We start from the raw sequence: 56,348 nt of genomic DNA on the forward strand, positions 1-56,348 counted from the left end.
TTCGTCGGCACGGTGCGCGACATCACCGAGGAACGCCGCGCCGAGGAAGCGCTGCGGGCGACCGAGGAGCGCTATCGCCTGGCCGCGCGGGCGACGAACGACGCGATCTGGGACTGGGACCTCGTCGCCGACCATGTGCGCTGGAACGAGGCGCTCCAGGCGGCCTACGGCCATCCGCTGGCCAGCGTCGAGCCGACCGGCGAGTGGTGGATCGCGCAGATCCATCCCGACGACCGGGCCCGGATCGACGCCTCGATCCACGCCCTCATCGAGGGCTCCGGCACCGAATGGGCCGACGAATACCGCTTCGCCCGGGCCGATGGCAGCTATGCCGACGTCTTCGACCGGGGCCATGTCATCCGCGACGAGGAGGGCCGCCCGCTGCGCATGATCGGCGCGATGCTCGACCTGACGCGCGTGCAGCAGGCCGAGGCGGAGCTGCGGGAAAGCCAGCGGCAGCTCGTTCTCGAACGCGGCCTCCTCGCCGCCGTGGTCGAGCAGGCGCCGCTCGGCATCGCCATCGGCCATGCCGACGGGCGCGGGCAGATCAACCGCCGGCTGGAGGAGATGCTCGGCCATCCCGCCGGGCCGGAGGGCGACCAGCGCTATGCCGCCTATAGCGCCGTCCATGCCGATGGCAGCCCCTATCGGCAGGAGGACTATCCGACGCTGCGCGCGCTGCGCCGGGGCGAGACGCTGATCGACGAGCCGATGACCTATCGCAACCCGGCGACCGGCGAGACGCGGCGCTGGGAGGTCTCGGCGACGCCGGTGAGGGACGCGCAGGGCCAGATCATCGCCGCCGTTTCCGTCGTGATCGATGTCGAGGACCGGCGCCGCGACGAGGAGGCTCGCGCCATCCTCAACCGCGAATTGTCGCACCGGCTGAAGAACACGCTGGCCATCGTCTCCTCGATCGCCACGCAGACGCTGCGCACCGCCCCCGATCTCACCACCGCCCGCAAGACCTTGACGGAGCGGATCGGCGCGCTGTCGAAGGCGCACGACCTCCTTCTCACCGGGCAGCGCGACGCCGCGTCGATCGAGGAGATCGTCAAGGCGACGACGGCGCTGCTCGACGACGGCGGCCGCGTCGTCGCCGGTGGGCCCGACATCCCTCTCGGTCCGAAGGCCGCGCTGACCCTGTCGCTGATCCTGCACGAGCTTTCGACCAATGCCGGCAAGTACGGCGCCCTGTCGGCGCCGGAAGGCCGCGTCGCCATCGAATGGTCGCTCGCTCCGAGCCCGACGAGCGGATCGCCGGTGCTGAGGCTCGAATGGCGGGAGAGCGGCGGCCCGCCCGTCGTCCCGCCCGCACGCCGCAGCTTCGGCACGCGGCTGATCGAGATGGGCCTGTCGGGCGCCGCCGATGGCCGGGTCGTGCTGGACTATGCGCCGGACGGCCTGCGCTGCCGCCTCGAAGCCCCGCTGGCCGAGTTGCAGACCGAGACCTGACGCCCCGCGCCTCCGCGCGGGAGAGGCGCCCGGTCAGATGACGTAGTCGGGCTCGGTCAGTCCCTGGTCCATCGTCACGCCCGGCAGGACGCCATGCCGCCGGCCGATGGGGCGGGCGGGAATGCCGACGACGGACGTATAGGGGGCGACCGGGGCGACGACGACGCTGCCGGCGCCGATCTTCGCGCCGATGCCGATCTCGATATTGCCGAGGATCTTCGCGCCCGCGCCGATCAGCACCCCGCGACGGATCTTCGGATGACGGTCGCCCGTCTCCTTGCCCGTGCCGCCGAGCGTCACGTTCTGGAGGATCGATACGTCGTCCTCGACGACGGCCGTCTCGCCGATGACGAGGCCGCTGCCGTGATCCAGCATGATGCCGCGCCCCATCCGCGCCGCCGGATGGATGTCGACGCCGAAGACCTCCGAGATCCGGCTCTGGAGATGGCGCGCCATATGCACTCGCTCATGCGTCCACAGCCAATGGCCGACGCGCTGGCCCTGGAGGGCGAGAAAGCCCTTGAAGTAGAGAAAGGGCGTCAGGATCTCGGAATTGCTGGGGTCGCGTTCCTGGACGGCCGTCAGATCGGCGGCCGCCGCCTGGACGATGTCCGGGCTGGCGAGGAAAGCCTCCGCGACGAGCGCGAGCAGGTCCTCGGCGCCGAGATCGTGGCTGGCCAGCTTCAGCGCCAGGCGGTGCGCCAGCGCCTGGGCGAAGCTCGCATGATAGAGCACGGCCGAATTCATCGACCGGGTGAGCGAGGCGTCGTTGAGCGCGGCCGCGACCGCCTCGCCGCAAAGGGCCTCCCAGATGTCGGCGCCGATCGCCAGCATCGAGGTGGACAGGTCGAAAGGGGGCGCGGCGAGCGCGTTCAAGCCCTCACCCCTGCCCCGTTCGAGCCGCCGTCGCCGTCATGGCCATGTCGTCACGTCCTCGCAGCCCTCGGCCTTTCCACGGCACGATTGAAATCTAGCGCGTTCCGGGCGCGGCAGGAGGACGATCCTGCCAATTTCCCGCAGCATCGGAGAACGGATTTTCGCCGCCGGGCTTTCGCGCGAGCCGCCCGTCGTCGCCCGGCCCCGCCGGGGGACCCGGAGCGCCGTGCCCGGTCAGGGCTGCGGGTGGTGCAGCGCGTCCTCGACCTTGATCGCCGCCGGAATGAGGCCGAGCGCGTGGAACGTGTCCGCGATCTTCTGCTGGGTTCGCGCCGTCTCCTCGTCGAGGGGTTTCGCCCCGTAGGACTGGCGGTCGAGCGCGACCTTCAGGATATCGGCAGGAATGCCGACGGAGGGCGACAGCGTGTCGGCGGCGGCCTGCGTATTGGCGGCGACCCAGGCATCGGTCTCGGCGATGGCGGCGAGCAGCGCCTCGACCGCGCTCTTGTTCTCGGCCACGAAGGACTTCGTGCCGAGATAGAACTGATGGTTCGGGACGAGGCCCTCGCCGTTGCGGATCTCGCGGGCCTCGGACGTCACCTCGGCGGCGGCCTGGAACGGATCCCAGATCACCCAGGCATCGACCGCCCCGCTTTCGAAGGCCGCCCGCGCGTCGGCCGGGGCGAGGAAAACCGGCTGGATGTCGCCATAGGCGAGCCCCGCATCCTCCAGCGCCCGCACGAGCAGGTAATGGACGTTCGAGCCCTTGTTCAGCGCCACCTTCCTGCCCTTCAGCTCGGCGACGGAGCGGATCGGGCTGTCCTTCGGCACGAGGATCGCCTCGCCCTTCGGCGCCGGCGGCTCATGCGCCACATAGACGAGCGGGGCGCCGGCCGCCTGGGCGAAGATCGGCGGCGTTTCGCCCGTCGAGCCGAAATCCACCGCCCCGACATTCAGGGCCTCCAGCAATTGCGGCCCGCCGGGAAATTCCGCCCATTGGACGTCGTAGCCGAGCGGCTTCAGCTTTTCCTCCAGCGTTCCGCGTCCCTTGAGGAGGACCAGCGTGCCGTATTTCTGGAAGCCGATATGCACGGTCCGCTCGGCGGCGCCCGCCGACGCGGCGGCGGCGAGCGAGGCCAGGAGCGCCGCCGCCGCCAAGGCCCGGCGCAGGAAATCGTACCGCATCATCGTCCTCTCATGCTCCCCGATGGGCCGCGCCCGTTCGTGCGGCACAATATCGATCGACGCTATGGATTTTGAAGCATTCCTGTTGCGGAAGGCAGGCGGGGCGGAGAATATTCGTGCGGATTCGGCCCCGCCGGCCGCGATCCGCGCCTTGCCGCATCTGACGGCCTCTTGAGGATCGATCCTCCGGGGAAAACGGCCTCGCGCCGCGGCTGCGAGGTTGCCGAGCGGCAGCGGTTCGATCTAGGCATGGGGTCCGACACCGCGCCCGGTCCATCCCGTCAGGACGTGAATCCATGGAACCAAGCCAGGCGCGACGCGCGGCGCGGGAGTGCCGGTCCGGATCTTTCGCCGCATGAGCGTCGAGGCGCGTCGCAGGTTCGACCGGCTGATCCTGCCGCTGGTCGACGACGGCTTCCGGCTCGCCCGCTGGCTGACGGGCAGCGCCACCGATGCCGAGGACGTCATGCAGGAGGCCTGCCTGCGGGCCTTTCTCGCCTTGGACCGGCTGATCGAGACCAATGTCCGCGCCTGGTTCCTGACGATCGTGCGCAATGCCTGCTATTCCTGGCTGGCCAAGCATCGGCCGGGAATAAATCTCTCCAGTGAGCTGTTACAGCCAAGGGACCGCTCGCTGTTGGAGCGCGGCGGAGCCGCCGCCGAACCCATGCCCTCGCCGGAAGACATGCTGATCGCGAAGGACGAGGGCGAGCGGCTCGCCGGGGCGATCGGCACCCTGCCGCTGGCGATGAAGGAGGTGCTCGTCCTGAGGGAATATCATGGCCTGTCCTATCGCGAGATCTCTGAGGTGAGCGGCGTGCCGATCGGCACCGTGATGTCGCGCCTGGCGCGGGCGCGCGAGCAATTGCTCGCCAGTTTCCGACGGACCGCCGATGAGACCTGACGAGAAGGACCGGTTGCTGCTCGCGGCCTATCTCGACGGCGAGCTTTCGCCCGGCGAGCTGGTGGCGTTCGAGGCGCGGCTCGCCGACGAGTCGGCCCTGCGGCGGGACTGCGAGGACCTGGCGGCGCTGTCCGGCGCCGTTCGGCGCAGCCTCGCCGAGACGCCGGTTCCCGCAGGCCTCGGGGCGCGGCTCGCCGAAGGGCTCGGCGCGGCCGAGCCGGTGCCGCCTCGCCAGGTTCCCCGCTGGCTGCCGCTCGCCGCCGTCCTTCTGATCGGCCTCTTCGCCGGCGGCCTCCTCGGCTATGGCGCCGGCCTCCGGCACGAGGCGGGCGGCGGGCTTTCGGCGGAGGGCGCCGCGATCGACGCGATCTATGCCGGCCATCTGCGCGGCCTCGCCGCGCCGCAGCCCTTCGACATCGCCTCGTCCGACCGGCATGTCGTGAAGCCCTGGTTCAACGGGCGGACGGTGATCGCGCCCGACGCGCCGGACCTCGCGCCCGAAGGCTTTCCGCTCGCGGGCGGGCGCGTCGATGTCGTCGGCGGCGAGAAGGTGCCGACGCTGGTCTATCGCCGCCGCGAGCACGTCATCAGCGTCACCATCCTGCCGAGGCGGGACGAGGCGGAGGCCGCGCCGCCGCGCCGCGCCGGCTCGACCATCGAGCGCTGGGACGTCGGCGATCTCAGCTATTTCGCGGTCTCCGACCTCAATGCCGTAGAACTCCGCCAGTTCGCGCAGCTCTTCCGGGCGCGCACGGCGCCCGCCGGCTGACGGCAAGCACCCGCCGCGCGACGGAATTTCTTCGCGCCGGCCGGGAATAATCCGCCGCAGGCCCCGGTTCCCGCTCCGATCGCCGTATCGGGCCGGGGGGATGGGATGCCGAAGCTTCGAAGACCGGTAGCGGGAGGGGCGTGTCGAGCCCGGCGGGCGCCGTGCCATGCCGCCCTATGAGGCCCTTCTGCCCTTCGTCCTCGGCATCCTCGTCCTGCAACTGTCGCCCGGCCCCGACATGCTGCTGATCCTGGATCGCGGCCTGACGCACGGGACGCGGATCGCGTTCTCGACCATCGCGGGCATCGTCCTCGTCGCCGGCGCCGTGCAGCTCGCGCTGCTCGTCCTCGGCCTCGGCACCCTTCTCCACGACCATCCGTCGATCCTGATCTGGCTGCGCGCGGCCGGCGCCGCCTATCTCTGCTATCTCGGCCTTCGGATGATGGCGACGCCGTTCCGAGGGATCGGCGCCCGGCCCCGCCCGGTCGACACGGGCACGGCGTTGCGCGAGGGGGCGCTGAACAGCCTGACCAATCCGAAGACCTGCCTCTTCCTCTTCGTCGTCCTGCCGCAATTCGCCGATCCGAGCGCCGGGCCGGTCTGGTTGCAGATGCTGGTGCTCGGCGCCCTGCACAAGCTGGCGAGCTTCACGACGCTCGGCGCCGTCGCGCTCGCGGCGGGCCGGATCGGCCGCTGGACGCGGCGCTGGCCGCACCTCCTGCCGGTGCAGCGCCATCTCTGCGGCGCGCTTCTCGTCGCGCTCGGCGCCGGCATGGCCCTGCGCCAAGCCTATCCGGCCTGAAACTTGTTTCGCCGCTTTCCCCGCGCGGGCTCCGGTCCGGGCGGCGGACCTCGTCTCATATCATCGCGCCTGCGCGGGGATCCGCTCACCTCACCGCTTCGTCATCCCGGCCCCGAGCCGGGATCCATTCCAAGCCAGTCACGACCATCCGGGAGCGATGCGGAAGGACGCCCATCTTCACCCTTATCCATGCGGCTCTGCGGGAGGCATGGATCCCGGGTCGGGCCCGGGATGACGAAGCTGAGGCGGGGTCGTCAAGATCAGTGTATAAGCGTTTCGGTTTCAGGCGGCGCCGACGGCGCAGGGCGCGGCTTCGCCCGGCAGCCAGGCGACGAGATCCTCGACCGGCATCGGCCTCGCCAGGACATAGCCCTGGAAGGCGTCGCAGCCGATGGATCTCAGATAGTCGAGCTGTTGCTCGTCCTCGACGCCCTCGGCGATGCAGCGCATCCGCAGCGACTTGCAGAAGGCGACGACGGCCGAAAGCAGTTCCCGGCCGGCCTCGTCCGACGCCCCCGCGACGAAGCTGCGGTCGATCTTGACCTTGTCGATCGGCAGCCGGCGCAGATAGCTGAGGCTGGACTGGCCGGTGCCGAAATCGTCGAGGGCGATCTGGATGCCCATGCTGCGCAGGAGGCGGATCGAGGCTTCGGCCGCGCCGAAATCGCGCAGGACCGCGGTTTCCGTCAGCTCCATCACGAGGCGCGCCGGATCGATGCCCGAGCGCCGGACGAGCGCCATGATCGCGACGACCGTCTCGTGGCAGGTGAGATCGTGGGCGGAGAGGTTGAAGGACAGGCGCACCTCGCCGGGCAGCGCCGCCAGATGCGCCAGCGCCTTGCCGAGCAGCGTCAGGGTCAGGCGGTGGATGATGCCCGCCCGCTCGGCCAGCGTGACGAAGACGTCCGGCGCGACGCGGCCAAGCTGCGGGCTCGTCCAGCGCGCCAGCGCCTCCACGGCCTCGATGGTGCCGTCGGCGATGGAGGCGATCGGCTGGAGATGGACCGACATCTCGCGGTCGAGATCAGCCACCTGAAGCGCCGCCTCCACCTCGCGCTCGGAGCGGATGCGCCGCTCGTGCTCGCCCGAATAGAGGGTCGCGAAGCCGCGACGCTCGCCCTTCGCGCGATAGAGCGCGTAGTCGGCGCCGTCATAGAGCGCCCGCGCCCGGCCGGAAACGTCGCCGCTCGTCGCGATGCCGCAGGAGGCGCCGATCGAGATCGCCGTCTCGCCGAGACGGAAGGGCACCGACAGCGCCTCGCAGGCGCGCGTGCCGACCGCCAGCGCCTCCTCGCCGTCGCCCTCGATCGCGAAGGCGAATTCGTCGCCGCCGAGCCGCGCCACCAGCCGGTCGGCGCCGAAGACGCCGCGCAGCCGCTCGCCGACCCGCTCCAGGAGCTCGTCGCCGACGAGATGGCCGAACGTGTCGTTCACCGCCTTGAACCGGTCGAGATCGATGACGCCGAGCGCCACCTCGCCGCCGCGCCGCGTTTGGCGCTCCAGGATCAGATCCGCCTCGGCGAAGAAGAAGCGCCGGTTCGGCAGGCCTGTCAGCATGTCGGTATGGGCGAGCTTCGTGACCTCGCGGTTCAGCCGCTCCGTTTCCATCTGCGTGCGGATCAGCGTGTCGAAGCCGCCGAAGCTGTTGAACAGGACGCGGATCATCACCAGCGTCACGAGGAGGATGTTGAGGCCGATGGCGACATAGACCGCGTCGCCATAGGAGATGCAGTAGACGAGATAGGGCAGCGTCACGATCGCGGTGACGGCGAGCGCCGCCTGGGGCAGGTGCATCAGGCAGAAGATGCAGCCGATGACGGTGATCGCGATGAAGAGGGCGACATGGGCGTGCTGGTGCTCGCCGCCATAGCGGCCGAGGGCGAGCGACCAGGAAATATAGGCGATCGCGATCGCGGAGCCGAGGACGATCGTCCGCCGCAGCCGGTGGACGATCTCCGGCTGCTCCGGCGGGCGCTTGGGCCGGCGCAGCCAGGCGAGGAGACGCAGGATGGTGACCCCGATGAGGAGCCCCGGCACCCAGAGCGTCATCCAGGCGGGGGCGAGGCCGAGATGCGTATAGGCGACGGCCGCCGCGTTCATGCCGAGCAGGGCATAGAGCAGCGGGATCTGCCGCTGGAGCTCGCCATATTGCGCCCGGGCGAGAACCGGATCGACCGAGCGCATGGTCATCCAGTTCGCGAACCTCTCGAAGACGGTCATTTCCTCATCCCGCATTTGGCGCGAGACTAGCGACGCGACGTAAAGCCGGCGTTAGCAGCCGGGCGCCAAGTCGATGCGCCGCTTAAGGAAAATCGGCGCATCGGCTGACGGAGTGTGCGGGCACCCTCCCTATGGCGCGATGTTCGGCCAGGTATCGGCGAGGCGGTAGCCGCCCGGCCAGGGATCGGACGGGTCCAGCATCAGCTGTGCCGTGCCGGTGATCCAGGCCCGGCCGGAGACGACGGGCACGATCGCCGGCCGCCCCTCGATCGCCGCGAGCCGCTCGATCCGGCAAAGGAATTCGGACCCCATGACGGAGAGGCCGCGAAAGGCCTCGCCGACCTCCAGCTCGCCCCTGGCCTGCAGCACCGCCATGCGCGCCGAACAGCCGGTGCCGGTCGGCGAGCGGTCGAGCTTGCCAGGCCGGATCGCCACCGTGTTGCGGCCGGTGGCGATGCCGTTCTCGCGCGTCACGGGCGCGGTGAACTGGCAGAAGGAGATATGGTCCCATTCGGGATTCTGCGGATGGACGAAGCCGAGCTGCTCGTTCGCCGCCGCCGTGATGCGCATGCCGGTCTCGGCGAGCTCGCGCGCCTCGTCCGGACGGAGCGCGAAGCCGAGCCGGCCCGCATCCACGAGCACGAAGCTGTCGCCGCCATAGGCCGTGTCGACGGTCAGCGTTCCGAGCCCGGCCACCTCGATCGTGGCGTCCAGCCGGTCGGCGAAGGACACGACGTTCGTCACCGCGATCCGCTCCGCCTTGCCGTCGCGGCAGGTGGCGGTGATCTCCACGAGACCGCCCGGCGCCTCCAGCGCGAAGCGCGTTTCGGGCTCGGTCATCGGCACGATGCCCGTGTCGAGCAGCACAGTCGCCACGCAGATCGAGTTGGAGCCGGACATCGGCGGCGTGTCCGCAGGCTCCATGATGATGAAGCCCATCGCGGCGCGCGGGTCCTTCGGGGGAACCAGCAGGTTCACATGGCGGAAGACGCCGCCGCGCGGCTCGTTCAGCACGAAATTGCGCAGGACCTCGTCGCGGGCGACGAAGCGCGACTGGTCCCAGAGCGTCGCGCCCGGCGGCGGCGCGACGCCGCCGACGATCACGTCGCCGACCTCGCCCTCGGCATGGCAGCCGACGACGTGAATGACCTTGCCACTACGCATGCATCTGGTTCTCCGGGAGGCGACGGGAAAGTCTCATCGGCCGGGCCTCAGCGCGCGAGGCCCTGGGCCACGGGGCCGTCCCGCCCCTGGAGCGCGAGGTCGTCGCGGATGCAGGCGGTCAGGCGGTCCTCGCCGACCGGCCGCAGCGCCGGGCTCGCCGTCGCGCAGTCCGGCAGGGCGTGACGGCAGCGCGTGCGGAACACGCAGCCGCTCGGCGGATCGATCGGATTGGGCAATTCGCCCTCGGCGAGCACCCGGATCGGCGGGCGGTCGGGATCGGGCACCGGCAGGGCGGACAGCAGCGCTTCGGTATAGGGATGGCGCGGCCGCTCGTAGAGCGCCGCGCTCGGCGCGATCTCCATGATGCGCCCCAGATAGAGCACCACGACCCGGTCGCAGAGATGCTCGACCACGGCGAGATCGTGCGAGATGAAGAGGATGGTGAGCCCGAGCCGTTCCTTCAGGTCCTGCAACAGGTTCAGCACCTGCGCCTGGACCGAGACGTCGAGCGCCGAGACCGGCTCGTCCGCCACGATGAAGTCCGGCTCGACCATCAGGGCGCGCGCGATCACGATGCGCTGGCGCTGGCCGCCGGAGAATTCTTGTGGGTAGCGCCCCGCCGCCTCGGCGGGCAGGCCGACCGTCTCCAGCATCCGCGCCACGTCGAGCCGCCGGCTCTTGCGGGTGCCGAGGCCGTGGACGCGCGGGCCCTCGGCCAGGATCTCCCCCACCTTCATGCGCGGATTGAGGCTGGAGAACGGATCCTGGAAGATCATCTGCATGCGCTTGCGGAAGGGCAGCATGTCGCGCTCGCCGAGCCGGGCGATGTCGCTTCCGTCGAAGGAGACGCGGCCGGCGGACGGGTCGAGCAGCCGCAGGATCATCCGGCCGATCGTCGTCTTGCCCGAGCCGGATTCGCCGACGAGGCCGAGGATCTCGCCGCGCCGGACCGAGAAGTCGATGCCGGCGACCGCCTGGAGCGAGCGTCGGGGGCCGAAGGGCCGGTCGGCCTTCACCGGAAAGCGCCGGACGAGGCCCTCGACCCGGACGAGATCGCGGCTGTCGCTCATCGGCCGACCTCCCGCCACCGGAGGCAGCGCACCGCGCGACCGGGGGCGACGGTCTCCAGCGGCGGATTGGCGCCGAGGCAGGCGTCGATCGCGAAGCGGCAGCGCGGCGCGAAGCGGCAGCCGGGCGGCAGCGCCAGCGGGCTCGGCGGCAGGCCGCCGATCGCCGGCAGCCGCCCGCCGCCGGCGGCATGGCCCTGCCGCGGAATGGAATCGAGCAGCCCTTGCGTATAGGGATGGCGCGGATCGGCGAAGATCGCCCGCACCGGGGCGCGCTCCACGATCTGGCCGGCATACATCACCGCAACCTCGTCGGCGATCTGGGCGATGACGCCGAGATTGTGCGTGATGAACAGGACCGCCATCCCGATCTCCTTCTGGAGCCGAGCGATGAGGTCGAGGATCTGCGCCTGGATCGTCACGTCGAGGGCGGTGGTCGGCTCGTCGGCGATGAGGAGCGAGGGGCGGCAGGCGAGCGCGATGGCGATCATCACGCGCTGGCGCATGCCGCCGGAAAGCTGGTGCGGATAGTCGTCGACGCGCTTTTCCGGCGCCGGGATGCCGACGAGGCGCAGCAACTCCACCGCCCGTGCCCGCGCCTCGCGGCGGCCGACCTTCTGGTGCAGTCGGACCGCCTCCTCGATCTGCCGACCGACGGACCAGACGGGATCGAGGCTGGTCATCGGCTCTTGGAAGACCATCGCCACGTCGTTGCCGCGAATGGCCCGAAGCTCCGGCTCCGAGGCGGTGGCGAGGTCCACCGCGCGCCCCTTGCCGCCGAGCCGGATGGAGCCCCCCGCGATGCGCCCGCCGCCGCGCTCGATGAGGCGCAGGATCGACAGGCTGGTGACGGACTTGCCGGAGCCGGATTCGCCGACGAGTCCGAGCGTCCGGCCGGGCACGATGTCGAAGGACACGCCGTCGACGCTGCGCACCGTCCCGCGCTCCGTCGGAAAGACCGTGGTCAGGTCGCGGATCGACAGGAGGGGCTCGGCCCCTTCGCTCGGCATCGCCATGGTCACGACCGCCTGACGCGCGGATCGACCACGCCGTAGAGAATGTCCACGAGAACGCCGACCGCGATATAGATGAAGGCGCTGAGCAGGATGAAGGCCTGCACCACGGCATAGTCCTGGCGCAGGATGCCGTCGATCACCAGGCCGCCGACGCCCGGCCAGGTGAAGATGCGCTCGACCAGCACCGAGCCGCCGAGAAGCTGCGCGAGGATCAGCCCGCCGGCGGTCAGCGTCGGCAGGAAGGCGTTCGGCAGGACATGCCCGAAGGCGATGGCGAGGCGCCCGACGCCCTTGGCATGCAGGACCGTGACGAAGGGCTCGTGGGCCGTGTCGAGGAGATTGGCCCGCAGCAGGCGGATGAGATAGCCGAGCGAGCCGAGCGCCAGCGTGACGGCCGGCAGCGCGAGGTGCCGCAGCGCCTCCCAGAAGCCGGCGAGGTCGCCGGCGAGGAGGAAGTCGAGCGTGTAGAAGCCCGTCCATTCCGTCGGCGGCACGGGGCCCCGGCCGACGGGACCCGGAAACCAGCCGAGCTGCTCGAAGAACAGGATCAGGAAGATCAGCGCGACCCAGAAGGGCGGCACGCCCATGAAGACGAAGGCGGCGGCGCGCAGCGCCCGATCCGGCCAGCGCGAGCCGGAAAAGGTGGCGAGGACGGCGAGGAGCACGGCCCCGGCGAAGGCGAAGGCGAAGGCATAGAGGGCGAGCTCGACGCTGGCCGGCAGCCGCGCGAGGATCTGGTCGAGGACCGGCTGGCCGGCGCTGTAGGAGAAGCCCCAGTCGCCCTTCAGGAAATGGAGGATGTAGTCGAGATATTGCCGGGGCAGCGGCTTGTCGAGGCCGAGCGTCGCCTCGACCTGCGCGATCACCTCGTCGGTGGCGAAGGGGCCGGCGATCAGCCGCGCCGGATTGGTCGGCACCGCGCGCAGCACCAGAAAGGCGAGGAGCGAGGCGCCGAACAGGGTCAGGATTGCCGAGACCAGCTTTTCGGACACGAAGCGCAGCATGGATCAGGGCGCTCCCTTGGCGGATTTCGGATCCTGCGCGTCGCGCAGCCGATCGGCGAGGAGATTGGCGGCGGCGGCCAGAAGGAAGATGCCGAGCCCCGGAAAGAGCCCCAGCCACCATTGGCCGGTCAGCGCATAGGCGAGGCCCTCGGTGATCATCGTGCCCCATTCCGGCAGCGGCGGCTGGATGCCGAGCCCGACGAAGCCGAGCGCGGCCAGCGTCAGGATCGAGAAGCTGAAGACGGAGGAGGCCTGGATCAGAAGGGTGGAGACGGTCTGCGGCAGGACGTGGCGCAGGATGATCCGGGGGCGCGACACGCCGAGGACGCGCGCGGCGTCGATGAAGGCGAGGCCGCGAATGCGCATCACCTCGCCGCGCAGCAGCCGGTAGTACCAGGGAATGGCGGCGAGGACGATGCCGATGACGGCCGAGGAGACGCCCGGCCCGAGTCCGATCGCCACCGCCATGGCGAGGATCAGCGGCGGAAAGGCGAGGATCGCGTCCATGACGCGCGACAGGAGGAGGTCGAGCCAGCCGCCGGAGAAGCCGGCGACGAGGCCGAGCGCCCCGCCGATCGCGGTGCCGATGAGGGTGACGACGAAGGAGACGGTGAGCGAGACGCGGGCGCCGCCGATGAAGCGGGCGAGGACGTCGCGCCCGACATCGTCGGTGCCCATCGGGTGGTCCAGGGTCGGGGGCGAGAGCGAGGCGAGGACGTCGACATCGAGCGGGTCGATGCGCCAGAGCAGCGGCCCGAAGGCTGCCGCCAGCACGAGCCCGGCCAGGATGGCCGCGCCCGCCAGCATCTCCCCATCCCGGAACAATCGGCCGAACGGTCCCTTCATGCGGTCTCTTCCCGGAGCGGGCCGGAGGCGCCCCCGGAGGGACGCCCGCCGGCGCCTGGATCAGAAGGCGTGCGGATAGTTCTCACGCGCGAAGGCCTCGGAGATGTAGCCGTCGGCGAGATCGTCCCGCACCTTCTCCACCGGGCGCTCGGACGGCAGGCCGTAGCCGCCGCCGCCGCCGGTATGGAGCTTCAGCAGCCCGCCCTTCGGCACGAGGAAATGCGTCGTCTTCGGCAGGATGTGCTCGGTGCCGTCCGGCATCCGCACGACGGCATTGTTCGCCCGCCCGCCGAGCCCGCCTTCCAGGCCCCAGGGCTGGTTCTTCGAGCGTTCGAAGACCGTCGTGATATAGGTGTCCTCCGTCATCTCGAAGAAGAGATCCATGCCGGGACCGCCGCGATACTTGCCGGGGCCGACCGAATCCTCGGCCAGCGCCAGCCGCTCGACCAGGAAGGGGTTGCGCGCCTCCCAGACCTCGATGGGCGTGAAGCGCGTCGCCGATTCCGAGATGTGCAGCATGGTGCCGCCGTCGCCGCCGTTCCAGGCGCCCTGCCCGGTCGGATGCGGCGCGCCGTCGGCCCAGGCCTCGCCCGTCGCCTCGCGCGTGCCCCACCAGACGACGGAGCAGATGCAGCCGCCCGAACAGGCCGGCACGCCGGACGGCAGCGCCTTGGAGATCGCGTTGTAGATGACCTCGATCGCCTGGAGCGCCGGCCAGCCGTAGAGGAAGCAGGGCGAAGGCGGCTCGGGATCGAACATCGAGCCCGGCCGGGTGATGACCTTCAGCGGCCGGAAATGGCCCTCGTGCGGCGCCTCGCCATAGCCGGCCAGCATGGTGATCGCGACGCGGCTCGCCGAGATGGTGGAGGGCAGCGGGCTGTTGACGGGGCCGCCCTGCGCGTCCGGCACGTTGGAGAAGTCGAGCGTGACGTCCGATCCCTTGACCTCGACCGCGATCTCGAAGGGAATGCGGTCCTTCGTCACGCCGTTGTCGTCCATCTCGCCATGGCCGACATAGCGCCCGTCCGGGATCTTCTCGAAGAAGCTGCGGATCACCGCCTCGCCATGGTCGAACATATGCTCGACCGCGTTGCGATAGGTTTCGAGGCCGAAGCGCGACACGACCTCGACGAAGCTTTTCGCGCCGACGCGGCAGCCGGTGACCTGCGCGTCGAGATCGCCCGACACCGCCTTCGGCACGCGGCTGTTGCCGAGCACCATGCGGTAGATGTCGTCGTTCAGCTCGCCCTTCTTGTAGATCTTCACGCCCGGAAAGACCGTGCCTTCCTGGAAGACGTCGGTCGTGTCGGTGCAATAGGGGTCCTTGGCGGCGATATCCAGCCAATGGCCCTTGATCGCCGTGTAGCCGATCAGCTCGCCCTCGAAGAAGACGGGCATGACGACGACCATGTCCTGGGGATGCGACCCGGTGCCGTAGGCCCAGTTATACATGAGGACGTCGCCCTCGAAGAGCTTGTCCTCGCCGCCGATGTTCCTCACCGCCTCGCGCACGGCGAAGTTCAGCGTGCCCATGAACATCGGCAGGCTCGGCGCCTGCGACAGCATGCGCAGCCGCCGGTCGTAGATCGCGACCGCGAAGTCCAGCACCTCGTAGATGATCGGCGAGAAGGCCGTGCGGATCAGCGCCCGCTTCATCTGGTTGGCGGCGGAGTTGAGGGCGTGGCGCACGACCTCCGTCGTGATCGGATCGGACTCGTAGGCGATGCCGTCGCTCGGCACGCCCGCGAGGTGGAGGACCGGATCTTTGCGTTTCATGAATCAGGTCCTCCGTTCCAGAATGAGCTCGCCGACCGTGCCGACGCGCGCGCTCCACTCCGCGTCGAGATAGGTGGTGCAGGTGCCTTCCGTGATGATCGCCGGCCCCGGCAGCACGCCGTCGATCGCGGCGCGCGGCACGATGCGGAAATCCAGCCGCTCGCCCTTCTCGAAGGAGAAGGCGGAAAGCCTCCGCTCCCCGGCCAAAGGCTCCGGCCGGTGCTCGAAGCGGATCTCGCGGCGCGGCAGCGGCACGCGCAGGGTGGCGCGCATGGAGACGATCTCGATCGCGTCGTTCATCGTGCTGCCGAAGGTGCGCGAATATTCCGCCTTGAACCGGTCGCGGATCGTCGCGACGTCTTCCGCGACGCGACCGTCGACGCATTCGACGACGACGGAGAGCCAGTGTTCCTGGCCCTTGTAGCGCAGGTCGAGCCGGGCATTGGCGATCGCCTCCTCGAAGGAGCGCTCGCTGCGGGCGCGGATGCTGTCGAAGAGCTCGCCGAGGACGGCATTGGCGACGTCGAGCGCCGCCTCGTCGAGATCGAGAATGCGCGTGCGGGCCGCCGACTGCACCATGTCGGCGCCGAGAAGACCCCAGGCCGAGAAATTGCCGGCGAGCGGCGGCACGACGATCTCGTTCATGGCGAGCTCGTCGGCGAGAAGCGTCGCCATCAGCGGCCCCGCCCCGCCGAAGGGCAGAAGCGTCATCGCGCGGGGATCGAGGCCCTGATCGAGCGAGATCTCGCGCATGGCGTTCGCCATGGCGGAGCTGGCGATGCGCAAGACGCCGGCGGCGGTCGCCTCGACATCGCGCGAGATCGCTGCGGCGACGGGGGCGAGCGCCGCCTCCGCCTTGCCGATGTCGAGATGGATGCCGGAAGCGAGATCGCCCGGGCCGAGCATGCCGAGAAAGGCGGCGGCGTCCGTCAGGGCCGGCTGGGTGCCGCCTTTGCCGTAGCAGGCGGGGCCGGGCACGGCGCCGGCGCTCTGCGGGCCGACGCGCATCAGGTTGCCGGCATCGACATAGGCGAGCGAGCCGCCGCCCGAGCCGATGGAGCGCACGTCCACCCAGGAGGTCTGGACCGGCATGTTGTCGATCATGCCCTCGAACAGCACCTGCGGCTCGCCGTCGATGATGAGGGCGGTGTCGAAGCTGGTGCCGCCGACATCGGCGGTGATCATGGTCTTGCGGCCGAGCATCTTGGCGAGTTCGCCCGCCCCTTGCGCGCCGCCGACCGGGCCGGACATGATCGTCTCGAAGGGCCGGTCCTCCGCCTCGGCGAAGGTCATCGAGCCGCTGCCGGAGCGCGTGATGAGGCACTGGCCCTTGAAGCCGGCCTCGCGCAGCTTGGCGTCGAGGCGGCGCAGATAGTTCGACATGCGGCCGCGCACGAAGGCGTCGATCACCGTGGTCGAGGTGCGCTCGTATTCGCGATATTCGCCGGAGATCTTGTGCGAGAGCGAGATGCCGCCGGCATAGCCGACCTCGCGCAGGAGGCGCTCGACCTCCAGCTCATGCGCCGGATTGGCATAGGCGTTGATGAGGCAGACGGCGATGCTGTCGACCTTCTCGGCGATCAGCGTCGCGGCGGCCTCCCGCACGGTCTCCTCCGAGAGCGGCGAGAGCTCGGCGCCGTCGAAGCGCACGCGGCCGTCCACCTCCAGCCGCAGGCGGCGCGGCACGAGCGGCACGGTCTGCTTCCAGAAGAGATTGTACATCTCCGCCCGGTCGCCGCGCCGGATCTCCAGGACGTCCCGGAAACCCCGCGTCGTGATGAGACCGACCTTGGCGCCCCGCCGCTCCAGAAGCGCGTTCAGGCCGACGGTCGTGCCGTGCAGGAAGTAGGCCGAGCGCGCGATGATCTCGGCCGGCACATGGGCGCGGATCGCGTGGGCGACCCCTTCCTCCGGCGCGGAGGGCACGGTCGGCACCTTGCCTTCCACCGTTCGTCCGGTCTCCTCGTCGAAATAGACGAGATCCGTGAAGGTGCCGCCGATATCGACACCAATGCGGGTTGCCATTACGCTCGATCTCCGTGTTCCGGCGTCAGCTCACTTGCTCCAGAACCGGAAGTCCGGCAGCGGAGAGAAGGTGAAGGACTTCACGCTCTGGTTGAGGGCGACGACGGGCTGATCCTCGAAGAACAGGATCTTGGGAAACTTCTCCCGCCAGGCCTTGGTGATCTCGTCGAGGATCGGCTGGCGCGCGGCGTCGCCCGTCGTGGCGCGCAGCTTGGCGATCAGCGCGTCGACGCCCGGATCGCAGAATTCCGTCAGGTTGTTCGGATTGTTGCAGATCGTGTCGTAGCCGAAATAATAGCCGGCCTCGAAGACGCCCGGCCCGTCGAGGCGCAGGAAGGACGCGACCTTGTGAGCCTGCGTCAGGTCCTGATATTCGGCGCCGGGGGCGATGCGGATCTTCAGGTTGATGCCGAGCTTCGCCCAGGTGCCTTGGAGGACGGTGGCGATCTGCTGCTGGATCGCGTCGCCTTCCTGCACCAGCACCTCGACATCGACCGGCAGGGCGACGCCGCTTTCGGCGAGAAGCGCCTTAGCCTTGGCCGGGTCGAAGGCGAGCGGCTTGCTCAGCTCGGCATTGTAGCCCGGCAGGCTGGGCGGGATCGGGCCGTAATAGAGCGTGCCGTAGCCGAAGGCGACCTTCTTGACGATGTCCTCGTAGGGAACGGCATGGGAGACCGCCTCGCGCACCTTCGGGTTGTTCCAGGGCGCCTTGGTGTTCGGCAGCATCATCTGCTGCACGAAGGGATTGGTATAGGCGATGGTCTTGATGCCCGGCGCCTGCTTCAGCGTCGTGACCGCCTGCTTGGACAGGCCGAAGGTGATGTCCGCCTGGCCGCTGCGCGCCTGGAGAAGCAGGGTCGGCGCCGCCGAGATCCAGTTTACCTGGATGGTGGAGGAGGCCGCGCCGGGCTCGCCGACGAAATCGGGCCGCGCCGTCATCCGCGCCGACTGGTTGGGCGCGTAGGCGGCGAGATCGAACGGCCCGGAGCCCGCGACATGCGAGGCCATATAGGTGTTCGGCTGGCCGGCCGAAACGCCGCCATTCGCCTCGACCACGGACGGATCGACGATGGAGGCCGCCGCCGTCGCCCAGTCGACCAGCATATTGGCATTGGCGCGGTTCAGGCGGATGACGACCGTCCGCGGATCGGGCGTCTCGATGGCCTCGATGATGATCGGGTCGAGAATGCCGTCGGTCAGGAAGTAGCGGCCGCAGCCGGCCATCTTGATGCCGCGCTCGAAGGAATATTTCACCGCCGCCGCATCGACCGGCTTGCCGCTGGAGAACTTGAAGCCGTCCTTCAGCTTGAACGTATAGGTCTTGCCCTCGTCGCCGATCGTCCAGGATTCGGCGAGATAGGGTTTGACGGCGCCGTAATCGACGACCTGCGTACCCTCCGGCCCCGGCCGGACCTCGTATTGCACGAGGCGGACGTAGAAGTTCTGGAGGAAGCTGATCTCCGGCAGGCCGCAGGCCCAGGCCGGATCGAGCGTGGAAGGCGCCGTTGGGAAATTGACGACGAGCTCGCCGGGCGCCGCCGCCGCCGGACCGCCGCACAGCGCCGCCAGGGCCAGCGACGCACCGAAGACATTCGCGATCAGGCGCGGTTTGAAGGCCATTCCGGTCCCCTTTCGAGAGAGCGACTGCCGGGCGGGCGGTCGCGGCGAGTTTTGCCTTTAGGAAAATTTGTTCGCATCGTACGCCTCGATTGATAGCTGTCAACCGGCCCAGCGGCGTTTTTCGTCGTCCAGCGCCATTTTCTATTCCATTCGCGGCACTATGCTGCCGCCCCGCCGGCGCGACGCTGCCTCGCACCCATTTCCGGTTGCCAAGAGGCTTCGGCTGCTATATTTCTTATAGGAAAATCCTGGTGAATCAGAAATCATGACGCGAAATTCGGCGCAGCCGGAGCGCGGGGACGCGCGCAATCTGGACTTTCTCTCCTTCGGCGAACTCAAGGCGCTGCTCGCGAGGATCTTCCGCCATGCCGGCGCGAGCGAGGCCGTCGCGGAGTGCCTCGCCGCCAATTGCGCCGGCTGCGAGCGGGACGGGGCGCGCTCGCACGGCGTCTTCCGCATGCCGGGCTACGTGTCCTCGATCGCCAGCGGCTGGGTCGATGCCGCCGCCTCGCCCCGCCTGGAGGACGTGGCGCCGGCCTTCCTGCGCGCCGACGCGATGAACGGCTTCGCCCAGCCGGCCCTCGCCCTGGCCGCGCCAGCACTCATCGAGAAGGCGCGCCGCAACGGCATCGCCCTTCTCGCGATCCGCAATTCCCATCATTTCAGCGCCCTTTGGCCGGATGTCGAGCCCTTCGCCGAAGCCGGTCTCGTCGCGCTGACCATGGTCAACAGCTTCGCCTGCACCGTGCCCTTCGACGGGACGTCGGCGGTGTTCGGCACCAATCCGATCGCCTTTGCCGCGCCGCGCGACGGGGCGCCGCCGCTCGTCGCCGATCTCGCCACCAGCGCCATGGCCAATGGCGACGTGCAGATCGCGGCGCGCGAGGGCTTTTCCCTGCCGCCAGGCCAGGGCGTCGACCAGGACGGGCGGCCGACCATCGATCCGAAGGCGGTGCTCGACGGCGGCGCGCTTCTCACCTTCGGCGGCTACAAGGGCTCGGCCATCTCGCTGATGATCGAACTTCTCGGCGCGGCCCTCACCGGCGGCAAGTTCTCCTACGAGGTCGACTGGTCGGGCCATCCCGGCGCCCAGACGCCGCATACCGGCCAGGTGCTGATCCTGATCGACCCGGATGCGGGGCGCGACGCCGCCTTCGCCGGCCGCGCCCGAGCGCTCGCCGAACGCCTCGGCCGAGTCGGCGTCAGCCGGCTTCCGGGCGACCGCCGGTTCCGCCAGCGCGCCCGGAGCGCCGCCGAGGGCATCGGCCTCGTTCCCGCCGATCTCGCGCGCCTCAGGGCGCTTGCCGGACCGGCGTGACGGTCTCTATCCTTCCCGGCGCCGGCGCGTGGTGACTTCCTCCCGCTCGCCAGGCGCGCAAGCCGAGACGCTCATGGCCCCTTCCCCGATGTTCGAGACGGACGATGGCGAGACGGACGATCCGGCCCGCCCGGGAGCGCGATCCCTGTCCGTCACGCTGCGGCGGCTGCGGCGCGCGGCGGGCTTGAACATCTCGGAACTGGCGCAGCGCAGCGGCCTTGCGCCCTCGACGCTCTCGAAGATCGAGAACGCGCAGATGTCGCCGACCTATGACACGCTTCTCAGCCTGGCGAGCGGTCTCGGCGTCGATGTCACCGAACTCTTCGCCGCCAAGCCCTCCGCCTCGGTCAGCGGCCGCCGGGCCGTCACCCGCAGCGGCGAAGGGGCGCGGCTGCAATCGGCCCATTACAGCTACGAGCTGCTCTGCGCCGATATCGCCAACAAGAAGCTCGTGCCGCTTCTCACGCGCATCGACGCCCATTCGGTGAAGGATTTCGGCGCGTTGGTGACGCATCCGGGCGAGGAGTTCATCTATGTGCTCGAAGGCAGCGTGGCGCTCCATACCAGCCTCTACGCCCCGACCTTCCTCGGCACCGGCGATTCCTGCTATTTCGACAGCACGATGGGCCATGCCCTGGTCTCGACCTCGGAAAGCCCGGCGCTGATCCTCTGGGTCTGCTCCACCGTCGTCACCCCGCTCATCGGTTGAGGCCGGCGAGGTAGAAGGTCTGCATCCGGCCCTTGCCGGCGAGGTCGATCGGCGCGCGGCGCTCGAAGGAGAAGCCCGCGCCCGCCGCCTCGGCCACCGCCTGCGAGACATGGATGCGCCCCGGCTCGCAGGTCGATTCCAGCCGGCTCGCGGTGTTCACCGTGTCGCCCCAGACATCGTAGAAGAACTTCTTGGTGCCGACGATGCCGCCGGCGGCCGGCCCCGTGTCGATGCCGATGCGGATGCCGAGCGCCGTGCCGTGCTTCGTGGCGCGCACCTCTCCCGCCATCGCCGCCGCCATGGCGAGAACCCGCGCCGCGCTGTCGGCGAGCGGGTCGGGGATGCCGCCCACCACCATATAGGCGTCGCCGATCGTCTTGATCTTCTCCAGGCCGTGCCGGTCGGCCAGCGCGTCGAAGCGCGAGAAGATGTCCTCCAGCAATTGCAGGGTCTCTGTCGTGCCGAGGCGGGCGGCGAGCGAGGTGAAGCCGACGAGGTCGCAGAACATCACCGTCACGTCGTCGAACGCGTCCGCGACGACGCTCTCGCCGGCATGCAGGCGCTCCACGACGCTGCCCGGCAGGATGTTGCGCAGCAGCATCTCGGAGCGCTCCCGCTCCGCGCGCAGGAGGTCCAGCGTCCGCCTTTCGCGATCGCGCAGGAACTTGCGCTCCAACGACGAGCCGATGCGGGCGCGCAGCAGCGTCTCGTCCAGCGGCTTGGACAGATAGTCGTCGGCCCCGGCCTCGATGCAGCGCACCGCCGCCTCCGCCTCGTTCAGGGCGGACATCACGATCACCGGCAGCGGCGTCGCGCCGGCGCCCGCCTTCAGCCGTCGCAGCACTTCCAGCCCGTCGATGCCCGGCATCAGGAGGTCCAGCATCATGAGATCGATGCCGCCTTCGGCGATGCGCGCCAGCGCTTCCTCGCCGCTGCCGCGCACCGTCACCGCATGGCCCTGCCGCGTGAGGCGCCGCTCGATGAGGTCGCGCATCGCGGGATTGTCGTCCACCACCAGGATATGGCCCTGGACGATCTCGGCGGCCGGATCGCGCGACGGGGCCGGGATGATGCCGACGATATCGCCGGTCTTGCCGGCGGGCGCCGTCTCGGAGGGCGGACCGGCCCGCTCCGGCCGGACGAAGGCGGACAGCGTGTCGAGCGTTCCGAGCAGACGCTGCGCATCGGCGATGACGGTTTCCAGCCGTTCGGCGAGCGCGGCCGCGCCGGTCTCGGCGGCCTCCTCGGCGACGAGCTCGCCATAGCCGAGAATCGAGGTGATCGGCGTGCGCAGGTCGTGGCGCAGCTTGCGGATGTCGAGCCCGAGCTCGGGCGACGGATCGTCTCCGAGGCGCGTCTCCAGCTCGGCGGTGCTGGCGGCGAGATTGACGGCAGCGGCGCGCATCCGGGCGAGATCCTGGCCGAAGGGCGCGGGTTCCTCGCCGAGCCCGGCGGCAAGGCCCTCCACCTCGGCGCCGAGCTCGCGCACCGCCGGCTGCAGCCGGCCGCGCACGAAGGCGGCGAAGCCTTCCACGCCCGGATCGTCACCGCCGGCTTCCGGCAGGGCGCTCGCGCGGGGATCGAAGTCGAGGGACAGCATGGGGCGGCTCGCGATGCGGAAGGCCGCGCGCGACATGCGCGTCTGCCCGCGAGCGGAATCCATTCACTCGACGCTTCGTTCCGTCGGGCCGCTTCCGCTCGCGCGACCGCCCGGCCGGAGGGTCGGCGGATAGAGGTCGAAGCGCCCGCCTTGTCCTTCGAAGACGAGCCGCCTGTTCTTCCCGCATCTTCGACTGTCGGTCCCGCGATGCGGCGGCGAATGAACTTGGCCTTCGACTATGGCACCAAATCGCCGCTCAGTCGTTTGCAAGACGAAGTGCATGCGACGACGAGGATCGCAAGTTCCGACCATCCGAGACCCAAGCGAGGACTGCCATGCGTTACGTCGTGCTGCGCTCCGATCTGGAAGACGGCGTCGAGATGTTCGGCACGGTTCTCCCGGCGGACTATGCTTCGCTCGAGGCGGCGCGCGCGGCGGCGGGGCAGATGGCGCGCGCGCATTTCCGCCATGGCCACGATCCGGACCGCGATGCCTGGTGGGCGGCTGACATCCTTGGCCGGGAAGCGACCTATCGCGCGATGGAGGCTTCCGATCCCGGCGAGGCGCGGGCTCCGGTCGCGAAGGCCTCCCGCTTCGCGAATGACGATCGCGCGGCGGCCTGACGGCGCTTTGGGATCTCCGCATTCGCGACGGCGCGCCAGATCCCGGCGACGCTCGCCCCTCTTCGCTCAAGCGTAAGGGCTGAGAGGGATCGCCGGCAAGCATCGAGCAGACCCGGAAACCAAAACGCCCACCGGGGGAGGACCGGTGGGCGCTGGTTCAATGCCCTCGTTGGGAGGAGGAGGGCATGTTGGCCGATGGTGGGAGGAACCATCCGCCTATCCGCTTCGCCCTGGGAGGAGATGGGCTCCGCGAAATCGGTGTAGTCTTTAATAGACCGTCGCCTCGCGATCGGACAGCGCCGAATTTGCATGGCAGCCGTGCGTGAAACACGAGGCTGACGGCCTCCGTTCCCCCTCCCCGGCCCGTCCGCGCCGGAAACCCGTTTGCCGTCGAGTGTTGCGGCGAACGAACGGCCCGCTGGCGCCCGGCGCTTCGCGGCTTCCGGCGGAACGGCCGGCCGTCCGGCCGCTCGGTCAGGTCGCGGCGAAGATGTCCGAATACTGGTCGAGCAGTTGATTGGCGTCGAACTGCTGGCGCTGCGCCAGCATGATGTTCAGCACCGACAGCAATTGCGCGCTGCGGCCGGGAACCGCGAAGGCGATCGAGTCGCGGATATCGGTGATGAGGGTCGAGCCGAGATTGAGGTGGAGATCCGGCCGCAGCCGCATCAGCTTCTTCACTTCGAGCTCGTCGCGATAGGCAAGGTCCACCGCGCCACGATTGACCGCCTCCACCACCTCGTCCCAGTTCGCGAATTCGCGCAAGGTGGCGCGGGTGAAGATGTGCTTGGCGGTCTCGGCATAGGACGAATTGGCGATGACGCCGAGTCTGCCGTCGAAATCGCGGTTCAGCATCGCCTTCACGTCGCCCTCGCCGTGGCGCTGCGCGAGGGCGGCGCGATTGACGAGGAGCGCATGGCGCAGATTGATCGACGGCGTCGTGAACTGCACCGTCAGCGCCCGGCGCGCCGTGATGCTGAGCTTGGAGATCGCCACATCGACCGCGCCCATCGAGGCGAGCTCGACCACGTCGTTGAAGGCGGCGGCCTCGCGGTTGAGGACAAGCTCGACATCGAGGAGCCGAGCGAGAGAGCGGGCGAACTCGACGTCCCAGCCGTTGAGGGACGGGCTCTGATCGCCCGTCGCGGCGCTCGATCGATAATAGAAGGGCGGCGAGTCGAAGCGCGTCATGCCGACGATCAGCTGCCCGCGCTCCTTGATCGCCCGGATCTCCGGGGCGAGTGCCGCGTTCTCCATCGCCTCGGCCAGGGCGGGATGGGTCAGGGCCGGCGTCATCAGCGCCGTCGCCGCCAGCGACAGGCAGAACCGGCGGCGGTCGAGCCGCGACGGACGGGTATGGGCGTCGAACGGGCGCATGGAGGTTCCGTCTTCGAGAGGGTTCGGGATCCGCGAGGCCGGGCTCGGGACCGTCGGTCGATGCGGGAGGCGAGGCGTCCGGCCGGCCGTCAGGCCGCCTTCGGCGCCCGAGCGGGATCGGCGGGCAGGAGGGCGCGGCCCTCCGCCCAGGCGACGCAGGCCGCGGCCAGCGCCTTGGTGGAATCGACGAGCGGGGTTCCCTCGCGGCTGGTCGAGGATCGCGCCGCGAGCGGCAGTTCGGTACAGCCGAGGACGATCGCCGCGATGCCGCGCGTTTCCAGCGTCTCCACCGCATAGTCGAGCAGCGGCATGGCCTGGTCGATCCGGCCGGCCTTCACCGCCCGCACCACGGGATCGACGAGAAGCACCGTCTCGCGCTCCGCAAGGGTCACGGCCTCGAAGTCGGTCCCGGCGAAGCCGCGCTCGTAGATGCCCGACGTCACCGTTCCGAGCGTGCCGAGAATGCCGATGCGCCCGGCCGCGAGCCCCTGGTGCCGGAGATCGGCGACGACGGCGTCGACGATGGACAGGATCGGCGTGCGGGTGATCGCCAGGAGATCGTCCAGCCAGAAATGCGCCGTGTTGCAGGGGATCGCGATCAGATCGACCTCGCAGCGGTCCAGCATCGCGACGCCCGCCGCGAGGCCGGCGAGCGGCGACGGCCCCTGTCCGAGGATCGCCGCCGAGCGGTCGGGCAGGGTCGGGTCCATATGGACCATGCAGCGATGATGATCCTGGTCGCGTCCGGCCGGGGTGAGGCGGACGAATTGCGACAGGAAGTCGGCCGTCGCCAGCGGACCCATGCCGCCGAGAATGCCGATTAGAGGGTTGGCTTGCCGCATTCCGTCCTCCCCGACGACGCAGGATCCGGGAACCCCGTCCGGCGAGGTCATGGGAAAGCACAAGACGTTTCAACGCCCTAACAATCCCCTTCGCGCCGCGTTGACGAAGCGGCAATGCAGCTCGTCTTGCGCCGATTTCAGGCCGGATGGTTATCGAGCGCTGTATGCGATGGTTCGACATCGATATATCTGCGGCATTTCGATGCTATACGTTGCCGGGCAAGGATATTCCTGGCGAGATCTAAGACTTGCTTCAGGGATCTTCGGCATGTTGACCGGGCGACGAACCCGCCTCGGCTCGTCCGCACCGGGGGGCGACGTGGTCGCATCGAGGCCAAGAGAACGACGATGACGCTCTACGCTGCCGATGCTTCGACCGCATCGAACCCCGTCCCGCCGCCCGCCGCCCCGCCGGCGAGCCGTCTCAACCGGCTGTTCCGCCTCCTGTCGAACCCCTATCTCCTCCTCGCCAGCATGGCGGTCGGCGTCTATCTCGGACTGTACAATCCGGCGGCGACGTCCTTCCTCGCGCCGGTGGCCGATCTCTATATCGGCCTTCTCAAGATGGTGCTCATTCCCTTCCTGATCTCGGCGATCATGGTGAGCCTCTCCCGTCTCTTCGGCTCGGAGGGGATGCGGCGCGACATCGGGCCGATCGTCGGGGTGTTCGTGTCAGGCCTTGCCGTCGCGGCGGTGATCGGGATCGCCGGCGCGGTGGCGCTCGCGCCCGGCGGCAACATCTCCACCACCTCGCGCGAGGTCCTGGGGCAGGTCGTCGACAAGTCGCCCTATGCCGTCGATATCGAGGTGTCGCTGAACGCGCCCCAGAGCGTGGCGAAGCTCGTGCCCGACGTCTCGATGTTCGACCGCTTCATTCCGACCAACATCTTCGGCGCGCTGACCAGCGGCGATCAGCTGAAGATCCTGTTCTTCGCCATCATCTTCGGCATCGGCCTCGGGTCGCTGCGCCTCGACCGGAGCGCCGGTCTCCAGACCGCGCTGCTCGGCATGTACGATCTCTGCACGCAGCTGATCACCTGGACCAACAAGCTCCTGCCGGTGGCGCTCTGCGCCATGGTGGCCAAGCAGGTCTCGACGGTCGGCGGCGCGCAGCTCGGCGCGATGATCAACTTCACGGTCGGCTTCGCGCTCCTGTCGGTCGTCGTCTGCTGCGGCGTCGTCATCGTCGTCGCCTGGGGCGCCGGCTGCGGCCTCGCCGGCGCGATGCGGGCCATCCGCGAACCTCTGCTCCTGGCGATGGCGACGCGCAGCAGCGTGACCTGCATTCCGGTCGCCGTGGACTCGCTGTCCGAACGGCTCAGCTACGAGCGCCCGCGCGTCGAGATGCTCCTGCCGCTTGGCATGACGCTGTTCCGCTTCGGCCCGGTCCTCTATTTCGCCTTCGCGACGATCTTCGTCGCGCAGCTGCATGGTGTCGCGCTGACGCCAGGCAGCTATCTCCTGATCTTCTCCGGCGCCATGCTGGCGGGCTTCGCCTCGGCGGGCACGTCCGGCGTCCTGACAATCAGCCTGCTCGGGGTGATCTTCCAGCCGCTCGGCCTGCCGCTCGAGGCCGCCCTCGCCCTCCTCGTGACGATCGACCCGGTGATCGACATCTTCCGCACGGCCGCCATCGTCCTGCCGAACTGCGCCGCCGCCGCGGTCGTCTATCGCAAGCGCCGCATGGGCGCCCGCGAGCCCCTGCCCGCCCATGCGTGAGACGGACCGTCCGGCCCGCCGGCGGGATGGCGCCGCGACAGGACCGGAGGCGCGGGCGGTGGGCCGGCTCGGCTGGCGGCGCTTCTCGCTCGCCCTCCTCCTCTCCCATCTCGCCGCCGCCTATGCGTTCTCGCTGGCGCTTCTCCTGTCGGCGGGATTCTTCAACGGGCTGGAAACGGGCTTCCTGCCGGATTCCGCCGCGCAATGGGGCGCCTTTCTCCAGGGCGCCCTGTTCATCCCGCTGGTCGCGGGGGCGATCACCCTCATGACCGGCTTCCTCCTGATTCCCTATACGCTTCTCGTTTCCCCGATCGCCTTCTGGGTCGCCCGCCGCGCCCCCGGCCTGCGGCCGACGCTCCTCACCGGCGCCCTCGTCGGCCTCGCCGTCTCGGCGCTGAAATCCTGGGCCTGCGCCCGGCAGATCCGGGGGCTCCTCCTCGACCCCTATTTCGTGGCGACGACCCTGGCCGGCGGCCTCCTCGCCGGGCTGGCCTTCGGGACGATCCTCTGGTGGATCGGCATCCGGCCGCGCCTGTCCGCCGCCCGGCGCGCCGCCTGAGGTCCGCGTCTCGACCCGCCCCGGCCCTTTGCAAAAGGCGCCGCGCGGTGAATGCTGCCTCTGCTCGCCGGAGGAGGAGTTCGGATGTCGATGCTGACCGATCGGGATATCGCGGAGCTCGTCGCCTGGCGCCGGTTCCTGCATCAGCACCCCGAATTGTCGAACGAGGAGGAACGGACGGCGGAGGCGGTGGTCGGCTTTCTCGGCGAAACGCGGCCGGACGCGATTTTGACCGGTCTCGGCGGCTACGGCGTCGCGCTGGTCTATGACAGCGGCCGGGCGGGGCCGACGGTGATGTTCCGTTCGGAACTCGACGCCCTGCCGATCGAGGAACTGTCGGGCGTCGCCCATGCCTCGCTCGTGCCCGGCCGCTCGCATATGTGCGGCCATGACGGGCATAGCGCCATCCTCGCCGCGCTGGGCCGCCAGTTCGGGCGCGAGCGGCCGGGGCGCGGACGCGTCGTCCTGATGTTCCAGCCGGCGGAGGAGACGGGCGACGGCGCCGCCGGCGTCATCGCCGATCCGCGCTTCGGCGCCATCGCGCCGGACTTCGCCTTCTCGCTGCACAATCTGCCAGGCGTGCCCTTCGGCGAGGTGCGCCTGAAGGCCGGCGTGGTGAACTGCGCCTCGCGTGGGCTGCGCATCGTCCTTCACGGCAAGACGGCGCATTCCTCCATGCCGGAAACCGGCCTGTCGCCGATGCTCGCCGTCAGCCGGCTGATGCCCGCCCTGCCCGAACTTGGACGCGGGCGCTTCGACGAGGACGGCTTCCGCATGGTGACGGTGACCCATGCCGCGATGGGCGAGCCGGTCTTCGGCGTCGCCCCCGGCCGGGCCGAGATCCGGGCGACGCTGCGCACCCGCCGGGACGCGGACATGGCGGAGCTCTGCGACGCGGCCGAGGAGCTCGTCACCCGCATCGCGGCCGAAGACGGCCTTCGCAGCGGCATCGACTATCACGAGGTCTTCGTCGCCAGCGTCAACGCACCGGAGGCCGTGGCGCATCTGCGCCGCGCGCTCGACGAGGAGGGCGTCGCGCATGGGGAGGACGCGCTGCCGATGCGCGCCTCGGAGGATTTCGGCCTGTTCGGACAGGCCGCGACCTCCGCCATGTTCTTTCTGGGCGCGGGCGAGCGCCATCCGGCGCTCCACAATCCCGATTACGACTTCCCGGACGATCTCATCCCGATCGGCGCGCGCGTCTTCATGCGCGCCGCGCGCAACCTCCTGGGCGGGAGCGCGGGCTGACGCGCGCCCGAAGGGCAACGGAGCGCGGCGAAGACCGGGCGGCGGTTGATGCCGGCGGCGGGGCGGCCATCTTTCTCCGGCAGACGATGGTGGGGAGACCGCGATGCGCATTCTGGTGACCGGCGCCGCCGGCATGATCGGGCAGAAGCTGGTGGCGCGGCTCGCGGCGGAGGGCCATGTCGGCGGGCGGCCGATCGCGGCGCTGCTTCTCCACGATGTCGTCGCGCCCGCCGCGCCGCCCGGCCTTGCCGCCGAGAGCGTCACCGGCGATCTCGCGGGGCCCGGCGCCGCTGCCGAGCTCGCCGCCTTCCGGCCCGATCTCGTCTTCCATCTCGCCGGCGTCGTCTCCGGCGAGGCGGAGGCCGATTTCGAGCTCGGCTACCGCGTCAATCTCCACGGAACGCTGGCGCTCTTCGAGGCGCTGCGGCAGGCGGGCAGCCATCCCCGCCTCGTCTACGCCTCCTCGATCGCCGTCTTCGGCGCGCCCTTCCCGGAGGTGATCCCGGACGATTTCCACCCGGTGCCCCTCACCTCCTACGGCACGCAGAAGCTGATGGGCGAACTGCTGCTGAACGACTATACGCGTCGCGGCTTTCTCGACGGCATCGGGCTGCGGCTGCCGACGATCTGCGTGCGGCCGGGCCGGCCCAACAAAGCGGCCTCCGGCTTCTTCTCCAGCATCATCCGCGAGCCGCTGGCCGGGCGGGAGGCCGTGCTGCCGGTGCCGCGCGAGGTGGTCCATACCCATGCGAGCCCGCGCGCGGCGGTCGGCTTCCTCCTCCATGCCGCGACGCTGGACGCGGCGGCGATCGGGGCGCGCCGCAATCTCACCATGCCCGGCGTCGCCGTTTCCGTCGCCGAGGAGATCGCGGCGCTCGGCCGGGTGGCCGGCGAGGCGCCCCTCGCCCTCATCCGCGACGCGCCCGACCCCGCCGTCTGGGCCATCGTGCGCAACTGGCCGACCCGCTTCGCCGCGACGCGCGCCCGCGATCTCGGCTTCGCGGCGGAGACGAGCTTCGAGGAGATCATCCGCATCCATATCGCGGACGAACTCGGCGGTGTCGTCCCACGCCCCGCCAGCTGACGCCGCCCGGCCGCGTCTCAGGCGGCCGGTGCCGGCGCGATGGTCGCGAGTTCGGCCAAGGCGTCCTCGGGAAGGGTCAGATCGACGGCCGCGAGATTCTCGCGAAGATGCGCCGGCGAGGACGTGCCGGGGATGAGGAGGAGATTCGGCGCGCGCTGGAGCAGCCAGGCGAGCGCCACCTGCATCTCCGTCGCCCCGAGACGCTTCGCCACCGTGGAGAGCGTCGCCGATTGCAGCGGCGAGAAGCCGCCGAGCGGAAAGAACGGCACATAGGCGATGCCCTGATCCGCCAGATCGTCGAGAAAGGCATCGTCGTCGCGATGGGCGAGATTGTACATGTTCTGGACGCAGACGATCGGGGCGATGGCCTGGGCCTCCCGGACCTGCGCCGGCGTCGCGTTCGACAGGCCGAGATGGCGAAGGAGCCCCCGCTCGCGCAGCGCCGCCAGGGCCGTCACCTGCGGCTCGATCGAGCCCTCGCTCGGGCGGTGCACGTCGCCCATGATGCGCAGATTGACGACGGCGAGGCTGTCGAGGCCGAGATGGCGCAGATTGTCCTCCACCGCCCGCGTCAGCTCCGCCGGGGACTGCGCCGGGTTCCAGGACGCGTCGGCGCCGCGCACGGCCCCGACCTTCGTCACGATCACGAGATCGTCCGCATAGGGGTGCAGCGCCTCGCGGATCAGCCGGTTGGTGACATGCGGGCCGTAGAAGTCGCTGGTGTCGATATGGTCGACGCCGCGCTCCACCGCCTCGCGCAGGACGGCGATGGCCGCCGCCTCGTCCTTCGGCGGGCCGAAGACGCCCGGGCCGGCGAGTTGCATCGCGCCATAGCCCATGCGCGTCACCACGCTCTCGCCCAGCTTGTAGGTTCCGGCTTTCGTCAGCTCGGTCATGGCCTGTCTCCTTTGAATGGACCCATAGCTAGACCGCGCCCCACCATGCGATAAGCCGGGACGATCCGAACGGGTTGTGCGGAAAGGCGAACAATGGCCGAGTTGCCGGACCTCGAATGCTTCGTCGCGGTGGCCTCGGCCGGCGGCTTCCGCGAAGCGGCGCGGCTCCGGGGCACGAGCGCCTCGGCGCTCAGCGAGGCGATCCGCCGGCTGGAGACCCGGCTCGGCGTCCGGCTGTTCCACCGCACGACGCGCTCCGTCGCGCCGACGGAAGCGGGCCTTCGGCTGCTGGAGCGCCTGCGCCCGGCTCTGGCCGAGGTCGCCTCGGCGCTCGACGTCGTCAACGGCTTTCGCGACCGGCCGGCCGGCACTCTGCGGCTCAACGTCCCGGTCAGCGCGGCGCGGCTCGTTCTGCCGGCGCTCGTCCCGCCCTTTCTCGCCGCCTATCCCGACATCCATCTCGACATCGTCGTGGAGGACAGTTTCGTGGATGTGCTGGCGGAAGGCTGCGATGCCGGCATCCGCTACGGCGAGACGCTGGAACAGGACATGATCGCGGTGCCGATCGGCCCGCGCCGCCAGCGCTTCGCCGCCGCGGCGTCCCCGGCCTATCTCGCGCGGCGCGGGTGCCCGGACCATCCGCGCGACCTTCTCGGTCATGCCTGCCTGCGCGGCCGCTTCGCCAGCGGGACGATGCCGGTCTGGGAATTCGAGCGCGGCGCCGAAACGCTGCGGGTGGAGCCGACCGGCCCGCTGACGGTGCGCATCGGCGCCGGCACGGATCTCGCCGTCGACGCCGCCCTTGCCGGGGGCGGCATCGTCTATCTCTTCGAGGACTGGCTGCGGCCCTTCTTCGCGGACGGCCGCCTCGTTCCGGTGCTGGAGGACTGGTGGCCGCCCTTCGAGGGGCCGTTCCTCTATTATCCAGGCCGCCGGCTGGTGCCGGCGCCGCTGCGCGCCTTCGTGGACTTCGTCCGGGCCGGACAGGCCGGACAGGCGGTGGCGCCGGAGGGCTGATCGCGGCCCGCCGGCCGTCTCGTCGCGCTCCGCCGGTTCCCTCCGCCCCCAAGCCGGCTACATCTTCGCTTCGGGCGCCTGTCTCGGCCGAGACGCGCCAAGCGAGGAAGGGATCGATCACCATGGCGGAACCGGCGGGCCAGACCACCGAGGACCTCGTCGCGCTGTCGATGCTGCATCAGGCGCGGCAGTTCGCGGAGCGCTATGGCGGCCAGGGCCGGCTCTGGCAGCGGCCCTATGCCGAAACGCGGCCGCGCGTCGCCTCGGCGGTGGCGCCGGTCTGGTTCACCGCCTATCCGGCCTCGGTGATCACGCGGCCCGGCGAATCCGTCCTGAAGACGCTGGGCGACGCGCAGCTCTGGTCGGCCCTCTCCTCCATCGGCGTGCGCGGCATCCATACCGGGCCGACCAAGCGCTCCGGCGGGCTGAAGGACGGCACCTACACGCCGACGATCGACGGCAATTTCGACCGGATCGGCTTCGACATCGATCCGGCCTTCGGCACGACGGAGGAATTCGTGGCGATCAGCCGCATGGCCGCCGCCCATAACGCGGTGGTCATCGACGACGTGATCCCCGCCCATACCGGCAAGGGGCCGGACTTCCGCCTCGCCGAGATGAACCATTCCAGCTATCCCGGCCTCTATCACATGGTGGAGATTCCCGAGGAGGAATGGGAGCATCTGCCCGCCGTGCCGGAAGGGCGCGACGCCGTGAACCTTCCGCCCGCCACCGTCGACTACCTGAAGGATCGCGGCCTCATCGTCGGCCAGCTCCAGCGCGTCATCTTCTTCGAGCCAGGCGTCAAGGAAACGGACTGGAGCGCCACCGGCCCCGTCGCCGGCATCGACGGCAAGGTCCGGCGCTGGGTCTATCTCCATTACTTCAAGGAAGGCCAGCCGAGCCTCAACTGGCTCGACCCGTCCTTCGCCGCCCAGCAGATGATCGTCGGCGACGCGCTGCATTCGATCGACCAGATGGGCGCGCGCGGGCTTCGGCTCGACGCCAACGGCTTTCTCGGCGTCGAGCGGCGGATCGACGGGCCAGCCTGGTCGGAAAGCCATCCGCTTTCGGTGACCGGCAACGCCCTCCTCGCGGGCATGATCCGCAAGGCCGGCGGCTTCTCCTTCCAGGAGCTGAACCTCACGGTGGACGACATCGCGGCCATGTCGAAGGGCGGGGCGGACCTTTCCTACGACTTCATCACGCGGCCGGCCTATCACCACGCGCTTCTCACCGGCGATACCGAGTTCCTGCGCCTGATGCTGCGCACCGTCCACGACTTCGGCATCGATCCGGCCTCGCTGATCCACGCCCTCCAGAACCATGACGAGCTGACGACGGAACTCGTGCATTTCTGGACGCTGCATGCCGACGACATCTACACCTTCGGCGGCCAGACCTGGCAGGGCCGCACGCTGCGCATGCATCTGCGCGACGTGATCCGCGAGCGCCTGTCGGGCACGAGCGCGCCCTACAACCTGCCCTTCGTCACCAACGGCATCGCCTGCACCACGGCGAGCGTGATCACGGCGGCGCTCGGCATCGCCGATCTCGATGCGATCGACGAGACGGCGATCGATCTCATCCGCAAGATCCACCTCCTTCTCGTGATGTACAACGCCTTCCAGCCGGGCATCTTCGCGCTGTCCGGCTGGGACCTCGTCGGCGCCCTGCCGCTGGAGGCGGAGGCGGTGGCGCATCTGATGGGCGACGGCGACACGCGCTGGATCGAGCGCGGCGCCTACGATCTCACCGGCCAGAACCCGGCCGAGGCCCGCTCGGCGGAGGGCATGCCGAAGGCGCGCGCGCTCTACGGCCCGATCCCGGCGCAGCTGGAGCGCCCGGACTCCTTCGCCTCGCAGCTGAAGCGCCTGCTCGCGGTGCGCGAAGCCTATGGCATCGCCGCCAGCCGGCAGGTCGCGATCCCCGACGTCGCCGCGCGCGGCCTCCTCGTGATGGTGCACGAACTGCCGGACGGCCGGGGAACGCAGGTCACCGCCCTCAATTTCGGCGCCGAGCCGATCGAGGAGACGGTGATGCTTTCCGGCACGCGGCCCGGCCCGGTGGTAGACATGATCGCCGAGACGATCGAGGGCGACCTTCAGGAGGACGGCGCGCTGCGGATCACGCTCGATCCCTACGAGGGCCTGTCGCTGCGCATCGTCGGGGCGCTGCCGACGCTCTGACGCCAACGTGCCTTCCAGAAACCCGCCGACCCTGCCGCCTCGTCATCCCGGCCTTGAGCCGGGATCCATGCCAAGCCGGTCATGGCGGGCCGAGGCGGACACGGAAGGCAGGATGACCTTTACTGTCATTGCGGCAATTCTGCCGAGGCATGGATCCCGGCTCGGGGCCGGGATGACGAAGCGGCAAGGTAAGCGGGATTGCGCAGAGCGACGCCGGTCTCACGCCTCGCCAACTTGGGGTCAGGCGGTCTCGGCCGCCTCCGGCTCGGCGGCGAGCACCGCCGCGAGGAGGCCGGGAAAGCGCGCGTCGAGTTCCGCGCGGCGCAACTCGTTCATATGGGCCGGGCCGTCGGTGCGGGTGCGCACCAGGCCCGCCTCGCGCAGCACGCGGAAATGATGGGACATGCTGGATTTCGGCCGGCCGCCGTCGAGCGCCGAGCAGGTCGCCTCCCCGTGCCGCGCCAATTGCCGGACGACGCCGAGGCGCACGGGGTCGCTCAGCGCATAGAGCACCTGGCCGAGGGCGACCTCTTCGAGCGGGGGATGACGGAGCGTGCGCACCGCCCGTCCTAGCACGGGCTTGCTCCCGCCTCAATGTTCGAATATTGTCGAACTATCGAATGAACGCCCGGCCACCTCGTCCGGGCCAAGCCAGGACCTGCCATGCCCTCCCTCTTCACTCCCTATCGCCTGAAGGACGTGACGCTGCGCAATCGCATCGCCGTCTCGCCGATGTGCCAATATTCGGCGGAAGACGGCGTCATCAACGACTGGCATCATGTCCATCTGGCGGGTCTCGCCAGGGGCGGCGCCGGCCTCGTCATCGCCGAGGCGACCGCCGTCGCGCCCGAAGGGCGGATCACGCCCGGCTGCGCCGGGCTGTGGAGCGACGCGCAGGCCGAGGCCTGGGCGCCGACCGTCGCGGCGATCAAGGCGGCCGGCGCCGTGCCGGGCATCCAGATCGCCCATGCCGGCCGCAAGGCGAGCGCCAACCGGCCCTGGGAGGGCGACGACCATATCGCGGCGGACGATCCGCGCGGCTGGCAGACGATCGCGCCCTCCGCCGTGCCCTTCGGCGCGAATCTGCCGAAGGTGCCGCGCGCCATGGATCTCGCCGAGATCGAGCGGGTGAAGGGCGATTTCGTCGCCGCCGCGCGCCGGGCGCGCGCCGCCGGCTTCGAATGGCTGGAGCTGCATTTCGCCCATGGCTATCTCGCTCAGAGCTTCTTCTCGACCTGGTCGAACCGGCGCGAGGACGCCTATGGCGGCGATTTCGACGGGCGCGCCCGCTTCCCTCTCGAGACGCTCGCCGCCGTCCGCGCCGTCTGGCCGGAGAGCCTGCCCTTGACGGCGCGCTTCGGCGTCACCGAATTCGACGGCTCGGACGATCTGGAGGAGGGCATCGAGATGGTCCGCCGCTTCAAGGCGGCCGGGCTCGACTTCATCGATGTCAGCATCGGCTTCTCGACGCCGAGCGCCAAGGTGCCCTGGGGCCCGGCCTTCATGGGGCCGATCGCCGAGCGGGTGCGCCGCGAGACCGGCCTGCCGGGAACGACGAGCTGGTTCGTCAGCCGCCCGGCCGAGGCCGATGCGCTCGTCACCGACGAGAAGGTCGATCTCGTCTCGCTCGGCCGCCCGCTGCTCGCCGATCCGCACTGGCCCTATCGGGCGGCGATCGAACTCGGCGCCGACAAGGCCGCCTGGACGCTGCCCGCGCCCTATGCCCATTGGCTGGAGCGGTATCGCACCGCCTGACGCGGCGCCGTCACCGCCTCTCAGGTCCAGTAGAGGATGCGCGCGCCGGGCAGCGTCTCGGCGAGCGCCTGCGTGAAGAAGCCGCGCAGCTCCGCCATCGTCGCCGCGTCGTAGACATGCTTCACCGCGCCGAACTTCGTGCGCTTCTCGCGCCGGAGGCGATCGCTCATGTCGAGATCAGAACCCGGATACCAGCTTTCCAGAACGGCCTTCGAGCCCGGCGAGAAGCGGTGGGTGATGAGCTCGACCGTCGGATCGCAGTCCGGCACCCCGGCGAGCGCGGCGCCGGCCGCCGCGATGAGCTGCCCATAGGCCTCCCGCCAGCCGGGCGCCGCGATGATCGGGGCGATGGTGAGGCCGATGCGATAGCCGGCCTCCGCCATGCGCCGCATCGCCTGGAGCCGGTCGCCGACGGGGCTCGTGCCGCCCTCGAACCGCGCGAAGGCGGGCGGGTTCAGCGAGACGCGCATGCGGGTGCGGCGGTTGTGGGCGAGACCGAGCAGCGGCTCGACCTCCGAAAACTTGGTGGTGAAGCGCAGCTGCGCCTCCCCCTCCAGGGCGCCGAAACGGCGGATCAGGGCCGAGAGCGAGCCCGTTAGATGCTCGATGCCGAGCGGATCGGTATAGCAGGAGGCCTCGAAGGTCGTGCCCTCCCCGGCCCGCGCGGCATCGCGCGAGGTAACGGTGCCGCGCCCGAGATGGGAGGGCACCGCCGCCATGATCGCGTCGAGATTGGCATAGGCCCGCGTGATCGGCGGCCCCTTCAGCGAGCCGGCCAGATAGCAGTAGCTGCAATGCGCCGGGCAGCCTTCCGCGAGGTCGATCCGCCAGTCGGCGCTCGGCGCGATCGGCTGGAACTTCAGCTTGGAGGGCGGCGCGACGGTGATCGCCAGCGTGGATTTGGCCGCCGCATAGGCGCGGCGCGGATCCTCCGGCAGGGCGAGGCCGAGCCGGTCGGAGCCGAGGCGCTCGACGGCGAGGCCGAGCGCCTCGGCTCTGGCGACCATGGCGCGGCCATGCCCCGTCGCGAGCGCCGTCGGCGTGACGAGGACGCGCTTCGGCCGCCAGAGGCGGCTCCGGCGGATCACGTTGGAATCGTGCAACATGGAGCCAAGATGGGAAGGCGCGCGTGCGGCGCCGCTGCGACAGATCGCATCGCTCCGTCCGTGCTGACGTCGCCTCAGCGCCCGGCGTCGGAGGCCTGTTCCTCGTGGACGCCGCACAGCGTCGCGTCGCGCCGCACGTTGTAGCGCGGGGCCCAGCTGACGCGGGCCGAGCAGCTATAGCGAAAGCGCGTGGCGCCCGTCGCGTCCTTGGCACTGGTCTCGGCGGCGCCCAGCCGGTCGATGCGATAGGGTTCCGCGATCCGGCGGGCGGCGAGGAAGTCGCTCGTCATCTTGTTGCACCACCATTCCTCGTCGCCGCGATGGTCCAGATCGCCCGAGGCCTCGGTCACATCCTCCGAGAGACGCCAGCCGATCTGGCCGAAGGCCTCGTTCTCGCAGCTGTTCTCGACGATCTTCCGGCGCTGCGAGATGACGCTCGCCAGCTCGAACTTGCAGCTCAGCGCCGAGGGCATGTAGTCCGGCAGCTTGTCGAAGGGGATGCCGCTATAGAGCTGGCGCACGAAGCTCTCGCTCACCGCCTCCCCGCCATTCACCATCGCCGCCAGGACGCCGACCCTGGCTTCCACCGCCTCCTTGATCCGCGTGCGGGTGAGAAGGCCGGACGTGATGTCCTCGCAGACGCTGCGCGAGAAGCCCGCCACCACGGGATAGTCGTCGGCCCGGCTGGCGGGCGCGAGGAGGAGCGCCGCCACCATGGCGACGGGGAGCGAGAGTTTCGGCACGGCCAGGTCCCACCTTCAGGCAGAAGCATCCCATAAGGTCAGGTCACGCGACCTCGTCAGCGGATGCCGCACTATGAACTATCGCGCATGGCCGATTTGTGAACAATTCGAATGATACGCCTGGACCTCATCGCCCGCCTTCCCCAGGGCGAGCAGGCTTCTTTCTTGCCCCGGCGGGACGATCCGGCGCTCGGCGGCGGGCCGTCCCCGCCGCTGTCCGACGCCGGCAGGGGGCGAGCCCCGGCCGGCGCGCGGCGCGGCTCAGGCGAAGAGTTCTGGCTTTTCGAGGCGCAGCACGGCGGCGCGGCGATGGCCCTCCAGGCCCTCGCTGGCGCTCTGGCGCACCGCCGGGGGCGCGACGGCCGAAACGCCCTCGTCCTCCAGCCACTGATGGGTGGCGATCTTCACATAGGAGCCGACCCAGAGCCCGCCGGTATAGCGCCCGGCGCCCATCGTCGGCAGGGTGTGATTGGTGCCGCAGCACTTGTCGGAATAGACGACGCTCGCCTTCGTGCCGATGAACAGCGAGCCGTAGCCGGTGAGCCTGGCGGCGAGCGCCTTGGCGTCGCGCGTGTGGACCTGGAGATGCTCGGCGGCGATCCAGTCGGAATAGGCGATCATGTCCGCCTCGCTCGCGCAGACCGTCACCTCGCCCTGCCGCTCCCAGGCGACGCGCGCCACATTGGCGGTGGCGAGCGTCTCCAGCTGGCGCTCGACCTCGGCGATCACCGCCTCGGCGAGCGGGCGGTGCGTGGTGATCAGCCCGACGCGGGTATGGATGTCGTGCTCGGCCTGGGCGAGGAGGTCGGTCGCGATGACCTCCGCGTTGCCGGTCTCGTCGGCGAGCGTGTAGATCTCGCTCGGCCCCGCCAGCTGGTCGATGCCGACCGGGCCGAAGACCTGGCGCTTCGCCTCGTTCACATAGGCATTGCCCGGCCCGAAGATCTTGTGGACGGCGGGAATCGTCTCGGTGCCGTAGGCCATGGCGCCGATCGCCTGCGCGCCGCCGACGCGGAAGATGCGGTCGGCGCCGGAGAGATGGCAGCCGGCGATCATCGCCGGGGCCGCCGTCGGCGGCAGGCAGGCGATCACCTCGGCGCAGCCCGCGACCTTGGCCGGCACGATCGTCATGATCGGCGCCGAGAGCAGCGGATAGCGCCCGCCCGGCACATAGGCGCCGACCCTCTGCACCGGGATGACGCGATGGCCGAGATGGAGGCCCGGCCGGAGCTCGATCTCCAAGGGCAGGATGGTCTTGAACTGCGCCTCGGCGAAGGCGCGGACATTGGCGATGGCGAATTCGGTATCGGCGCGGGTCTGCGGGTCGAGCTCGGCGACGGCCCGCTCCCGCTCCTCCGGCGTCACTTCCAGGATCTCGGGCTCGATCTTGTCGAAGGCCTTGGAATAGCGCCGCACCGCCGCGTCGCCCTCGTGGCGGATCGCGGCCAGCACCTCGGCCACGGTGCCGGAGACGCTCGTTTCCGTCGCCTTGTCCGCGACGGGGGCCTTCACGAAGGTGAGTCGCGCGCGCAGCGCCTCGATCTCGGGTGTCATGTCGTCGCCTTTGCCGGAGTTTGAGGCAGAACGCTCGCAGAGGACGCAGCGCCCGACAATGGCGCCTGACGCCCGCGTTCATTATTCTCGCCAGGCCGATCGGATCTTGTCCAAGCGAAGGAAATGCCCATGCCCGCCATCGGAGCCGCCATCCGCGAGCTGCGCCGCCGCCGCCAGCTCAGCACGCGCGAGCTCGCCATCCGCTCCGGCATCGCCCATTCCACCATCTCGCTCCTGGAGCGCGACCGCATGAGCCCGTCGATCGACACGCTCAGCGCCATTCTCGAAGCCATGGGCTCGACGCTCACCGGCTTCTTCTCGGAGGTCGGCGACCGCATTCCGCATTCGCCCTTTTACCGGGCGGAGGAGCTGACGGAGATCGGCCGGGCGGACGGCATCTCCTATCGGATGATCGGCATCAACCATCCCAACCGCCAGCTCCTGATGCTGCGCGAGACCTATCGGCCGGGCGCCGACACGGGCGAGGCCTTCTCGCACAAGGCGCAGGAGGCGGGCATCGTGACGAAGGGCGCGGTGGAGGTGAGCGTCGGCACCGAGACGCGGCTTCTGGCCGAGGGAGACGCATACTATTTCAGCAGCGAGATGCCGCATCGCTTCCGCAATATCGGGCGGGACACGGCCGAACTCGTCAGCGCCATCACCCCGCCCACCTATTGACAGGGGGATAGGCCGGTAATTTTACTGAACACACGCGCCAAGCCATTTGTATGGCTGCATATTCATGCTTCAGTTTCGAACCGTTCAATTGGGGAGAAGCGCCATGTCTGGAACCGGAATTCGTCGATTGATCGGCGGCCTCGTCGCCGCCACCCTTATGGCAGCCGGTCCGGCCGCGGCGCGCGATCTCACCGTCGTCTCCTGGGGCGGCAACTATCAGGACGCCCAGCGCACCATCTATTTCAAGCCCTTCGCCGAGAAGACCGGCAAGCCGCTCCTGGAGGAGTCCTGGGACGGCGGCTACGGCGTCCTTTCCGCCAAGATGCAGGCCGGCACCCCGAACTGGGACGTCGTGCAGGTGGAGGCTGAGGAACTGGCGCTCGGCTGCGCCGACGGCATCTACGAGCCGGTCGACTGGTCGAAGCTCGGCGGCAAGGAGGGCTTCATCCCCTCCGCCGTCAGCGATTGCGGCGTCGGCGCCATCGTCTGGACGACCGGCCTCGGCTATGACGCGAACAAGCTGAAGACCGCGCCGACGAGCTGGGCCGACTTCTTCGACACGACGAAGTTCCCCGGCAAGCGCGCCCTGCGCAAGGGCCCGAAATATGCGCTCGAATTCGCCCTCATCGCCGACGGCGTCGCGCCGAAGGACGTCTACAAGGAGCTCGCGACGCCCGCCGGCGTCGACCGCGCCTTCAAGAAGCTCGACACGATCAAGAAGGACCTCGTCTGGTGGGAAGCCGGCGCGCAGCCGATCCAGCTTCTCGCCTCCGGCGAGGTGGTGATGACCTCGGCCTATAACGGCCGCCTCGCCGGCATCAACAAGTCGGAGGGCAAGAACTTCCAGATCGTCTGGCCGGGCTCGATCTATGCCGTCGACAGCTGGGTCGTCCTCAAGGGCTCGCCCAATAAGGACGCCGCCTTCGACTTCATCCAGTTCGCCAGCGCGCCGGCCAACCAGTCGAAGCTGCCCGACTACATCGCCTACGGCCTGCCCAACAAGGCGGCCGGCGAGATGCTGAAGCCCGAGGTCGCCGCCCAGCTGCCGACCGCCCCGGCCAATCTCGAAAGCGCCATCCCGCTCGACACCGATTTCTGGGTCGACAATATCGAGGCGCTGAACACGCGCTTCAACGCCTGGATCGCGCAGTAATCCGAACGGCCGAGCGAGGCCGGCGCCCGCCGCCGGCCTCGGACCCCACCATGGACGATTCCAAGGGCTCGATGCGGAACTTCATCCACTTCCATGACGTCTCGAAGTCCTTCGGCATCACGAAGGTGGTCGAGAATCTCGAACTCGAAGTGGAGAAGGGCGAGTTCCTGTCGCTGCTCGGGCCGTCCGGTTCCGGCAAGACGACGATCCTGATGATGCTGGCCGGCTTCGAGGAGACGAGCGCCGGCACGATCCTTCTCGACGGCGAGCGCATCCAGGAACTGCCGCCGCACAAGCGCGGCATCGGCGTCGTCTTCCAGAACTACGCGCTGTTTCCGCATATGACGATCGCCGAGAACGTCGCCTTTCCGCTGCGCATGCGCCGGCTCGGCCGGGCCGAGATCGACAGCCGCGTCAAGCGCGCGCTGGAGCGCGTGCGCCTCGGCGCTCTCGCCGACCGCCGGCCGGACCAGCTTTCCGGCGGCCAGCAGCAGCGCGTCGCGCTGACGCGGGCCCTCGTCTTCGAGCCGAAGGTCGTCCTGATGGACGAGCCGCTCGGCGCGCTCGACAAGCAGCTGCGCGAGGAGATGCAGCTCGAGATCCGCGAACTGCACCGCCGGCTCGGCCTCACCATCGTCTTCGTCACGCACGACCAGAGCGAGGCGCTGACCATGTCGAACCGCATCGCGATCTTCGACAAGGGCAAGATCTCGCAGATCGGCACGGCGGCGGAGGTCTACGATCATCCGCAGAACAGCTTCGTCGCCCAGTTCATCGGCGAGACCAATCTTCTTCCCGCCACCGTCGCCGGCACCGAGGGCGGCGCGCTCGTCCTCGATCTCGGCGAGGGCGCGCGCCTGCGCGCCGCGCCGGCCGCGACGGCCGCCGCCGGGCTCGGGACCGGCGCCCGCGTCATGGTCTCGATCCGGCCGGAGCGGCTGCATCTCGATCCGGAGGCCGGCGAGGGCCGGGTCGCGGCGAGCATCGACGATGTCGTCTACCAGGGCGACCATCTGCGGCTGCACCTGTCGCGCGGGGATCTGAGGCTCGTCGCGCGCTGCGAGCGCCGCAGCGCCGCGCCGGCCGTCGGCGCGCCCGTCCATGTCTCGGTGGCGCCGGCCGATTGCGCGGTCTTTCCGGCATGAGGCGGCCGAATTCCTCCTTACGCAGCGCGGTGCTCGTCGCGCCGCTCTTCCTGTTTCTCGCCCTCTTCTTCGTCTGGCCGCTCTGGACCATGATCTCGGTCTCGATGCGCGATCCCGCCGTCGCCACCGCCCTGCCGCGCACCGCCGCCGCGCTGGCCGGCTGGAACGGCGAGGGCGTGCCGGCGCCGGAGGCCCAGGCGGCGCTGGTCGAGGATCTGCGCCAGACCGCGACGATCGATCTCGGCGCCGCCGTGCGCCGCCTCAACACCGAGGTCGCCGGCTTCCGCACCCTGATGCCGAAGACGCAGCGCGCCGCGCAAGGCGCGGCGAGCGGGCCGGTGGATCTCGCGGCCGTCGACGCCCGCTGGAGCGACACGGCCTTCTGGGCCGCGATCCAGAAGGCCTCCTCCGCCTATACCGACCGCAATCTCCTCGCCGCCGCCGATCTCGGCCGCGACGAGAGCGGCGCCGTGGTCGAGTTGCCGGCGGGGAGTTCCGCCAACCGGCTGATCATCACCCGCACCTTCCTCATCGCCGGCACGATCACCCTCGCCTGCCTGGCGATCGGCCTGCCCTATGCCATGCTGATGGCGGCGACTTCCGGCTGGAAGCGCAACGCGCTGATGCTGGCCGTGCTCCTGCCGCTCTGGACCTCGCTGCTGGTGCGCACCGCCGCCTGGTTCATCCTGCTCCAGGACCAGGGCCTCATCAACCGCGCGCTGATCGGCCTCGGGCTGGTGGACGCGCCGCTGCCGCTCATCTTCAACCGCACCGGCGTCGTCGTGGCGATGACGCATGTGCTCCTGCCCTTCATGGTGCTGCCGATCTTCAGCGTGGTGAACGCCATTCCGAAGACGCTGATGCCGGCCGCCGCCTCGATGGGCGCGCCGCCCTTCGCCGCCTTCCGCCGCGTGCTCCTGCCGCTGGCGATGCCGGGCATCCTGTCCGGCGCGCTCCTCGTCTTCATGGTGGCGATCGGCTATTACATCACGCCCGCGCTCGTCGGCGGCCCGAACGACCAGATGATCTCCTCGATCATCGCCTTCTACGCGCTCCAGACCGCCAATTGGGGCATGGCCGGCGCGCTGGGCCTCATCCTTCTCGTGGTCACGACGCTGCTCTATCTCGTCTATGGCCGCCTGTCGCGCTCCGGCGCGCCGCTGGGAGCCTGAGCCATGCTGCGCGGCGCCCAAGCCCTGTTCGGCACGCTGGCGGTGATCTTCCTGCTCGCGCCGCTCGTCGCCATCCTGCCGCTGGCCTTCACCTCCGGCATCTTCCTCAACTATCCGATGCCCTCGGTCTCGCTGCGCTGGTTCGACGAGCTGGCGAGCGCCGAGGTCTGGCGCCTCGCGATCGTCAACAGCCTCGTCATCGGCCTCGGCGCGACGGTCCTGTCGGTGGTGCTCGGCACGCTGGCCGCGCTCGGCCTGCGCAACAACCTGATGCCCTTTCCGAACGTCATCCGCACCTTCTTCCTCCTGCCGATGGTGGTGCCGGCCGTGGTGCTCGGCGTCGGCCTCCAGATCTCGCTGTCGCGCCTCGGCCTCACCAGCAGCTATGCCGGCGTGATCCTCGCCCATACGGTGCTCTGCGTGCCCTTCGTCGTCGTCAGCGTCTCGACGGCGCTCCAGGGCATCGACCGGCGGGTGGAGCGGGCGGCGGCCAGCCTCGGCGCCTCGCCCGCCACCGTCTTCCGGCGCGTGACGCTTCCGCTCGCCATGCCCGGCATGGTCACCGGCGCCGTCTTCGCCTTCGCCACCTCGCTGGACGAGGTGGTGCTGACGCTCTTCGTCGCAGGCCCGAACCAGCGCACGCTCGCCCGGCAGATGTTCTCCTCCATCCGCGAGAATATCAGCCCGGCGATCGCCGCCGCCGCCTTTCTGCTGATTCTCGGCACGCTTCTCCTCGCCGGTCTCGCCGGGCTGATGAACCGGCGCCGCCGCGTTCAGCGCCCTTCGGCCTGAGCGCGGCGCGGCGCCCCGTCCGCCATGATCGCCGCGACCCTGTTGGTGGCGCCGCCGAAAAATGCGATAGCTGCCCGCATCGAACCGATGGCGCGAACACGCAAGCATCCGTGATGCCCCAATCGCCGACTGACAGCCCGCTCGGACGGATCGACCTCTTCGGTCGCCCGACGGCTCTCGTCGGCGGGTCGCCGGTCGTCTTCCCGGAAAAGGCCTTCATGCTGGTCGCCCTTCTCGCCTTCGCGGCGGGGCGCGATCTCGACCGCGCGAGCGCGCGCGAACTCCTCTGGGAGGAGGTGCCGCCCGCCCGCCGCGCCGGCAATCTGCGCCAGCTCCTCCTGCGCCTCGGCCAGCTCGAACCCGGCTCACCCGTCCGCGTGACGCCGGAGGGCGGCCTGCGGCTGGCGGAGGACCGGTGGCGCGTCGATGCCGTCGCGCTCCTGTCCGGCGCGGTGGCCCCCGGCGCCGTCGATGGCCGGCCGCTGCTGGAGGGCGTCGCCGCCAAGGGCGATCAGTTCGAGGACTGGCTGCGCTGGGCGAGCCGCCGCGCCAACGAGCAGCGCGGCGCGGCCCTGCGCGCGGCCCTGGACGCGGCGGCGCTCGATCCCGCCGCCCGGCTCGACATCGCCGAGAGGCTGCTCGCCCTGGAGCCGCTGGACGAAACCGGCCACCGCCATCGCCTGACCGCCCATGCCGAGGCCGGCGACCTGGCGGCGGCGCGGCGCGCCTGGCTGGATTGCCGCGCCCGGCTGCGCGACGAACTCGGCATCGAGCCCTCGCCCGACATCCAGGCGCTCGCCGCCCGGCTCGGCCTCGAAGGGGCGGCCGTCCCGCCGTCGGCGTCGGTCGCCGCCTTATCGGACGCGCCGGAGCGCGGCGACCGGCTGGGCATTCCGACCGTCATCGTCATGCCGCCGGCGCTCCTGCCGGGCAACGAGCTCCTGGACCGCTTCGGCCTCGTGCTCCTGGAGGAGATCACGCTCGGCCTCAGCCAGTTCGGCTCCTTCCGGGTGATCGCCGCCCATACGAGCTGGCAGCTGGCGCGGCGGGCGCCGGGCTCCCCGGCGCTCGGGCCTGCGCCGTTCGGCGAGGCGCCGCGCCCCGACTATGCCGTCACCGTCGGCATCCGCAGTTCCGGCGAGCCGCTGAACGCCTCCTGCCGGCTGACCAAGCTCTCGACCGGCGAGGTGCTCTGGGCCGTCGATCTGGAGATCTCCGCCGCCAATCTCCAGGCCTCGCTGACGGACATCGTGCGCCGCACGGTCGGCAGCCTCGCCGCGCTGATCGAGCGGGCGGAGGGCCGGCTGTCGCTCGCCGAGGCCGGCGCCACCGGCTATCGCCTCTATCTCGAAGGCAAGCGCTCGATCGGCGCGACCGGACTGGAGCCGCTGCGCGCCGCCCGCAAGTGGTTCCGTCTGGCGGTGAAGCGCTGCGACGAGTTCTCGGCGGCGCTGGCCGGCCTGTCGCGCACGCTCAGCATGGAATGGCTGGTCCGGGGCATGACGGATCGCGAGCTCCTGACGGACGCGCTCCAGGCCGCGCAGCGCGCCGAGGCCTGCGATCCCGGCAGCGGCCGGGCGCTGCGCGAGCTCGGCTTCGCCAATCTCTATCTGCGCCGGCACGACGACAGCCTCGCCTGTTTCGCCGCCGCCCGCGCCAGAGCGCCGAACGATGCCGATCTCCTCGCCGACTATGCCGATGCCGTGATGCATGACGGGCAGCCCGAACGGGCGCTGGAGCTCATGCGCGCGGCGAAGGCGCTCAACCCGCTCGGCCCCGATTACTATCGCTGGATCGAAGCCAGCATTCTCTATCGGCTCGAGGATTACGACGGGGCCGTCGCCGTGCTCCAGCCGATCGCCGACCGCCCGTCGACGGCGCGCCTTCTCGCCGCCACCTGCGCCATGGCGGGCGATCTGACCGCGGCCCGGGGCCATGCCGCGCGCGTCCGCGAGAACTATCCGGCCTTCCGCGTCGACGATGTCTGGCAGATCATCCCGGACCGCCGTCCGGCCGACTTGCGCCAGTTCGCCGCCGGGCTGCGCGGCGCCGGTCTCGACTGACCGCAGCACCGCCCGGCGGCGGTTTGACGCCCGTGTGACGCCCCTTGCGGAAGACTGCCTCCCGTCATCGAAACGGGAAGCATCGCCATGCAGGATCAGAAGACTCTCGGCCAGCCGACCTCGAACCGCCGTCCGCTGGAGCTGCGCTTCGGCAAGGAGGCCGCCGCCCTTCTCGCCGGCGGCGCGACGATGCCGGCCGCCAACGCCATGAGCGACGTGTCGCAAGCGATGCTGTTCCGCTGAAGGCGCGGCCGGTGACCGCGCGCGACGGCAAGACCCTGCTGGACCATCTGGCGACGGATCTTTCCGGGGATACGGCCCCGATCGGGCCGTATCACGACCGGGCGCGCCCGCCGGCCGAGACGCTCTCCGCGATGCGCGCGCTCCTGCCGGATCTCGGCATCACGCGCATCGGCCTCCTGACCGGGCTCGACGTCATCGGCATTCCCGTCGCCTTCGCGACGCGGCCGAACAGCCACAGCCTGTCCGTCTTCCAGGGCAAGGGCCTCGATATCGACGCCGCGATGACCTCGGCGGCGATGGAGGCCTTCGAGACCGCCGTCGCCGAGCGCCAGCCGGCGGATCTCGTGAACGAATCGCTGGCGAGCGCCCAGCGGAGTGGATCGCGCCTCCTCGATCTCGAGCGCACCGCGCGCTGCGTGCCGGAGGCGATCGAGCCGGCGCGCGCCATGCCCTGGATCGAGGGCCTCGACCTCGCGAGCGGCGAGAGGGTGCGCGTGCCCTGGTGGCTCGCCGGTCTCGACCATCGCGAGCCGCGCCCGTCCGGCTTCGAGCAGTCGAGCGACGGCCTCGCCTCCGGCAACACGCTGGTGGAAGCGACCTTCCACGGCCTTTGCGAATTGATCGAGCGCGACGCCTGGACGCTGATGCTGCTCCGCTCCAACGAGGCGCTGGCGGCGCTGCGGGTCGATCCGCGCTCGCTCGGCGACGCGGTTCTCGACACGCTGGTCGATCGCATCGAGCGCGCCGGCTTCGACCTTTTCCTCGCCGACATGAGCTCCGATCTAGCTGTGCCCGCCTATGCCGCCGTCCTGGTGCCGCGCGCCCTGCCGCGCGCCTGCGACGTCGCCTGGTCGCAGATCTGCGGCGGCTATGGCTGCCATCCGCTGCCGGCCCGCGCCGCGATCCGCGCCGTCACCGAGGCGGCCCAGACGCGGCTGACGCTGATCGCCGGCTCGCGCGACGATCTCACCCCCCGCCAATATCGTCCTTCGGGGACGGGAGGTTCTTCGTTGGCCGAGACGCTGGCGCTCATCGGCGCCCCGCGCCGGCCGGCCTGCCGCGCGCCCTTCGGCGGCGCGGGAGACACGATCCAGGCCCGGCTGCGGGCCATGGTGGCGCGGCTCGGCGCCGCCGGGCTCGGCGAGGTGGTGGTGGTGCCGATCGCCCGGCATGCGAGCGGGGCGGCCGTCGTCCGCGTCCTCGTGCCGGGCCTCGAAGTCGGGCTGGACGGGCGCAACGTGCAGCTGGGCATCCGCGCCGCCCGGCAGATCATGAAGGTGGCGGCATGAAGGTCCTGTTCGTCGGCCCGAGCCTCCATGGACAGCGCGCCGAACTGCGGCGCTGCCATCCCGATCTCGACCTGCGCGGCCCGGCGGCGCGCGGCGACATCGTCGCGGCGGTGGAGGACGGCGCGACGGCGATCGGCCTCGTCGACGGCTGTTTCGGCGACGTTCCGGCCGTCTGGCACAAGGAGATCCTCTATGCGCTGGCCGGCCGCGTTGCGGTGGGCGGCGGGGCCAGCATGGGAGCGCTGCGCGCCGCCGAATGCGGAAGCTTCGGCATGGTCGGGCTCGGCACGCTCTTCCAGGACTATGCGAGCGGGCGCCTGATGGACGACGAGGCGGTGGCCGTGGCGCACGGGCCGGCGGAGCTCGACTTCATGCCCCTCTCGGTGCCCTGGGTGAATTTCGAGGCGACCGTGCTGAACGCCAAAGCCACTGGCCGGCTCGCGCGCCGCGAGGCCGAGCTGCTGATCCTGGCCGGCCGGCATCTCCATTTCTCGGAACGGACCTTCCGCGCCGCGACGGCGCTCTGCTCCGGCCTTGCCGACGCGCGGAAAGCCGTGATTCGGCAAGAGCTTGCCGCGGGGCTGGTCGATCGCAAGCGCCAGGACGCCTGGCAGGTGATCGATTGGCTGGCCACCATTTCAGCGCCCGGCCGCGCCCCGTCCTGGCAGCTCGCCCGCACCAGTCATTTCCTGGCGCTCCAGGAGGATCGACCCAGTCCGCCATGAGACGACACGGCGCCGCATCGCGATCTGGCCTCATGTTTCACCGGACGTCGATGCAACGCCGAACAAGAGACGACCATATCCATCCTTTTAAGCCATCGAACCCGATCCCGAAATCGCTCCATTTACAATGAAGAACTTATTCGGTCCCGATATCGCCAGCGTCCTTTACCTCGCCTACGCGCTTCCGCAACTACGGGAAGTGTCGAAGGAAGCGGCCGACCTCTTGGAGGCGACGATCCTGGAATGCGCCGTATCCCTCTCCGGCAGCCAGAATCACCCCGAAGAGCAACTGGACCTTGCAACCTTCCTTAGCTACGCTCTTCGGGATGTGGAGACCATCACGCCGGTCGGCGTGAACCTGCTCAGGCAGGCGATCGGCTCTCTGGGTAGCGTGAGGCACGATGGCGTCGAGAGGCAGAGCTTCCTCCATTGATCAGGAGATCGGAACGCGCTTGCGGCGGATCCGGCTGGAGCGGCAGCTGACGCAGGAGCAGCTCGGCGAGCTGATCGGCGTGTCCTATCAGCAGGTCCAGAAATACGAGACCGGCGCCAACCGCGTCGCCGCCGGCAAGCTCTGGCTCATCGCCCGCGTCCTCGATTGCGGCCTCCTCGAATTCATGCCGGACGACAGCTTCGAGCCGGCGCGCGAGGAGCGGCCGGACGGCCATTCGAAGGGCCATCTCGGCCTCTGAGGCCGGCGGCCTTCGTCACCGGCGATCCAGCCTTCCGACCACCGTTCGGTTCGTCATCCCGGCCTTCGAGCCGGGATCCATGCCTCGGCGAATCCACCGCGCGAAGTCGGGCCTTGCTGTCCTTCCCTCACGCTTCATGCCTGGCCCGACCGGCTTGACATGGATCCCGGCTCGAAGGCCGGGATGACGAAGCGGACAAGCGGGCGCCCGCCCGCCGGGCTTCTCGGCAGCAGACCGGACCCTCGATCGATCGGGCCGCCGCGCCGTCAGGCGTGCGGCGGCAGGGCCATTCCGTCGCGGCGGGTGGCGAGATTGTCCTTGAGGCGGTGCCAGCGCAGCGAGAGCTGCGGGCCGAAGCGCATGTAGAAGGGTGCCTCGCGCAGGGGCTCGACCTTCAGGGCGAGATCGGCTTCCGGCACGCCCAGCGCCCATTCCGACAGGATCGAGCCGAGCATCGAGCCGGTGGGCACGCCGCGCCCCGACAGGCCGGTCAGCGCGACGACGCCGGGCGCGAGGCCGTAGAGGCGCGGCACCGTCTTCACCTGCATGTCGAGCTCCCCGAACCAGAGATAGTCCCAGCGGATCGTCTCGCGGATCTCGGGGTGGAGCCAGGTCAGCCGGTCGGTCATCACCTGCTTCGTATAGGCGAGGTCGCGGCCGCGCCGGCCCATCGGAAACATCGAGGCGACGATGCGGCCATGCGCGTCGTATTTGTAGACATAGATGTCGCCGCGGCCGTCATGGATCGTGGTGTTGCGCGGCAGGACATGGCGGCGCGTGTCCTCCGACAGGACCTGCGTCGCGGCGACGAAGACGCGCAGGATGCGGAAGCTCCGGTCGAGCTTCGGCCAGCCGCCGACCGTATAGGCGCCGGAGGCGAAGATCACTTTCTCGGCGAGGACCGAGCCCCGAGGCGTCGTCACCCGCCAGCGCCCGCCCTCGCGCGCGGCGCCTAAGACGGGCGAGCCGGTGAAGAGGCGCACACCCTCCTGCATCGCGGCGCGGGCGAGGCCGCGCGCATAGGAGAGCGGGTTGAGATGCCCGCCCTCCTCGTGCAGCCAGCCGCCGACGAAGCGGGGCGAGCCGGTGATCGCCTCCACCTCCGCCTTGTCGATCACCCGCGTCCGGGCGCCGACGGCATTGTAGCTCGCCTCCTTCTCCCGCAAGGCGCCCAGCGCGCCGGGATGGAGCGCGCCCATCACATAGCCGTTCTGCACCCATTCGCATTGGATCTGGTAGTCGCGGATCATGCCGCCGACGCGGTCGTTGGCGCGCGTCTGCCGGGCGATCAGCCGCTCGGCCCAGGGCTCGCCCAGCATGCGGCGCAGGTCGGGCAGCGAATAATGGGTGAAGGTCGGCGTGCAATGGCCGGCATTGCGGCCGGAGCCGCCGAAGCCCGCCTCTTCGGCTTCGAGGAGCACGACCTCGGCCCCCGCCTTCGCGAGTTCCAGCGCGGTGGTGAGGCCGGTATAGCCGGCGCCGACGACGCAGACATCGGCCCGCGTCTCGCCTTCGAGCGCCGTGGTCGCCGGGGCGGGTTCGGCGCTGGCGAACCAGAGCGTCGCGTCGAAGGGCGAGAAGCGGGGCGTCATCGTCATCGCGGCCCTCTCAATGCAGGTCGCTGCGCGCGTCGAGCGCGTCGCGCAGCCCGTCGCCGACGAAGTTGAAGCCGGTGACGGCGAGCGTGATGGCAAGGCCCGGCACGATGGCGAGCCAGGGCGCGCTCTGGAGATATTGCTGCGCGCCGTTCAGCATGTTGCCCCAGGAGGGGAGCGGCGGCTGGATGCCGTAGCCGAGGAAGCTGACATAGGCTTCGAGCAGGATCGCCCGCGCGACGGTGAGCGAGGCGGCGACGATGATCGGGCCGATGACGTTCGGCAGGAGCTCGCGCATCATGATCCAGGAGCTCGGCAGGCCGAGCATGCGGGCGGCGAGGATGAAGTCGCGCTCGCGCAGCGAGCGCACCTCGGCCGCGACGATCCGCGCGATCTCCATCCAGCTCGTCACCGCGATGATCAGGGTGATCGTATAGGGCCCCGGCTTGATGAAGGCGGCGAGCGCCAGCAGAAGGAAGATCGAGGGGAAGGCGAGAAAGGCGTCCACCACCCGCATCAGCACGGCGCCGAGCCAGCCGCCGCGATAGCCGGCGAGGATGCCGATCGTCGTGCCGATCAGCGTCGAGATCAGCATGGCGAAGAAGCCGACGAGCAGCGAGATGCGCCCGGCCATGAAGAGCCGCGCCGCGACGTCGCGGCCGAGCGGATCGGTGCCGAAGAGATGCGCGCCGGTGAAGGGCGGCGCGAAGCGCGCCCGGATGTCGATCTGCAACTGGTCGAAGGGCAGGAGATAGGGGCCGAAGGCGCAGGCGAGCGTCAGGACGAGGACGATCGCGAGGCCGATCATCGCCAGACGGTGGCGCAGGAAGCGCATCAGCGTCCGGTTGCGGCTGAGGCGTCCCGGTTTCGGGGCGGCGATGGCCAGCGGCGCGACGTCGCTCATGGCTCCCTCCTTCAGGCGAGACGGATGCGGGGATCGGCGAGCGCGGTCAGGAGATCGGCGAGAAGGCTGCCGATGAGGACCAGCACGGCGGAGAACATCAGAAGGCCCATCACGACCGGATAGTCGTTGTAGCCGAGACTATCGAGGAACAGCCGGCCCATGCCCGGCCAGGTGAAGACCGTCTCGGTGACGAGCGCGCCGCCGAGGATCGTCGGCAGTTGCAGGCCGGCCAGCGTGATCATCGGCAGAAGGGCGTTGCCGACGACATGCTTGAAGAGGACGCGCCGCCGCGTCAGCCCCTTGGCCCTGGCGGTGCGCACGAAGTCCTGGTGGATCACGTCCAGCGTCGCCGTCCGCATGTAGCGGCTCCAGACCGCGACATCGACGAGGGCGAGGACGGTCGCCGGCAGGACGAGATGCCAGAGATAGTCGGTGAGCGAGCCGTCGCCGATCGTGTACATGTTGCCGGCCGGAAACCATTTCAGCTTCAGCGAGAACAGGTAGATCGCGACGAGGCCGAACCAGAAGGTCGGCACCGACAGCGCCACCATGGCGCCGACCGTCGAGGCATAGTCGAAGGCGGAATGGCGGCGGATGGCGCCGGCGATGCCGATGAAGCTGCCGAGGCCGATGGCGAGCGCCGTCGAGGTGCCCATCAGGAGCAGCGTCGCCGGCAGATGGCCGAGAATGATCGACAGGACGGGCTCGCCGCCGCGGAAGGAACGGCCCCAGTCGCCCTGGAGGAGATGCCAGAGCCAGTCGGCATATTGGACGATCACCGGCCGGTCGAGGCCCATCTGCGCGGCGATCCGGTCGAGATCGGCCTTGGTGATGCCGGGCGTCAGGGCGAATTGCGACATCGGCCCGCCCGGCGCGAGAAGCAGGACGCTGTAGCCGATCAGCGAGACGAGGAAGAGCAGGACGAGACTCTGCCAGAGCCGGCCGAGCAGGAAGCGGGACATGGCGGCGTTCCCTCGAAGAAGGGGAGCGAGGCGGAACGGGCGCCAAGCGCCCGTTCCGGGTGGCAAGGCTCAGGCGGCGCGGTACCAGCTGCCGACATTCCAGGTGTCGATGCGCGTGTTGACGTTCGGCAGGAAGCCGGTGACGCCGGCCTTGCGGCCGCGCACGGTCGTGTACTGGAACAGCGGCAGCAGCGGCAGGTCGTGGCGCACGATCTCCTGGATCCTCAGGTAGGAGGCCTTGCGCTCCTCTGGCACGAAGGACTTACCGCCCTCGGCGAGCAGCCGGTCGACCTCGGGGCTGGCATATTGCCAGTTGTTCTGGCCGGAACCGCCCTTGGCATTGGTCGAGGCCGAGGCGAGATAGTCGGAGACGTCCGGGTCCGGGCCGGTGAGGAAGTCGATGCCGACGACGACGGAATCGAATTGCGACTGCATCCAGTAGTCGCCCCACATCACCGCCGGCGGCAGGTTCGAGATCTTCATCTCGACGCCGATCTCCTGGAAGGACTGCTGGAGGAACTGCTGCACCTGCTCGCGGATATGGTTGCCGGCCGTGGTGGAATTGGTGAAGGACAGGCGGACGCCGTCCTTCTCGCGGATGCCGCCGGCGCCCGGCTTCCAGCCCGCCTCGTCGAGCAGCGCCTTCGCCTTGTCGATCGAATATTCGTGCTTCGGCAGGTCGGGATTGAAGTAGAAGCTCTGCTGCGGCGTGTAGCTCTCGGTCGGCGTCGGCAGGCCGTAATAGAGCGCGTCGATGATCGACTGCTTGTCGATGGCGCTGTAGAGCGCCTGGCGCACCGCGAGGTCCTGGAACTGCGGCCGGCCCATGTTGAGCGAGAAGGATTCCACGGTCGAGCCGGGCACCAGCGAGATCTCGGTGCCAGGGAGGGTCTTCGCCTCCTCGTAATGGTCGGGCGTGATCCATTGCAGGCCGGTGACGTCGATGTCGCCGGACTTGAACTGCGTGTAGAGCACGTTGAGATCGGGAATATACTTGTAGATCAGGCGTTCCAGATAGGGACCGTCGCCGAAATAGTCCTTGTTGGCGGCGAGCTGGATATTGTCGCCGGCCGTGCGGCTCTCCCATTTGAACGGGCCGGTGCCGATCGGCGCGTTGTTGAAGGGCGCGGTGTTCTTGTCGGCGACGCCGTCGAAGGCGTGCTTGGGCACGATGAAGGTCGAGGCGAGGACGGAGGGATAGGGCGCGTAGGGCTTTTCCATCTTCCAGGTGATCTCGGTCGGCGAGACGACGGTCAGCTCGCGCACGAGATCGTGGCCGGCGCGGCGCCAGGAGCGGAAGTTCGGATCGACCAGGAGTTCGAGGGTGAACTTCACGTCCTCGGCGGTGAAGGGCTTGCCGTCGTGCCATTTCACGCCGTCGCGCAGCTTCACCTTCCAGGTCAGGCCGTCGGCGGAGATGCCGCCATTCTCGACGCTCGGCACCTCGGCGGCGAGGCCGGGATAGAACTTGCCCTCCGGGTCGACGCCGAAGAGCGGGTCAAAGACGCTGAAATGGATGCCCTCGTCCACCTCGATATGCAGGAGATGGGGGTTGAAGACCGTCGGCTCCTGGCTGAAGGCGACGACGAGCTGGCCGGTCGGGGCGGCGGGTGGCGCGGCGAGCGCCCTGTCGCGGCCGAGGAGGCCCGGCATCACGATGCCGGCGGAGCCGAGCGCCATGAGGCCGAGCGTCTGCCGGCGGTTCGGGCGGAAGGAGGGTCGATCAGCCTTGGTCATGCCATTCCCCTTTGCGAGCCAGATTGCAATCGTGATGGGCGGGCCGTGGTCAGAAGCCGCTGATGATCTCGACCTTCGAGCCGTCGAAGAAGCGCGACAGGCGGAAGGCGGCGGGATCGACCAGCGGCGGGCGATCGGTGACGAGATCGGCCATCAGCCGGCCGGCGGCCGGGCCGATGCCGAAGCCGTGGCCGGAAAAGCCGGTGGCGATGTGGAAGCCCGGCACGTCCTCGACGGGCGAGATGACCGGCACGGCGTCCGGCGTCACGTCGATATAGCCGGCCCAGGTCTGCGCCACCTCGGCCTTCTCGAAGAGCGGATAGGCGCGCTTCAGCGCCGCCAGGAACTTGTCGGCCATCGCCTTGGACGGCTTCGGATCGAGGACGCGCGCATATTCGAAAGGCGAGGCCTCGTCCATCGCCCAGCTCCGGGGAATGCGGATCTCGTCGAGGAAGCGGCCGGCCAGACGGAAATTCAGCGAGGCCCATTCCGACTTCAGCGCCGGCAGGAAGTTCCGGGCATAGCGGAAGGAGGCCGGCACGATGTCGACGATGTTCTCGTGGCCGGAGGCGACGGTGTAGCCGCCGTCGCGCCGCTTGCGGAAGGCGAAATCCTTGTGCCACAGCGCCTGGCTCGGCCCGTTCTCCAGCGGCTTGGTGCGCAGCACCGTGTTCATCACCTTCAGCTGCGGCAGGTCGATGCCGAAGCGGTTCGAGAACAGGCTCGACCAGGCGCCGCCGGCGAGCACGACCTGCGAACAGGCGATCGGCCCGCGTTCGGTGACGACGCCGGACACGCGCCCGCCGGCCGTCTCGATGCCGCGCACCGCGCATTCGGTGAGGACATGAGCGCCCTTGTCGCGCGCGGCTTCCGCGATGGCGGGCGCCGCCTTCTGCGGTTCGGCGCGCCCGTCGGTCGGCGTGTAGAGCGCGCCCTTCACGTCGAAGCGCGAGCCCGGCATCATGTCGGCGAGCTCCTGGCCCGACAGCATGCGGTGCTCGATCTGGTAGGGTTCGAGATGCCGGCCCCAGCGCTCGTGCTGCGCGAGGCTCTCCTCGTCGGCGCAGGTGAAGATGATTCCGGCCCGCGTATAGCCGGTCGGCCGGCCGATCCGCTCGTCCATCCCCTGCCAGAGACGGAGCGATTCCGCCATCAGCGGCACCTCGCGCGGATCGCGCCGCGAGATGCGCACCCAGCCCCAGTTGCGGCTCGACTGCTCGTGGCCGATGCCGCCCTTCTCGCAGAGCGCGACGGAAATGCCGCGCTCGGCGAGTTCGAGCGCCGTCGAGGTGCCGATGATGCCGCCGCCGATGACGACGACATCGACCTTCGCGGGAAGGTCCGCGTCGCCGTGGAAGGGATCGACATAGGGACCGGGCATGTCAGTAGAACTCCTCGAGCTGGCAGTTCACATGGAATTCCGCGACGCTCGCGGTGTTGGAAAGCCCGATCAGCATGGCGACGACGGCGGCGAGCTCGTCCGGATCGGTCATCGCCGCGTCCTCCCGGCCGGCGATCGGCCGGGCCATGTCGGTGGCGACGAAGCCGGGGCAGACGGCGGTGGCGCGGATGCCCCGATCGAAGCCCGCCTGCCGGATGCCGTGCGAGAGGGCGACGGCGGCGAATTTCGACATGGCGTAGAGACCGGAATCGGCCGATTTCACCCGCTTGCCGGAGAGAGAGGCGAGGATGACGACGCGCCCCCGGCCGCTGGCGGCGAGCGCCTCGAAGGCGGCCTTCGCCAGCCGGCGCGGCGCCTTGACGTTGACGGCGAGCATCGCGTCCAGCTCCTCGTCCTCCGCCGCGATCACCGATTTCGGGATCAGGATGCCGGCATTGGCGACGATCGCGTCGATCCGGCCGAAGCGCGCCAGCGCCGCCTCGACCCAGGCCTCCTCGCCGCCGGCCGCCGCGTCGTAGCGCTGGCGATGGGCCGCCGCGAGATCGGCGATCCCGGGCGCCGCGTCCGGGTCGCGCAGGCCGAGCGACAGGTCCCAGCCTTCCGCCGCGAGGCGCCGCGCGATCGAAGCGCCGATGCCGCGCGAGGCGCCCGAAACCAGCGCCACCCGTCTGTCGCTCATGCCGCCCTCCTCTTGCGGACGATCCGCCAGTAGATCCGCCGCAGCACCG

Annotated in this window: 51 protein-coding genes (2 of these 51 only partly in view); 25 read left to right on the forward strand and 26 right to left on the reverse strand. The window is 69.8% G+C overall.

Features of this window, described 5'->3' with window-relative positions; all coding sequences use genetic code 11:
• Nucleotides 1–1,455 carry the 3' portion of a PAS domain S-box protein gene (locus tag IEY14_RS17200; RefSeq protein ID WP_188910670.1) on the forward strand. 2,172 nt of this gene lie to the left of the window's left edge, so 1,455 of the gene's 3,627 nt are visible here — the last part of the coding sequence; the start codon falls outside the window, past its left edge; the stop codon is at nt 1,453–1,455.
• A 33-nt stretch (nt 1,456–1,488) separates the two neighbouring features.
• On the opposite strand, the gene cysE is transcribed toward IEY14_RS17200, so the two are convergent.
• Nucleotides 1,489–2,289, reverse strand: a complete 801-nt coding sequence (cysE, locus tag IEY14_RS17205; RefSeq protein WP_188910818.1) for a serine O-acetyltransferase — start codon at nt 2,287–2,289, stop codon at nt 1,489–1,491.
• A gap of 276 nt (nt 2,290–2,565) precedes the next feature.
• Nucleotides 2,566–3,516, reverse strand: coding sequence for a sulfonate ABC transporter substrate-binding protein (locus IEY14_RS17210; RefSeq protein ID WP_210318475.1), 951 nt, complete (start codon nt 3,514–3,516; stop codon nt 2,566–2,568).
• A gap of 355 nt (nt 3,517–3,871) precedes the next feature.
• Between IEY14_RS17210 and IEY14_RS17215 the strand changes: the two genes are divergently transcribed.
• The 3 genes from IEY14_RS17215 to IEY14_RS17225 all read left to right on the forward strand — a co-directional run bounded on the left by IEY14_RS17215 (nt 3,872) and on the right by IEY14_RS17225 (nt 5,991).
• Entirely contained in the window at nt 3,872–4,420 is a 549-nt protein-coding gene (locus IEY14_RS17215) for a sigma-70 family RNA polymerase sigma factor (protein ID WP_188910674.1), read from the forward strand.
• The gene (locus IEY14_RS17220; protein WP_188910676.1) at nt 4,410–5,189 is read left to right on the forward strand and encodes an anti-sigma factor family protein; all 780 of its coding nucleotides are present in this window, start codon (nt 4,410–4,412) and stop codon (nt 5,187–5,189) included. Before IEY14_RS17215 ends, IEY14_RS17220 begins: the two co-directional genes overlap by 11 nt.
• 166 nt (nt 5,190–5,355) lie before the next feature.
• Nucleotides 5,356–5,991 (forward strand): LysE family translocator, encoded by a 636-nt coding sequence (locus IEY14_RS17225; protein ID WP_188910678.1) that lies wholly within the window; start codon nt 5,356–5,358, stop codon nt 5,989–5,991.
• A gap of 282 nt (nt 5,992–6,273) precedes the next feature.
• Here the strand turns inward: IEY14_RS17225 and IEY14_RS17230 are convergent, their stop codons facing one another.
• The 9 genes from IEY14_RS17230 to IEY14_RS17270 all read right to left on the reverse strand — a co-directional run bounded on the left by IEY14_RS17230 (nt 6,274) and on the right by IEY14_RS17270 (nt 18,729).
• The gene (locus tag IEY14_RS17230) at nt 6,274–8,211 is read right to left on the reverse strand and encodes a putative bifunctional diguanylate cyclase/phosphodiesterase (RefSeq protein ID WP_188910680.1); all 1,938 of its coding nucleotides are present in this window, start codon (nt 8,209–8,211) and stop codon (nt 6,274–6,276) included.
• Between the two features lie 129 nt (nt 8,212–8,340).
• Nucleotides 8,341–9,375 carry a trans-3-hydroxy-L-proline dehydratase gene (locus IEY14_RS17235; protein ID WP_188910682.1) on the reverse strand — a complete coding sequence of 345 codons (1,035 nt, stop codon included), beginning with the start codon at nt 9,373–9,375 and terminating at the stop codon, nt 8,341–8,343.
• 47 nt (nt 9,376–9,422) lie between these two features.
• Nucleotides 9,423–10,445: an ABC transporter ATP-binding protein gene (locus IEY14_RS17240; RefSeq protein WP_188910684.1), complete on the reverse strand. Its 1,023-nt coding sequence runs from the start codon at nt 10,443–10,445 to the stop codon at nt 9,423–9,425.
• On the reverse strand, nt 10,442–11,458 hold the full coding sequence (locus tag IEY14_RS17245) for an ABC transporter ATP-binding protein (protein ID WP_373288993.1): 1,017 nt from the start codon (nt 11,456–11,458) through the stop codon (nt 10,442–10,444). The genes IEY14_RS17240 and IEY14_RS17245 overlap by 4 nt, the downstream gene beginning before the upstream one ends.
• 2 nt (nt 11,459–11,460) lie before the next feature.
• Nucleotides 11,461–12,462, reverse strand: coding sequence for an ABC transporter permease (locus IEY14_RS17250; RefSeq protein ID WP_188910686.1), 1,002 nt, complete (start codon nt 12,460–12,462; stop codon nt 11,461–11,463).
• 3 nt (nt 12,463–12,465) lie between these two features.
• Nucleotides 12,466–13,308 carry an ABC transporter permease gene (locus IEY14_RS17255; RefSeq protein WP_188910687.1) on the reverse strand — a complete coding sequence of 281 codons (843 nt, stop codon included), beginning with the start codon at nt 13,306–13,308 and terminating at the stop codon, nt 12,466–12,468.
• A gap of 60 nt (nt 13,309–13,368) precedes the next feature.
• Nucleotides 13,369–15,084, reverse strand: a complete 1,716-nt coding sequence (locus IEY14_RS17260; RefSeq protein WP_188910688.1) for a hydantoinase B/oxoprolinase family protein — start codon at nt 15,082–15,084, stop codon at nt 13,369–13,371.
• 3 nt (nt 15,085–15,087) lie between these two features.
• Entirely contained in the window at nt 15,088–17,109 is a 2,022-nt protein-coding gene (locus IEY14_RS17265; protein ID WP_188910689.1) for a hydantoinase/oxoprolinase family protein, read from the reverse strand.
• 30 nt (nt 17,110–17,139) lie between these two features.
• On the reverse strand, nt 17,140–18,729 hold the full coding sequence (locus IEY14_RS17270; RefSeq protein WP_188910690.1) for an ABC transporter substrate-binding protein: 1,590 nt from the start codon (nt 18,727–18,729) through the stop codon (nt 17,140–17,142).
• Between the two features lie 265 nt (nt 18,730–18,994).
• Here IEY14_RS17270 and IEY14_RS17275 point away from each other — a divergent pair, with 265 nt between their 5' ends.
• Together IEY14_RS17275 and IEY14_RS17280 are read left to right on the forward strand one after the other, a co-directional pair.
• On the forward strand, nt 18,995–20,047 hold the full coding sequence (locus tag IEY14_RS17275) for an Ldh family oxidoreductase (protein WP_188910691.1): 1,053 nt from the start codon (nt 18,995–18,997) through the stop codon (nt 20,045–20,047).
• Nucleotides 20,048–20,120: 73 nt separating this feature from the next.
• Nucleotides 20,121–20,756 carry a helix-turn-helix domain-containing protein gene (locus IEY14_RS17280; RefSeq protein ID WP_244639535.1) on the forward strand — a complete coding sequence of 212 codons (636 nt, stop codon included), beginning with the start codon at nt 20,121–20,123 and terminating at the stop codon, nt 20,754–20,756.
• On the opposite strand, the gene IEY14_RS17285 is transcribed toward IEY14_RS17280, so the two are convergent.
• Nucleotides 20,746–22,419: an adenylate/guanylate cyclase domain-containing protein gene (locus IEY14_RS17285; protein WP_188910692.1), complete on the reverse strand. Its 1,674-nt coding sequence runs from the start codon at nt 22,417–22,419 to the stop codon at nt 20,746–20,748. The two genes, IEY14_RS17280 and IEY14_RS17285, sit on opposite strands and share 11 nt — an antisense overlap.
• A 272-nt stretch (nt 22,420–22,691) precedes the next feature.
• On the opposite strand from IEY14_RS17285, the gene IEY14_RS17290 reads away from it, so the two are divergent.
• Nucleotides 22,692–22,979, forward strand: coding sequence for a hypothetical protein (locus tag IEY14_RS17290; RefSeq protein ID WP_188910693.1), 288 nt, complete (start codon nt 22,692–22,694; stop codon nt 22,977–22,979).
• 474 nt (nt 22,980–23,453) lie between these two features.
• Here the strand turns inward: IEY14_RS17290 and IEY14_RS17295 are convergent, their stop codons facing one another.
• A complete protein-coding gene (locus IEY14_RS17295; RefSeq protein ID WP_188910694.1) occupies nt 23,454–24,356 on the reverse strand; it encodes a substrate-binding periplasmic protein in 903 nt (300 codons plus the stop codon).
• 89 nt (nt 24,357–24,445) lie between these two features.
• A complete protein-coding gene (cuyB, locus tag IEY14_RS17300) occupies nt 24,446–25,198 on the reverse strand; it encodes a cysteate racemase (protein WP_188910695.1) in 753 nt (250 codons plus the stop codon).
• 348 nt (nt 25,199–25,546) lie between these two features.
• Between cuyB and IEY14_RS17305 the strand changes: the two genes are divergently transcribed.
• The 4 genes from IEY14_RS17305 to denD all read left to right on the forward strand — a co-directional run bounded on the left by IEY14_RS17305 (nt 25,547) and on the right by denD (nt 29,808).
• The gene (locus IEY14_RS17305) at nt 25,547–26,917 is read left to right on the forward strand and encodes a dicarboxylate/amino acid:cation symporter (RefSeq protein ID WP_188910696.1); all 1,371 of its coding nucleotides are present in this window, start codon (nt 25,547–25,549) and stop codon (nt 26,915–26,917) included.
• Entirely contained in the window at nt 26,910–27,476 is a 567-nt protein-coding gene (locus IEY14_RS17310; RefSeq protein ID WP_188910697.1) for a hypothetical protein, read from the forward strand. The genes IEY14_RS17305 and IEY14_RS17310 overlap by 8 nt, the downstream gene beginning before the upstream one ends.
• Nucleotides 27,477–27,560: 84 nt before the next feature.
• Nucleotides 27,561–28,724, forward strand: a complete 1,164-nt coding sequence (locus IEY14_RS17315) for an amidohydrolase (protein ID WP_244639536.1) — start codon at nt 27,561–27,563, stop codon at nt 28,722–28,724.
• A gap of 103 nt (nt 28,725–28,827) precedes the next feature.
• Nucleotides 28,828–29,808: a D-erythronate dehydrogenase gene (gene denD / locus IEY14_RS17320; protein ID WP_188910698.1), complete on the forward strand. Its 981-nt coding sequence runs from the start codon at nt 28,828–28,830 to the stop codon at nt 29,806–29,808.
• Between the two features lie 17 nt (nt 29,809–29,825).
• Here the strand turns inward: denD and IEY14_RS17325 are convergent, their stop codons facing one another.
• Nucleotides 29,826–30,704 carry an aldo/keto reductase family oxidoreductase gene (locus tag IEY14_RS17325; protein WP_188910699.1) on the reverse strand — a complete coding sequence of 293 codons (879 nt, stop codon included), beginning with the start codon at nt 30,702–30,704 and terminating at the stop codon, nt 29,826–29,828.
• Between the two features lie 93 nt (nt 30,705–30,797).
• Here IEY14_RS17325 and IEY14_RS17330 point away from each other — a divergent pair, with 93 nt between their 5' ends.
• Nucleotides 30,798–31,721 carry a LysR family transcriptional regulator gene (locus IEY14_RS17330; RefSeq protein ID WP_188910701.1) on the forward strand — a complete coding sequence of 308 codons (924 nt, stop codon included), beginning with the start codon at nt 30,798–30,800 and terminating at the stop codon, nt 31,719–31,721.
• Between the two features lie 122 nt (nt 31,722–31,843).
• Nucleotides 31,844–33,910: a maltose alpha-D-glucosyltransferase gene (gene treS / locus IEY14_RS17335; protein WP_188910703.1), complete on the forward strand. Its 2,067-nt coding sequence runs from the start codon at nt 31,844–31,846 to the stop codon at nt 33,908–33,910.
• Between the two features lie 240 nt (nt 33,911–34,150).
• On the opposite strand, the gene IEY14_RS17340 is transcribed toward treS, so the two are convergent.
• Nucleotides 34,151–34,471, reverse strand: a complete 321-nt coding sequence (locus tag IEY14_RS17340; protein ID WP_188910705.1) for an ArsR/SmtB family transcription factor — start codon at nt 34,469–34,471, stop codon at nt 34,151–34,153.
• 102 nt (nt 34,472–34,573) lie between these two features.
• Between IEY14_RS17340 and IEY14_RS17345 the strand changes: the two genes are divergently transcribed.
• Nucleotides 34,574–35,665, forward strand: a complete 1,092-nt coding sequence (locus tag IEY14_RS17345) for an NADH:flavin oxidoreductase/NADH oxidase (RefSeq protein ID WP_188910707.1) — start codon at nt 34,574–34,576, stop codon at nt 35,663–35,665.
• Between the two features lie 20 nt (nt 35,666–35,685).
• Here IEY14_RS17345 and IEY14_RS17350 read toward each other — a convergent pair whose 3' ends face one another.
• From IEY14_RS17350 to hisD, 3 genes are all read right to left on the reverse strand, one after another.
• Nucleotides 35,686–36,753 (reverse strand): SPL family radical SAM protein, encoded by a 1,068-nt coding sequence (locus IEY14_RS17350; protein ID WP_244639537.1) that lies wholly within the window; start codon nt 36,751–36,753, stop codon nt 35,686–35,688.
• A gap of 92 nt (nt 36,754–36,845) precedes the next feature.
• Nucleotides 36,846–37,514: a hypothetical protein gene (locus tag IEY14_RS17355; RefSeq protein ID WP_188910711.1), complete on the reverse strand. Its 669-nt coding sequence runs from the start codon at nt 37,512–37,514 to the stop codon at nt 36,846–36,848.
• Nucleotides 37,515–37,775: 261 nt separating this feature from the next.
• The gene (hisD, locus tag IEY14_RS17360; RefSeq protein WP_188910712.1) at nt 37,776–39,068 is read right to left on the reverse strand and encodes a histidinol dehydrogenase; all 1,293 of its coding nucleotides are present in this window, start codon (nt 39,066–39,068) and stop codon (nt 37,776–37,778) included.
• A 129-nt stretch (nt 39,069–39,197) separates the two neighbouring features.
• Between hisD and IEY14_RS17365 the strand changes: the two genes are divergently transcribed.
• The 11 genes from IEY14_RS17365 (at nt 39,198) to IEY14_RS17415 (ending at nt 49,020) form a co-directional block, all read left to right on the forward strand.
• Complete coding sequence (locus tag IEY14_RS17365; protein ID WP_244639538.1) at nt 39,198–39,746, forward strand: cupin domain-containing protein; 549 nt, start codon at nt 39,198–39,200, stop codon at nt 39,744–39,746.
• 103 nt (nt 39,747–39,849) lie between these two features.
• The gene (locus IEY14_RS17370; protein ID WP_188910716.1) at nt 39,850–40,899 is read left to right on the forward strand and encodes an ABC transporter substrate-binding protein; all 1,050 of its coding nucleotides are present in this window, start codon (nt 39,850–39,852) and stop codon (nt 40,897–40,899) included.
• Between the two features lie 50 nt (nt 40,900–40,949).
• Nucleotides 40,950–42,044 carry an ABC transporter ATP-binding protein gene (locus tag IEY14_RS17375; protein WP_373288994.1) on the forward strand — a complete coding sequence of 365 codons (1,095 nt, stop codon included), beginning with the start codon at nt 40,950–40,952 and terminating at the stop codon, nt 42,042–42,044.
• Nucleotides 42,041–43,216, forward strand: a complete 1,176-nt coding sequence (locus tag IEY14_RS17380; RefSeq protein WP_188910718.1) for an ABC transporter permease — start codon at nt 42,041–42,043, stop codon at nt 43,214–43,216. Before IEY14_RS17375 ends, IEY14_RS17380 begins: the two co-directional genes overlap by 4 nt.
• 3 nt (nt 43,217–43,219) lie before the next feature.
• A complete protein-coding gene (locus IEY14_RS17385; protein WP_188910720.1) occupies nt 43,220–44,008 on the forward strand; it encodes an ABC transporter permease in 789 nt (262 codons plus the stop codon).
• A 113-nt stretch (nt 44,009–44,121) separates the two neighbouring features.
• Complete coding sequence (locus IEY14_RS17390) at nt 44,122–46,071, forward strand: AfsR/SARP family transcriptional regulator (RefSeq protein ID WP_188910722.1); 1,950 nt, start codon at nt 44,122–44,124, stop codon at nt 46,069–46,071.
• 87 nt (nt 46,072–46,158) lie between these two features.
• The gene (locus IEY14_RS17395) at nt 46,159–46,314 is read left to right on the forward strand and encodes a hypothetical protein (RefSeq protein ID WP_188910724.1); all 156 of its coding nucleotides are present in this window, start codon (nt 46,159–46,161) and stop codon (nt 46,312–46,314) included.
• 11 nt (nt 46,315–46,325) lie between these two features.
• Nucleotides 46,326–47,603, forward strand: a complete 1,278-nt coding sequence (locus IEY14_RS17400) for a YcaO-like family protein (protein WP_188910726.1) — start codon at nt 46,326–46,328, stop codon at nt 47,601–47,603.
• Complete coding sequence (locus IEY14_RS17405; RefSeq protein WP_188910728.1) at nt 47,600–48,328, forward strand: TfuA-like protein; 729 nt, start codon at nt 47,600–47,602, stop codon at nt 48,326–48,328. The genes IEY14_RS17400 and IEY14_RS17405 overlap by 4 nt, the downstream gene beginning before the upstream one ends.
• Nucleotides 48,329–48,455: 127 nt before the next feature.
• Nucleotides 48,456–48,761, forward strand: coding sequence for a hypothetical protein (locus IEY14_RS17410; RefSeq protein WP_188910730.1), 306 nt, complete (start codon nt 48,456–48,458; stop codon nt 48,759–48,761).
• Between the two features lie 19 nt (nt 48,762–48,780).
• Complete coding sequence (locus tag IEY14_RS17415) at nt 48,781–49,020, forward strand: helix-turn-helix domain-containing protein (RefSeq protein WP_210318463.1); 240 nt, start codon at nt 48,781–48,783, stop codon at nt 49,018–49,020.
• Between the two features lie 266 nt (nt 49,021–49,286).
• Here IEY14_RS17415 and IEY14_RS17420 read toward each other — a convergent pair whose 3' ends face one another.
• The 7 genes from IEY14_RS17420 to IEY14_RS17450 all read right to left on the reverse strand — a co-directional run.
• On the reverse strand, nt 49,287–50,612 hold the full coding sequence (locus IEY14_RS17420) for an NAD(P)/FAD-dependent oxidoreductase (RefSeq protein WP_444542173.1): 1,326 nt from the start codon (nt 50,610–50,612) through the stop codon (nt 49,287–49,289).
• A gap of 16 nt (nt 50,613–50,628) precedes the next feature.
• On the reverse strand, nt 50,629–51,519 hold the full coding sequence (locus IEY14_RS17425) for an ABC transporter permease (RefSeq protein ID WP_188910737.1): 891 nt from the start codon (nt 51,517–51,519) through the stop codon (nt 50,629–50,631).
• Between the two features lie 11 nt (nt 51,520–51,530).
• Complete coding sequence (locus IEY14_RS17430; protein WP_188910739.1) at nt 51,531–52,481, reverse strand: ABC transporter permease; 951 nt, start codon at nt 52,479–52,481, stop codon at nt 51,531–51,533.
• 69 nt (nt 52,482–52,550) lie between these two features.
• Nucleotides 52,551–54,218 (reverse strand): peptide ABC transporter substrate-binding protein, encoded by a 1,668-nt coding sequence (locus tag IEY14_RS17435; RefSeq protein WP_188910741.1) that lies wholly within the window; start codon nt 54,216–54,218, stop codon nt 52,551–52,553.
• Nucleotides 54,219–54,267: 49 nt separating this feature from the next.
• Nucleotides 54,268–55,599, reverse strand: coding sequence for an NAD(P)/FAD-dependent oxidoreductase (locus tag IEY14_RS17440; protein ID WP_188910743.1), 1,332 nt, complete (start codon nt 55,597–55,599; stop codon nt 54,268–54,270).
• Nucleotide 55,600: 1 nt separating this feature from the next.
• Nucleotides 55,601–56,299 (reverse strand): SDR family NAD(P)-dependent oxidoreductase, encoded by a 699-nt coding sequence (locus tag IEY14_RS17445; RefSeq protein WP_188910745.1) that lies wholly within the window; start codon nt 56,297–56,299, stop codon nt 55,601–55,603.
• Nucleotides 56,296–56,348 carry the final stretch of a MarR family winged helix-turn-helix transcriptional regulator gene (locus IEY14_RS17450; protein WP_244639539.1) on the reverse strand. 472 nt of this gene lie beyond the right edge of the window, so the window shows 53 of its 525 coding nt (coding positions 473–525); its start codon lies off the right edge, out of view — the gene reads right to left on this strand; the stop codon is at nt 56,296–56,298. The genes IEY14_RS17445 and IEY14_RS17450 overlap by 4 nt, the downstream gene beginning before the upstream one ends.

This window comes from Aureimonas endophytica, assembly GCF_014642635.1.
Taxonomy (GTDB): domain Bacteria; phylum Pseudomonadota; class Alphaproteobacteria; order Rhizobiales; family Rhizobiaceae; genus Plantimonas; species Plantimonas endophytica.

Bases quoted from the DNA above. Each gene is read 5' to 3' on its own strand.
- IEY14_RS17240 (WP_188910684.1), bottom strand. From the start codon at position 10,445: ATGAGCGACAGCCGCGATCTCGTCCGGGTCGAGGGCCTCGTCCGGCGC.
- IEY14_RS17220 (WP_188910676.1), top strand. From the start codon at position 4,410: ATGAGACCTGACGAGAAGGACCGGTTGCTGCTCGCGGCCTATCTCGAC.
- IEY14_RS17345 (WP_188910707.1), top strand. From the start codon at position 34,574: ATGCCCTCCCTCTTCACTCCCTATCGCCTGAAGGACGTGACGCTGCGC.
- hisD (WP_188910712.1), bottom strand. From the start codon at position 39,068: ATGACACCCGAGATCGAGGCGCTGCGCGCGCGACTCACCTTCGTGAAG.
- IEY14_RS17315 (WP_244639536.1), top strand. From the start codon at position 27,561: ATGTCGATGCTGACCGATCGGGATATCGCGGAGCTCGTCGCCTGGCGC.
- IEY14_RS17435 (WP_188910741.1), bottom strand. From the start codon at position 54,218: ATGACCAAGGCTGATCGACCCTCCTTCCGCCCGAACCGCCGGCAGACG.
- cysE (WP_188910818.1), bottom strand. From the start codon at position 2,289: ATGCTGGCGATCGGCGCCGACATCTGGGAGGCCCTTTGCGGCGAGGCG.
- IEY14_RS17380 (WP_188910718.1), top strand. From the start codon at position 42,041: ATGAGGCGGCCGAATTCCTCCTTACGCAGCGCGGTGCTCGTCGCGCCG.
- IEY14_RS17425 (WP_188910737.1), bottom strand. From the start codon at position 51,519: ATGAGCGACGTCGCGCCGCTGGCCATCGCCGCCCCGAAACCGGGACGC.
- IEY14_RS17210 (WP_210318475.1), bottom strand. From the start codon at position 3,516: ATGCGGTACGATTTCCTGCGCCGGGCCTTGGCGGCGGCGGCGCTCCTG.
- IEY14_RS17395 (WP_188910724.1), top strand. From the start codon at position 46,159: ATGCAGGATCAGAAGACTCTCGGCCAGCCGACCTCGAACCGCCGTCCG.
- treS (WP_188910703.1), top strand. From the start codon at position 31,844: ATGGCGGAACCGGCGGGCCAGACCACCGAGGACCTCGTCGCGCTGTCG.
- IEY14_RS17265 (WP_188910689.1), bottom strand. From the start codon at position 17,109: ATGGCAACCCGCATTGGTGTCGATATCGGCGGCACCTTCACGGATCTC.
- IEY14_RS17285 (WP_188910692.1), bottom strand. From the start codon at position 22,419: ATGGATTCCGCTCGCGGGCAGACGCGCATGTCGCGCGCGGCCTTCCGC.
- IEY14_RS17430 (WP_188910739.1), bottom strand. From the start codon at position 52,481: ATGTCCCGCTTCCTGCTCGGCCGGCTCTGGCAGAGTCTCGTCCTGCTC.
- IEY14_RS17260 (WP_188910688.1), bottom strand. From the start codon at position 15,084: ATGAAACGCAAAGATCCGGTCCTCCACCTCGCGGGCGTGCCGAGCGAC.
- IEY14_RS17365 (WP_244639538.1), top strand. From the start codon at position 39,198: ATGCCCGCCATCGGAGCCGCCATCCGCGAGCTGCGCCGCCGCCGCCAG.
- IEY14_RS17215 (WP_188910674.1), top strand. From the start codon at position 3,872: ATGAGCGTCGAGGCGCGTCGCAGGTTCGACCGGCTGATCCTGCCGCTG.
- IEY14_RS17255 (WP_188910687.1), bottom strand. From the start codon at position 13,308: ATGAAGGGACCGTTCGGCCGATTGTTCCGGGATGGGGAGATGCTGGCG.
- IEY14_RS17280 (WP_244639535.1), top strand. From the start codon at position 20,121: ATGGCCCCTTCCCCGATGTTCGAGACGGACGATGGCGAGACGGACGAT.
- IEY14_RS17230 (WP_188910680.1), bottom strand. From the start codon at position 8,211: ATGACCGTCTTCGAGAGGTTCGCGAACTGGATGACCATGCGCTCGGTC.
- IEY14_RS17225 (WP_188910678.1), top strand. From the start codon at position 5,356: ATGCCGCCCTATGAGGCCCTTCTGCCCTTCGTCCTCGGCATCCTCGTC.
- IEY14_RS17330 (WP_188910701.1), top strand. From the start codon at position 30,798: ATGGCCGAGTTGCCGGACCTCGAATGCTTCGTCGCGGTGGCCTCGGCC.
- IEY14_RS17445 (WP_188910745.1), bottom strand. From the start codon at position 56,299: ATGAGCGACAGACGGGTGGCGCTGGTTTCGGGCGCCTCGCGCGGCATC.
- IEY14_RS17420 (WP_444542173.1), bottom strand. From the start codon at position 50,612: ATGACGCCCCGCTTCTCGCCCTTCGACGCGACGCTCTGGTTCGCCAGC.
- IEY14_RS17295 (WP_188910694.1), bottom strand. From the start codon at position 24,356: ATGCGCCCGTTCGACGCCCATACCCGTCCGTCGCGGCTCGACCGCCGC.
- IEY14_RS17245 (WP_373288993.1), bottom strand. From the start codon at position 11,458: ATGGCGATGCCGAGCGAAGGGGCCGAGCCCCTCCTGTCGATCCGCGAC.
- IEY14_RS17410 (WP_188910730.1), top strand. From the start codon at position 48,456: ATGAAGAACTTATTCGGTCCCGATATCGCCAGCGTCCTTTACCTCGCC.
- IEY14_RS17270 (WP_188910690.1), bottom strand. From the start codon at position 18,729: ATGGCCTTCAAACCGCGCCTGATCGCGAATGTCTTCGGTGCGTCGCTG.
- IEY14_RS17290 (WP_188910693.1), top strand. From the start codon at position 22,692: ATGCGTTACGTCGTGCTGCGCTCCGATCTGGAAGACGGCGTCGAGATG.
- IEY14_RS17325 (WP_188910699.1), bottom strand. From the start codon at position 30,704: ATGACCGAGCTGACGAAAGCCGGAACCTACAAGCTGGGCGAGAGCGTG.
- cuyB (WP_188910695.1), bottom strand. From the start codon at position 25,198: ATGCGGCAAGCCAACCCTCTAATCGGCATTCTCGGCGGCATGGGTCCG.
- IEY14_RS17375 (WP_373288994.1), top strand. From the start codon at position 40,950: ATGGACGATTCCAAGGGCTCGATGCGGAACTTCATCCACTTCCATGAC.
- IEY14_RS17405 (WP_188910728.1), top strand. From the start codon at position 47,600: ATGAAGGTCCTGTTCGTCGGCCCGAGCCTCCATGGACAGCGCGCCGAA.
- IEY14_RS17385 (WP_188910720.1), top strand. From the start codon at position 43,220: ATGCTGCGCGGCGCCCAAGCCCTGTTCGGCACGCTGGCGGTGATCTTC.
- IEY14_RS17370 (WP_188910716.1), top strand. From the start codon at position 39,850: ATGTCTGGAACCGGAATTCGTCGATTGATCGGCGGCCTCGTCGCCGCC.
- IEY14_RS17305 (WP_188910696.1), top strand. From the start codon at position 25,547: ATGACGCTCTACGCTGCCGATGCTTCGACCGCATCGAACCCCGTCCCG.
- IEY14_RS17440 (WP_188910743.1), bottom strand. From the start codon at position 55,599: ATGCCCGGTCCCTATGTCGATCCCTTCCACGGCGACGCGGACCTTCCC.
- IEY14_RS17390 (WP_188910722.1), top strand. From the start codon at position 44,122: ATGCCCCAATCGCCGACTGACAGCCCGCTCGGACGGATCGACCTCTTC.
- IEY14_RS17275 (WP_188910691.1), top strand. From the start codon at position 18,995: ATGACGCGAAATTCGGCGCAGCCGGAGCGCGGGGACGCGCGCAATCTG.
- IEY14_RS17235 (WP_188910682.1), bottom strand. From the start codon at position 9,375: ATGCGTAGTGGCAAGGTCATTCACGTCGTCGGCTGCCATGCCGAGGGC.
- denD (WP_188910698.1), top strand. From the start codon at position 28,828: ATGCGCATTCTGGTGACCGGCGCCGCCGGCATGATCGGGCAGAAGCTG.
- IEY14_RS17310 (WP_188910697.1), top strand. From the start codon at position 26,910: ATGCGTGAGACGGACCGTCCGGCCCGCCGGCGGGATGGCGCCGCGACA.
- IEY14_RS17250 (WP_188910686.1), bottom strand. From the start codon at position 12,462: ATGCTGCGCTTCGTGTCCGAAAAGCTGGTCTCGGCAATCCTGACCCTG.